This window comes from Gordonia sp. NPDC127522, from assembly GCF_042672305.1.
Lineage (GTDB): Bacteria > Actinomycetota > Actinomycetes > Mycobacteriales > Mycobacteriaceae > Gordonia > Gordonia hongkongensis.
Genome location: NZ_JBHXVK010000021.1, coordinates 1 through 57671 on the forward strand (window position 1 = coordinate 1; position 57671 = coordinate 57671).

At 68.7% G+C, this 57671-nt stretch carries 51 protein-coding genes (1 of these 51 running past the window's edge); 21 read left to right on the plus strand and 30 right to left on the minus strand.

The window, feature by feature from the left end; translation table 11 throughout:
• Nucleotides 1-451 precede the first annotated feature (451 nt).
• Both ACFVHY_RS21850 and ACFVHY_RS21855 read right to left on the minus strand, forming a co-directional pair.
• Nucleotides 452-1486: a crotonase/enoyl-CoA hydratase family protein gene (locus tag ACFVHY_RS21850; RefSeq protein ID WP_390275424.1), complete on the minus strand. Its 1035-nt coding sequence runs from the start codon at nt 1484-1486 to the stop codon at nt 452-454.
• Nucleotides 1479-3128 carry an acyl-CoA dehydrogenase family protein gene (locus tag ACFVHY_RS21855; RefSeq protein ID WP_390275481.1) on the minus strand — a complete coding sequence of 550 codons (1650 nt, stop codon included), beginning with the start codon at nt 3126-3128 and terminating at the stop codon, nt 1479-1481. Before ACFVHY_RS21855 ends, ACFVHY_RS21850 begins: the two co-directional genes overlap by 8 nt.
• Nucleotides 3129-3249: 121 nt before the next feature.
• On the opposite strand from ACFVHY_RS21855, the gene ACFVHY_RS21860 reads away from it, so the two are divergent.
• From ACFVHY_RS21860 to ACFVHY_RS21875, 4 genes are all read left to right on the plus strand, one after another.
• Nucleotides 3250-3993, plus strand: coding sequence for a PaaX family transcriptional regulator C-terminal domain-containing protein (locus ACFVHY_RS21860; RefSeq protein ID WP_390275426.1), 744 nt, complete (start codon nt 3250-3252; stop codon nt 3991-3993).
• A 110-nt stretch (nt 3994-4103) separates the two neighbouring features.
• On the plus strand, nt 4104-5237 hold the full coding sequence (locus tag ACFVHY_RS21865) for a septum formation family protein (protein ID WP_390275427.1): 1134 nt from the start codon (nt 4104-4106) through the stop codon (nt 5235-5237).
• 4 nt (nt 5238-5241) lie between these two features.
• The gene (locus tag ACFVHY_RS21870; RefSeq protein ID WP_058250909.1) at nt 5242-5592 is read left to right on the plus strand and encodes a metallopeptidase family protein; all 351 of its coding nucleotides are present in this window, start codon (nt 5242-5244) and stop codon (nt 5590-5592) included.
• A 105-nt stretch (nt 5593-5697) separates the two neighbouring features.
• A complete protein-coding gene (locus ACFVHY_RS21875) occupies nt 5698-6198 on the plus strand; it encodes a hemerythrin domain-containing protein (protein ID WP_058250908.1) in 501 nt (166 codons plus the stop codon).
• Between the two features lie 83 nt (nt 6199-6281).
• Here ACFVHY_RS21875 and ACFVHY_RS21880 read toward each other — a convergent pair whose 3' ends face one another.
• Both ACFVHY_RS21880 and pheA read right to left on the minus strand, forming a co-directional pair.
• The gene (locus tag ACFVHY_RS21880; RefSeq protein ID WP_058253726.1) at nt 6282-6941 is read right to left on the minus strand and encodes a histidine phosphatase family protein; all 660 of its coding nucleotides are present in this window, start codon (nt 6939-6941) and stop codon (nt 6282-6284) included.
• On the minus strand, nt 6941-7909 hold the full coding sequence (gene pheA, locus ACFVHY_RS21885) for a prephenate dehydratase (protein ID WP_390275428.1): 969 nt from the start codon (nt 7907-7909) through the stop codon (nt 6941-6943). The genes ACFVHY_RS21880 and pheA overlap by 1 nt, the downstream gene beginning before the upstream one ends.
• Nucleotides 7910-8067: 158 nt before the next feature.
• Here pheA and ACFVHY_RS21890 point away from each other — a divergent pair, with 158 nt between their 5' ends.
• The 4 genes from ACFVHY_RS21890 to ACFVHY_RS21905 all read left to right on the plus strand — a co-directional run bounded on the left by ACFVHY_RS21890 (nt 8068) and on the right by ACFVHY_RS21905 (nt 11925).
• The gene (locus ACFVHY_RS21890) at nt 8068-8820 is read left to right on the plus strand and encodes a DUF2470 domain-containing protein (RefSeq protein ID WP_390275429.1); all 753 of its coding nucleotides are present in this window, start codon (nt 8068-8070) and stop codon (nt 8818-8820) included.
• Between the two features lie 72 nt (nt 8821-8892).
• On the plus strand, nt 8893-9690 hold the full coding sequence (locus ACFVHY_RS21895) for a CPBP family intramembrane glutamic endopeptidase (RefSeq protein ID WP_390275431.1): 798 nt from the start codon (nt 8893-8895) through the stop codon (nt 9688-9690).
• A 132-nt stretch (nt 9691-9822) separates the two neighbouring features.
• Complete coding sequence (locus tag ACFVHY_RS21900; RefSeq protein WP_390275432.1) at nt 9823-11070, plus strand: oxygenase MpaB family protein; 1248 nt, start codon at nt 9823-9825, stop codon at nt 11068-11070.
• 162 nt (nt 11071-11232) lie between these two features.
• A complete protein-coding gene (locus ACFVHY_RS21905) occupies nt 11233-11925 on the plus strand; it encodes a cold-shock protein (protein ID WP_390275434.1) in 693 nt (230 codons plus the stop codon).
• On the opposite strand, the gene ACFVHY_RS21910 is transcribed toward ACFVHY_RS21905, so the two are convergent.
• Nucleotides 11833-13254, minus strand: a complete 1422-nt coding sequence (locus ACFVHY_RS21910) for an APC family permease (RefSeq protein ID WP_390275435.1) — start codon at nt 13252-13254, stop codon at nt 11833-11835. The two genes, ACFVHY_RS21905 and ACFVHY_RS21910, sit on opposite strands and share 93 nt — an antisense overlap.
• 584 nt (nt 13255-13838) lie before the next feature.
• Here ACFVHY_RS21910 and ACFVHY_RS21915 point away from each other — a divergent pair.
• Together ACFVHY_RS21915 and ACFVHY_RS21920 are read left to right on the plus strand one after the other, a co-directional pair.
• The gene (locus tag ACFVHY_RS21915) at nt 13839-14762 is read left to right on the plus strand and encodes an LCP family protein (protein WP_390275482.1); all 924 of its coding nucleotides are present in this window, start codon (nt 13839-13841) and stop codon (nt 14760-14762) included.
• A gap of 85 nt (nt 14763-14847) precedes the next feature.
• Nucleotides 14848-15384 carry a ferritin gene (locus ACFVHY_RS21920; protein ID WP_390275437.1) on the plus strand — a complete coding sequence of 179 codons (537 nt, stop codon included), beginning with the start codon at nt 14848-14850 and terminating at the stop codon, nt 15382-15384.
• Between the two features lie 266 nt (nt 15385-15650).
• Here the strand turns inward: ACFVHY_RS21920 and ACFVHY_RS21925 are convergent, their stop codons facing one another.
• The 5 genes from ACFVHY_RS21925 to ACFVHY_RS21945 form a co-directional block, all read right to left on the minus strand.
• Nucleotides 15651-16574: a DUF5926 family protein gene (locus ACFVHY_RS21925; protein ID WP_065631277.1), complete on the minus strand. Its 924-nt coding sequence runs from the start codon at nt 16572-16574 to the stop codon at nt 15651-15653.
• 55 nt (nt 16575-16629) lie between these two features.
• The gene (locus tag ACFVHY_RS21930) at nt 16630-17439 is read right to left on the minus strand and encodes a glycerophosphodiester phosphodiesterase family protein (protein ID WP_058253733.1); all 810 of its coding nucleotides are present in this window, start codon (nt 17437-17439) and stop codon (nt 16630-16632) included.
• The gene (locus ACFVHY_RS21935; RefSeq protein WP_390275438.1) at nt 17436-18473 is read right to left on the minus strand and encodes a DUF4328 domain-containing protein; all 1038 of its coding nucleotides are present in this window, start codon (nt 18471-18473) and stop codon (nt 17436-17438) included. Before ACFVHY_RS21935 ends, ACFVHY_RS21930 begins: the two co-directional genes overlap by 4 nt.
• Nucleotides 18470-18820 carry a rhodanese-like domain-containing protein gene (locus ACFVHY_RS21940; protein WP_065631386.1) on the minus strand — a complete coding sequence of 117 codons (351 nt, stop codon included), beginning with the start codon at nt 18818-18820 and terminating at the stop codon, nt 18470-18472. The genes ACFVHY_RS21935 and ACFVHY_RS21940 overlap by 4 nt, the downstream gene beginning before the upstream one ends.
• Before the next feature lie 397 nt (nt 18821-19217).
• A complete protein-coding gene (locus tag ACFVHY_RS21945) occupies nt 19218-20081 on the minus strand; it encodes a S49 family peptidase (protein ID WP_390275439.1) in 864 nt (287 codons plus the stop codon).
• Nucleotides 20082-20170: 89 nt separating this feature from the next.
• Here ACFVHY_RS21945 and ACFVHY_RS21950 point away from each other — a divergent pair, with 89 nt between their 5' ends.
• Entirely contained in the window at nt 20171-20920 is a 750-nt protein-coding gene (locus tag ACFVHY_RS21950) for a VOC family protein (protein ID WP_390275441.1), read from the plus strand.
• Nucleotides 20921-21015: 95 nt separating this feature from the next.
• Here the strand turns inward: ACFVHY_RS21950 and ACFVHY_RS21955 are convergent, their stop codons facing one another.
• Nucleotides 21016-22089 (minus strand): winged helix DNA-binding domain-containing protein, encoded by a 1074-nt coding sequence (locus ACFVHY_RS21955; protein WP_390275442.1) that lies wholly within the window; start codon nt 22087-22089, stop codon nt 21016-21018.
• Between the two features lie 51 nt (nt 22090-22140).
• A complete protein-coding gene (gene msrA / locus ACFVHY_RS21960; protein ID WP_390275443.1) occupies nt 22141-22851 on the minus strand; it encodes a peptide-methionine (S)-S-oxide reductase MsrA in 711 nt (236 codons plus the stop codon).
• Between the two features lie 174 nt (nt 22852-23025).
• On the opposite strand from msrA, the gene ACFVHY_RS21965 reads away from it, so the two are divergent.
• Together ACFVHY_RS21965 and ACFVHY_RS21970 are read left to right on the plus strand one after the other, a co-directional pair.
• On the plus strand, nt 23026-23178 hold the full coding sequence (locus ACFVHY_RS21965) for a hypothetical protein (protein ID WP_165629232.1): 153 nt from the start codon (nt 23026-23028) through the stop codon (nt 23176-23178).
• Between the two features lie 208 nt (nt 23179-23386).
• Nucleotides 23387-24016 carry a superoxide dismutase gene (locus tag ACFVHY_RS21970; RefSeq protein ID WP_004021423.1) on the plus strand — a complete coding sequence of 210 codons (630 nt, stop codon included), beginning with the start codon at nt 23387-23389 and terminating at the stop codon, nt 24014-24016.
• A 408-nt stretch (nt 24017-24424) separates the two neighbouring features.
• On the opposite strand, the gene ACFVHY_RS21975 is transcribed toward ACFVHY_RS21970, so the two are convergent.
• On the minus strand, nt 24425-25177 hold the full coding sequence (locus ACFVHY_RS21975) for an energy-coupling factor transporter transmembrane protein EcfT (RefSeq protein ID WP_211539251.1): 753 nt from the start codon (nt 25175-25177) through the stop codon (nt 24425-24427).
• The gene (locus ACFVHY_RS21980) at nt 25174-27315 is read right to left on the minus strand and encodes an ABC transporter ATP-binding protein (protein WP_390275444.1); all 2142 of its coding nucleotides are present in this window, start codon (nt 27313-27315) and stop codon (nt 25174-25176) included. The genes ACFVHY_RS21975 and ACFVHY_RS21980 overlap by 4 nt, the downstream gene beginning before the upstream one ends.
• A gap of 214 nt (nt 27316-27529) precedes the next feature.
• On the opposite strand from ACFVHY_RS21980, the gene ACFVHY_RS21985 reads away from it, so the two are divergent.
• The 3 genes from ACFVHY_RS21985 to ACFVHY_RS21995 all read left to right on the plus strand — a co-directional run bounded on the left by ACFVHY_RS21985 (nt 27530) and on the right by ACFVHY_RS21995 (nt 29794).
• Nucleotides 27530-28051 carry a hypothetical protein gene (locus ACFVHY_RS21985; RefSeq protein WP_058253731.1) on the plus strand — a complete coding sequence of 174 codons (522 nt, stop codon included), beginning with the start codon at nt 27530-27532 and terminating at the stop codon, nt 28049-28051.
• Nucleotides 28052-28199: 148 nt separating this feature from the next.
• Nucleotides 28200-28895: a TMEM165/GDT1 family protein gene (locus ACFVHY_RS21990; protein WP_390275445.1), complete on the plus strand. Its 696-nt coding sequence runs from the start codon at nt 28200-28202 to the stop codon at nt 28893-28895.
• A gap of 137 nt (nt 28896-29032) precedes the next feature.
• Nucleotides 29033-29794: an SDR family NAD(P)-dependent oxidoreductase gene (locus ACFVHY_RS21995; protein ID WP_390275447.1), complete on the plus strand. Its 762-nt coding sequence runs from the start codon at nt 29033-29035 to the stop codon at nt 29792-29794.
• Nucleotides 29795-29856: 62 nt separating this feature from the next.
• On the opposite strand, the gene ACFVHY_RS22000 is transcribed toward ACFVHY_RS21995, so the two are convergent.
• The 3 genes from ACFVHY_RS22000 to ACFVHY_RS22010 form a co-directional block, all read right to left on the minus strand.
• Nucleotides 29857-31029, minus strand: coding sequence for an MAB_1171c family putative transporter (locus ACFVHY_RS22000; protein ID WP_390275448.1), 1173 nt, complete (start codon nt 31027-31029; stop codon nt 29857-29859).
• A gap of 42 nt (nt 31030-31071) precedes the next feature.
• Nucleotides 31072-31584: a hypothetical protein gene (locus ACFVHY_RS22005; RefSeq protein WP_058253708.1), complete on the minus strand. Its 513-nt coding sequence runs from the start codon at nt 31582-31584 to the stop codon at nt 31072-31074.
• Nucleotides 31585-31708: 124 nt separating this feature from the next.
• Nucleotides 31709-32284, minus strand: coding sequence for a helix-turn-helix transcriptional regulator (locus ACFVHY_RS22010; protein ID WP_058253707.1), 576 nt, complete (start codon nt 32282-32284; stop codon nt 31709-31711).
• Between the two features lie 293 nt (nt 32285-32577).
• On the opposite strand from ACFVHY_RS22010, the gene ACFVHY_RS22015 reads away from it, so the two are divergent.
• A complete protein-coding gene (locus tag ACFVHY_RS22015) occupies nt 32578-33558 on the plus strand; it encodes a hypothetical protein (RefSeq protein WP_390275450.1) in 981 nt (326 codons plus the stop codon).
• Between the two features lie 44 nt (nt 33559-33602).
• Here ACFVHY_RS22015 and ACFVHY_RS22020 read toward each other — a convergent pair whose 3' ends face one another.
• Entirely contained in the window at nt 33603-35255 is a 1653-nt protein-coding gene (locus ACFVHY_RS22020; protein WP_390275451.1) for a TM0106 family RecB-like putative nuclease, read from the minus strand.
• Between the two features lie 227 nt (nt 35256-35482).
• Here ACFVHY_RS22020 and ACFVHY_RS22025 point away from each other — a divergent pair, with 227 nt between their 5' ends.
• The gene (locus tag ACFVHY_RS22025) at nt 35483-36175 is read left to right on the plus strand and encodes a DUF6474 family protein (RefSeq protein WP_068969999.1); all 693 of its coding nucleotides are present in this window, start codon (nt 35483-35485) and stop codon (nt 36173-36175) included.
• Between the two features lie 204 nt (nt 36176-36379).
• Nucleotides 36380-37057 carry a hypothetical protein gene (locus tag ACFVHY_RS22030; RefSeq protein ID WP_390275453.1) on the plus strand — a complete coding sequence of 226 codons (678 nt, stop codon included), beginning with the start codon at nt 36380-36382 and terminating at the stop codon, nt 37055-37057.
• Here the strand turns inward: ACFVHY_RS22030 and ACFVHY_RS22035 are convergent.
• From ACFVHY_RS22035 to sigK, 7 genes are all read right to left on the minus strand, one after another.
• Nucleotides 37037-37939: an alpha/beta fold hydrolase gene (locus ACFVHY_RS22035; protein ID WP_390275455.1), complete on the minus strand. Its 903-nt coding sequence runs from the start codon at nt 37937-37939 to the stop codon at nt 37037-37039. The genes ACFVHY_RS22030 and ACFVHY_RS22035 overlap by 21 nt on opposite strands.
• A 22-nt stretch (nt 37940-37961) precedes the next feature.
• Nucleotides 37962-38777: a cyclase family protein gene (locus ACFVHY_RS22040; protein ID WP_390275456.1), complete on the minus strand. Its 816-nt coding sequence runs from the start codon at nt 38775-38777 to the stop codon at nt 37962-37964.
• A gap of 2 nt (nt 38778-38779) precedes the next feature.
• On the minus strand, nt 38780-39943 hold the full coding sequence (locus ACFVHY_RS22045; protein ID WP_390275484.1) for a PQQ-dependent sugar dehydrogenase: 1164 nt from the start codon (nt 39941-39943) through the stop codon (nt 38780-38782).
• 320 nt (nt 39944-40263) lie between these two features.
• Complete coding sequence (locus ACFVHY_RS22050; protein ID WP_137809844.1) at nt 40264-41817, minus strand: succinic semialdehyde dehydrogenase; 1554 nt, start codon at nt 41815-41817, stop codon at nt 40264-40266.
• Between the two features lie 67 nt (nt 41818-41884).
• Complete coding sequence (gene rraA, locus ACFVHY_RS22055) at nt 41885-42379, minus strand: ribonuclease E activity regulator RraA (RefSeq protein WP_390275457.1); 495 nt, start codon at nt 42377-42379, stop codon at nt 41885-41887.
• A 34-nt stretch (nt 42380-42413) separates the two neighbouring features.
• Nucleotides 42414-43322, minus strand: coding sequence for an alpha/beta fold hydrolase (locus tag ACFVHY_RS22060; protein WP_390275459.1), 909 nt, complete (start codon nt 43320-43322; stop codon nt 42414-42416).
• Between the two features lie 67 nt (nt 43323-43389).
• On the minus strand, nt 43390-44004 hold the full coding sequence (gene sigK / locus ACFVHY_RS22065; RefSeq protein ID WP_137809842.1) for an ECF RNA polymerase sigma factor SigK: 615 nt from the start codon (nt 44002-44004) through the stop codon (nt 43390-43392).
• Nucleotides 44005-44380: 376 nt separating this feature from the next.
• Between sigK and ACFVHY_RS22070 the strand changes: the two genes are divergently transcribed.
• On the plus strand, nt 44381-45313 hold the full coding sequence (locus tag ACFVHY_RS22070; protein WP_390275460.1) for an MBL fold metallo-hydrolase: 933 nt from the start codon (nt 44381-44383) through the stop codon (nt 45311-45313).
• 26 nt (nt 45314-45339) lie between these two features.
• On the opposite strand, the gene lysX is transcribed toward ACFVHY_RS22070, so the two are convergent.
• Nucleotides 45340-48753 carry a bifunctional lysylphosphatidylglycerol synthetase/lysine--tRNA ligase LysX gene (gene lysX / locus ACFVHY_RS22075; RefSeq protein ID WP_390275461.1) on the minus strand — a complete coding sequence of 1138 codons (3414 nt, stop codon included), beginning with the start codon at nt 48751-48753 and terminating at the stop codon, nt 45340-45342.
• 119 nt (nt 48754-48872) lie between these two features.
• Here lysX and ACFVHY_RS22080 point away from each other — a divergent pair, with 119 nt between their 5' ends.
• On the plus strand, nt 48873-49118 hold the full coding sequence (locus tag ACFVHY_RS22080) for an RNA-binding S4 domain-containing protein (RefSeq protein ID WP_226512064.1): 246 nt from the start codon (nt 48873-48875) through the stop codon (nt 49116-49118).
• 776 nt (nt 49119-49894) lie between these two features.
• Here ACFVHY_RS22080 and ACFVHY_RS22085 read toward each other — a convergent pair.
• The 4 genes from ACFVHY_RS22085 to gltB all read right to left on the minus strand — a co-directional run.
• Nucleotides 49895-50566, minus strand: coding sequence for a DedA family protein (locus ACFVHY_RS22085; protein ID WP_058253696.1), 672 nt, complete (start codon nt 50564-50566; stop codon nt 49895-49897).
• A 122-nt stretch (nt 50567-50688) separates the two neighbouring features.
• Entirely contained in the window at nt 50689-51576 is an 888-nt protein-coding gene (locus tag ACFVHY_RS22090) for a cutinase family protein (RefSeq protein ID WP_390275462.1), read from the minus strand.
• A gap of 184 nt (nt 51577-51760) precedes the next feature.
• The gene (locus tag ACFVHY_RS22095; RefSeq protein WP_205333930.1) at nt 51761-53215 is read right to left on the minus strand and encodes a glutamate synthase subunit beta; all 1455 of its coding nucleotides are present in this window, start codon (nt 53213-53215) and stop codon (nt 51761-51763) included.
• A protein-coding gene (gene gltB / locus ACFVHY_RS22100; RefSeq protein WP_390275464.1) for a glutamate synthase large subunit crosses the window boundary here: on the minus strand, nt 53208-57671 show its 3' portion. Its footprint extends 120 nt past the window's final position; the window shows 4464 of its 4584 coding nt (coding positions 121-4584); its start codon lies off the right edge, out of view — the gene reads right to left on this strand; it ends in the stop codon at nt 53208-53210. The genes ACFVHY_RS22095 and gltB overlap by 8 nt, the downstream gene beginning before the upstream one ends.

Below are 57671 nucleotides of genomic sequence, written 5' to 3' on the forward strand. Positions count from 1 at the left end.
TGATCGCGATGGCCAACCTCACCAGGGGCGGCGCATGCCCGGAACTCCCACATCGAAACTGACTGAAAAACGCCCACTTTCAGGTCAGGAGATCCAATCGCGTTCGACGACGAGATTTCTCCACAGCCGCGATGACAATGAATCCGGTTGCACAGCAGCAACTTATAACTCACACCCCAATGGTGAACCGTGGTGAACTGCCGTGAACAGGAACCCCATCAGTCACAGACGCCGGGCGGGTGCACCGGAGGGCACCGCCTCGGACGCCGGACCCTTCGTGACGCGCCCTCCGCAAGCTCCGGACGCTCCTCAGGGGGCGGTGGGGGCCGCGCCCCTCCGCAAGCTCCGGACGCTCCTCAGGGGGCGGTGGGGGCCGCGCCCCTCCGCAAGCTCCGGACGCTCCTCAGGGAGCAGGGCGGGGCGCAGTTCGCTCACGTCAGTACGGCGTCGATCACTCTGCCGGCGAACGGAATTGAGCGCGCTTCCAGTCGCCGTTGATCTCATCGCGTTCGCGGACGGCGTCCCGGAAACCGACGGTTGCGGCCCGCTGCTGGAAGGCGTAGCCCTCGCGGGTGTGGCGGGAGACGCCGTCGAAGACCGTGCTGATCATGCCCGAATTCGCGACGCCCTGGGCCAGGAGCGCACTGTTGAGCGCCAGTTTGGCCATCACGAGCTGATTGATCGGCATGCGGGCGATCCGCTCGAGCAATGCCTCCGTCCGGTCGTCGAGCTCGTCGGCCGGCGGTGCCTCGACGGCCAGCCCCCACTCGTGCGCCTGTGTGCCCGATAGGCAATCGCCGGTGAACAGCAGTCGCTTGGCGCGCTGATCGCCGAGCCGATGGGCCCACATCCCCGCGGCGGGGATACCCCACACCCGGGTCGGCGGATAGCCGATCTTGGTGTCGTCGGCGCAGATGATCTGGTCGGCGTACAGGGCGATGTCCGTGCCGCCGGCCACGGCGAACCCGTGCAGCTTGGCGACCGTCGGCTTGTTCGCGTGGAGCAGGCTGGCGAAACCGCGGTTGAACCTGCTCATCATCGCGTAGTCGATCATGGGATCCCAGGTGCGGCCCGGGTCGTGATTGCGTGCCTGCACAACGGGATCGAGGACGGTTCCGGTCCGCGGGTTGACGGTATGGGGATCGACGGTCTGCGACGGGTCGCCGCCGTTCTCGGCGAAGATCGACAGGTCGTATCCGCCGCAGAAACCCTTGCCCCGCCCGGATACGACGATCACGTGGACACCGGGGTCGAGGTCGGCGCGCTCCACCGCGTGCGACAGTTCGACGGGGGTGTCGACGGTGATCGCGTTGCCCTGATCGGGTCGGTTGAAGGTGATACGGGCGATCCGGCCGGTGACCTCGTAGGTGAGCGTGCGGTAGTCGACATCCGGCTCGCGTCCGGCGCGGCCGGCGAACAACGAGTCCGCACCGTCGCGCAGGTCGTCGCGCCACGCGGCCGGCCGCGAGCCGGACGACTCATCCACGGGCGTTGTCCTGCACGGTCTTCGGCGTCACGCGTTCGATGATCGACGCCGTGTCGATCCCCGACGGCAGGGTGCCGAACACGTCCCCCCGGTCGCTGCCGAGCCGACTCGCGGCGAACGCGTCGGCGACCGCCGGATGCCCGTACCGGACCAGCAGGGAGGCCTGGAGGAGCTGGGCCATGCGGCCGACGACCCGCCGGGCCCGGTACTGCATCGCGTCGAGGTCGCCCAGCTCGCGTCGGAGTTCGTCGGCCGCGACGTCGAGGTGCCGGTCCGCCCCTGCCGCACTGTCGATCTCGTCGAGGAACACGGTCACCGTGTCGGGCTGTTTGGCCATCGCCCGCAACACATCGAGCGCAGCCACATTCCCCGACCCCTCCCAGATCGACATGAGCGGCGACTCCCGGAAGAGCCGCGGCATCCGCGACTCCTCCACATATCCGTTGCCGCCCAGGCACTCCAGCGATTCGGCGGCATGGATCGGGGCCCGTTTGCACACGTAGTACTTGCTAACCGCGAGCGAGATCCGCCGCAGCGCATCCGCCCGGGTGTCGCCCGCGGTCGCCTTGTCGGTCAGTTCCGCGAGCCACAGTGCCGTCATCGTGGCTCCTTCCGACTCGACCGCGAGATCGGCGAGCACATTGCGCATCAGCGGTTGGTCGACCAGCGCGGCGCCGAAGGCCCGGCGGTGGGTGGCGTGATGGGCGGCCTGGGCGACGCCGACCCGCATGCCGGTCGCCGAGCCGAGGGTGCAGTCCAGGCGGGTCATGTTCACCATCTCGATGATCGTCGCCACCCCGCGGCCCTCCTCACCGACGAGCCACCCGACCGTGTCGTCGTACTCGACTTCGCTGCTCGCGTTGGAGTGGTTGCCCAGCTTGGCCTTCAGCCGCTGCAGCAGGAAGGTGTTGCGGGATCCGTCGGGCAGCACCCGCGGCACGAAGAAGCACGACAGGCCTCCCGGCGCCTGCGCCAGCACCAGGAACACATCGCACATGGGTGCGGAGGTGAACCATTTGTGGCCGGTGATGCGGTACGTCCCGTCCGGTTGGGCGACGGCCGTCGTGGTGTTCGCGCGAACATCGGAGCCGCCCTGCTTCTCGGTCATCGACATCCCGGCGGTCAGCCCCGCTTTCGACAGCGGCGCCCGGAGACCGGGATCGTAGGTCGTCGAGACGAGCAGCGGCTCGTACAGCCCGGCGAGTTCGGGGTTGGCCCGCAGTGCCGGCACCACCCCGTAGGTCATCGACAACGGGCAGCTGTGCCCGGCGTCCACCGAACCCCACACGCTCGACTTCACCGCACGCTCGAAGTGCGCCGTCGGGCTAGGGTCCGACCATGCGGTACCACCGAGACCGAAACCGATACCCGTCCGCATGAGGTGGTGATAGGCGGGGTCGTAGGTGACCTCGTCCACCCGGTTGCCGTAGCGGTCGTGGGTCCGCAGTTCCGGCGGGTGGGACTCGGCGAGGTCACCCCATCCGAGCGCTTCGGCACCACCGGCGAGACGGCCGATCCGGTGCAGGTCCTCGAGCATGTGGTCGGCGCCCGCGCGGTGAACCGCCTCGGAGATGGCCGGATTGTCCGCGGCGTCGAAGTCGACGAGTTCGGGGACCTGATTGGTGACGACGTGGGTGGACATGGCGGAACCCGCTTCCTGGTGGAGGTCGTGATCCACGGTATTACATCATTCTGCTGTGCGCCAGAGTTTTGTAATAGCCGTCGTCGCCACCGAGCCGATCCCGCCCGATAGCATCGACGCCGTGCCCGGACGCGTGGACATTCCCAAGCTCACGGCGCGATCGGTCATCCTCAGCGCCCTCCTCGGCCTCGACTCCCCCGATGCGTCGATCAACGGGCTCCTGGCCACGGCCACCGAGCTCGGGCTCCGCGAATCGACCGTCCGGGTGGCGCTGACACGTCTGGTCGCGGCGGGAGACCTGGACCGCATCGACGGCAGATGCCGACTCTCGCCCCGCCTGGTCGAGCGACAGCAGCGCCAGGATCGGGCCCTCCATCCGGCACGACGGGACTGGGACGGCAGCTGGGATCTCGCCGTCGTGACGATCGGTTCGGAGAGCTCGACCGAACGGGCCCTGCTGCGCGACACGCTGCGGAAGGCCCGGCTCGGCGAGATCCGGGAGGGCGTCTGGGCCCGCCCGGCCAACCTCGACATCGAACTCCCGCCCGAACTGCGCCGCCGTCTGAGTCTCTTCCGGGCGGCTCCCGAGGAGGCGTCGACCGAGCTGGCCGCACGACTGTTCACGCCGTCGACCTGGGCCGCGACCGCGGACGAATTGCTCGACGCACTCGCCGCCGCGACGACGGTCGCCGATCGATTCGAGGTCGCCGCCGCCATCGTGCGGCACATCCTCCGCGACCCGCTCCTGCCCGAGGAACTCCTCCCCGGCGCCTGGCCCGGGGATCGGCTCCGCGAGGGATACGAGGGCTTTCGCAGCGAGCTCACCGGACTCACCGCCCGGCACCTGGCACCCGACGGGGAGTGAGGAACCGGCCTCCGCACCAGACCGGCGCGGTCATGCGGTGCATCGGCCCGGTCCGGCCATCGGCCCACGAGGGTGTGCCCCGTCCGATCCGTTAGGCATGATGGATCCCGATGAACGCGCCCGACCCCGACCGCAGCCACCCCGCCGACGCCGACGCACCGGCCGGCGGACCCCGCCGACCAGGCGCTTTCGCCCGCAACCCGGTCTTCGTGGTCCTGGGCGCGATCGTTGTCGGCGCACTCGTGGCGGGCGGGATCGCCTTCGCTGCGGGGGCCTTCGACGACAGCGGCAGCGTCGGCGGCAGCAACATCGGCGAGGGTGAGCGGTTGGTCGAGAACGCCTTCACGAAGTCGGTCGCGGGCGACTGTCTGGATTGGCCGGCCGGCAACCCCGGCCAGCCGGTCGATGTGCCGTGCGAGCAGAAACACCGCTTCGAGGTCGCAGGAGCCATCGACACCGCGTTGATCCCCGGCGCGGAGTTCGGCGAAGACGCTCTCTGGCCCGGCGCCGAGCGGTTCGCGACGATCCGCGACGAACAGTGCCCGGTGATGGTGGACCAGTATCTCGCCGGGCGCCTCGACCCGCAGGGTCGCTTCGCCGTCGGGATGATGTACCCCTCCCAGGTGCAGTGGGACAAGGGCGCGCGTCAGCTGCGATGCGGGGTCCAGGAGAACGGCGCCGACGGGGCTCCGGTCCAGTTCTCCGGCCGGGTCGCCGACCAGAACCAGTCGTACGTCTGGCCCGAGGGCACCTGCGTCGGGATCGATCCCGAAACCCGCACCCCGACCGGCTTCGCAGTCAATTGCGCTGAGCCGCATGCCTTCCAGACAACCGGGATCGTCGATCTGTCGGTCCGCTTCGGCGACCGGATGTCGAACAGGCCGTGGCCGCCGACCGGCGCCCAGAACAGCTACCTCGGCTCGATCTGCCCGGTCCAGGCCGAACGGTTCGTGGGCGGGCGCAAGCAGCTCGACGCGACCACGCTCAACGTCCAGTGGTCGGTGCTCAGCGAGCCGAGTTGGCTCGCCGGAAGCCGCAAGGTGGTGTGCTACCTCGGGCTACCCGACAAGCGGGGCGGCTTCGCGACCCTGGTGGGCGACGCCAAGGGCGGCGCGCTGCTGATCAACGGGCGCGCGCCGGTCGCACCCCCGGAGGCGCCACCGGGCCGGGCCCTGCCGACCCCGGTGCCGCTCCCGCCGGGCATCGCGCCCAACCCCGCCGAAGCACCGGCCCCGGCGGGCTGACCCGATGGCCGTGTACATGTCCGACGACGAGTTCGACGGGCTGGTCTCCGACGCGCTGGACACCATCCCCGGCGAACTGACCGACGCCATGAACAACGTCGTGATCCTCGTTGAACCGCACAACCCGGAGGAACCCGGCATCCTCGGGCTGTATCACGGTGTGGCACTCACGATGCGGACCACCGACTACGGCGGATTCCTGCCCGACACCATCACCATCTACCGCGACCCCATCCTCGCGATGTGCCACTCGCGGGAGGAGGTCGTCCACGAGGTGGCGGTCACCGTCGTCCATGAGATCGCGCACCACTTCGGCATCGACGACGAGTGGCTGCACGCCAACGGCTGGGGCTAGTGGTGTGGCCGGCGCCCCGATGCCGCCGACTCGATGTTTGACCTGCGGCGGAACGCGGTACGAGGGGTAGCAGATCGAGCAGCCCTCTATCTCAGGAGTACGTCCATGTCCTCAGACGCCATCGTCATCCTCCGGGACGACCACAAGGAGATCCGCAAACTGTTCCGCGACTTCAGGTCGCAGGGCGACAACGCCGTGAAGACCAAGGGCAAGATCGTCGACAAGATCATCGAGGCCCTCACCGTGCACACCTACATCGAGAACGAGGTGATGTACCCCGAGATCCGCAAGCGGGTCCCCGATCTCGAGGACGACATCCTCGAGTCCTACGAGGAGCACCACGTCGCCGACGTACTCGTCGTCGAGTTGGCCGCTCTCTCACCGGACAACGAGCGATTCGACGCCAAGACCACCGTCCTGATCGAGAACGTGGAGCACCACATCGAGGAGGAAGAGGACGAGTGGTTCCCGAAGGTCCGAGAGGCGCTGAGCCGCAAGGAACTCCGGGAGATCGGTGAGGAGATGCTGCGCCGCCGGGAGAAGGCTCCCCGACGCCCGTCGCAGCCCTCGGCGCTGAAGAAGACGGTCGACGCCATCATCAAGTAACCCTTCGTGACGCTCGCAAGCTCGCTCCTCAGGAAACGGGGTGACGCTCGCAAGCTCGCTCCTCAGGGAACGGAGGGACGCCGTCAGCCCATCGGTTCGTCGACGAGCGGCTCGTCGGCGATCTCGAACGGGGCCGTCGTGGCGCCCCATCGCGTGCACACCCAGATGCCGTCGGAGTACTCGAGTTCGATGGAACCGGTGTTGCCGAGGTGGGTCGCCGCGGCGAACCGGGAGTCGATCCCGGCGAGCCGGGCGGCGATCAGGCGGATGGCCGCACCGTGACTCACCAGGAACACATCGCGCTGGTCAGGGCCGGTGAGGTACATGTCGGCAAGGTCCTCGACCGTCGGCAGGTACCGGTCGTAGACCATCGCGAGGGATTCGCCGCCGGGGATGCGTGCGTCGAGGTCGCCGGCGTGCCAGCGGTGCATGATGTCCTGGAAGACCTCATGCGATTCGCGGTCGGAGCGGTCCTCGAGCTCGCCGGCCTGGACCTCGTGCACGCCGTCGATCGCCGCGGTCTCCACATCCCACACCGACCCGATCAGCTCGGCGGTCTGCCGGGCGCGGAGCGCGCGTGAACTGAGCAGCACCGCGTGCTGTTCCGGCACGTTCTCGAGACCGAACCGAACACCCTGTCGCGCACCGAAATCGGTGAGTGCGGCACCGGGCAGAGCGGTGTCGAGGCGGCGCATGACGTTCGAGGTGGTCTCACCGTGACGGACCAGGTGCAGCCGCGCCATCACTTCCCTCCCCGCCGCATCGAGTCGACCCAGGCCAGCGACTCGGTGTGGTCCGGTGGCGCGGAGCCGGTGGTGCGTACCGCAGGCCACGAGCCGAGAAACACCACCCGCTCGCACCGGCGGTGGAGGGCGGCAAGGGCTTCGGCGACGGCCGCGTCGTCGATGTGTCCGACCGCGTCGAGGAAGAACCGGTACCGGCCGGCGATGCTGCGGCCCTGGGCCTCGTCACGCTGCGGGCGCGACTCGATACGTGTGAGGTCGATTCCGCGCGAGGCGAATTCGTTCATCGCCGCCATCAGGCTACCCGGTTCGTTCGACAGGTCGAGGATGACCGAGGTGCGGTCGGCACCGGTGCGGGGCAACGGCACCCCGGGCCGACCGAGCAAAAGGAATCGCGTGGTCGCCTCCCGCGCGTCGGCGACACCGTCGGCCAGCACGACGAGTCCGGACAGGCGCGCGGCGAGCCCCGTGGTGACCGCGGCGTCCGCTTTCCCGGCCGCGACGTCTTGCGCGGCAGCGGCATTGGAGCTCGCGATCACGAACTCGGCGTTGGGGAAAAGCTCGCCGACCGACTGGCGCACCTGCGCGGAGGCAACCGGGTAGGCGGCGAGCGTGCGGACATCGGCCGCGGCCATCGGCGCGGCTGCGGCTATGGCGAACGAGATGTCGAGCACCGTCTCGGCGAAGGCCTGCACCCGACCGTCGACGGCGTCGGCCGCGGGCGGCACCAGTGCGTCCATCGTCGCCGGCACCGAACCCTCCAACGAACTCTCGATCGGCACACAGCCGTAGTCGGCGTCTCCGGTACGGATCATGGCGATGGTGGCGGCAGGACTCGACGCGGCGACCCGGTCGACCCCGCCCGACAGGTCGAGGCCGTCCGCGGACTGTTGTTCGGCGAGGACCGCGTCGAGCGCCATCTCGGTGAAGGTTCCGGGCGGGCCGAAGTAGGCGATCACAGGCACCACACGAGCCTAGTGGAACAGGCCTGCCGAGACCCTTTCGCGCATGTGTCCCAGGCTCTACGCAGGGGTGTCGAAACCATTGACGCGTGCACTCGGGGTATTTAGGTTAGGGTTACCTTTCATACGACCCGCGCCCCGCGACGCCGACCGGAGAGACTGTCATGACGAGAACGACGACCGACCGCCCCACGGATGCCGAGATGATCCAGACGGCCTGTCGTCGCGGCGGTTCCGCCATCCTGGCCGTCGAGGGCGCGGACGCCACCCCGATCGACGTCGTGCACCTCTTCGAGTCCCAGGCCTTCGTCCTCGTCCCCACCGACGGCGACGCGATGCGGACCGTCGACGGCGCCGAGGGCGTGCCCGCCATGCTCGAGGTCACCGACTGGGCGCCCATCGACCTGCGTGAACGCGTGCGTTCGGTGATCTGGCTGAACGGCACGTTGCACGAGGTCCCGCGCGACCTGGAACGCGACCTGGCCATCGAGATCGCGGGCGAACACCCCGACGACGGTCTGCTCGACATCGGACACGGCGCGTCGATGATGCGTCTGCAGGTCGACACCGCGGTCATCGCGTCGTCGGACGGCGCGGCCTCGGTGTCGGCCACCGAGCTCGCCGACGCCGACCCCGACCCGTTCTGGGAGCACGAGGGCAGCTGGCTCGAACATCTCGACAGCGACCACGCCGACATCGTCGGACAACTGGTCCGCAAGCTTCCCGTCGAGCTGCGCACTGGACGGGTGCGTCCGCTCGGCCTCGACCGCTTCGGCATCCGGTTCCGCATCGAGGGACTCGAGAGCGACTCCGACGTCCGCCTCCCGTTCGCCCGGCCGGTCTCCGACGTGTTCGAACTGTCCCGCGCGCTGCGGAATCTCGCGGGCTGCCCGTTCCTGAACTCGATGCCAGACTGACCCGGCTTCCACGACGCCGGCCCGCTGTTTCCGCATCACTGCTGCGGATCGCGGGGTCCTAGGCTGACCGGCATGGCCTTGCGCGAGTACCTCACACCGTCGCCCCACGACATCCCGGTCGTGACCGACCGGACCGAACGACGCGGCATCATCGTCGAACTGGTCATCGTCGGCGTCCTCACATTCGCGTTCTCGGCGTTGTCCGCGGCACTCGCACTGCTCGAGGCGCAGCTCGCTGGCGGTATCGGCGAGACGACGGTCGCACTCAATCCCAGCCGCTCCGACCTCGATGTCATCGACGCCGTCCGGCAGATCATGGGCGGCCTCCGCCTGTTCGCCATCGCCGCCTTGGGTATATATCTGTTGTGGCGCAGCGGGATCGGACTGTCGCGCGTCGGTCTGGGTCGGTGGACCCCGCGCCGCGACATCCCCTCGGGACTGGTTCTCGCCGCCGTCATCGGTCTGCCCGGCCTGGGACTCGTCGCCGTGGCCCGGGCCCTGGGCCTCAACGCGAGCCTGGTGCCCAGCCAGGCCGACACCTGGTGGGAGTGGCCGGTTCTGGTGCTCATCGCGATCGGCAACGCCGCCGCCGAGGAGATCGTGGTGGTCGCGTACTTCATCACCCGGTTGCGACAACTCGGGGTGTCCGACAACGCGTCGCTCGCCGCCAGCGCGATTCTCCGCGGCGGCTACCACCTGTACCAGGGCTTCGGCGGCGGACTCGGGAATCTGGTCATGGGCGTGGTCTACGGGCGCTTCTTCCAGGTCACCGGCCGCGTCTGGCCCCTCGTGATCGCGCACGCGGTCATCGACGTGGTCGCCTTCGTCGGCTACGGACTGCTCCGCGACCAGCTGTCCTGGGTCGGCTGAGAACCGAGACATCGTCGACCGCGCGGCCTTTCCCGTCGACTGTGCGTCGATTCCCGCCGACTGTGCGCCTCCGACCATGCGCCCCTACCGGCCACCGTTGAACAGGGTGAGATGATTCGCTAGATTCGTCTCATGCCCGTCGAAGCGCTGTCCGACCCGACCGCCGAGCCGGCGAGCCTCCCCTTCCCGCGACGCCACCGAGCCGCCGAGTCCCGCGGCCGCCGCATCGGCAGACTCCTCAAGGTCTACAACCACCTTCGTGAACCCGGCGACGACGAGCTCGCGGAGCTCGGACGTCGGCTGCGCACACGGGACGAACCCGCCGCGGCGCTGGTCCGGGCCATGCGCCTCCCGCGGAACGCCGACGGCCGGGTCACGATGCGCCAGTTCGAGCGGGCACTTGCCGGTGACATGCCCTCCGATGCGCCCGACGCCCTGCTCGACTTCTTCGCACTCGTCGAGAAGACACCGGACTGGGTCGATCCCGCTCTCTGCGACCGCGGGGCCGCCGTCTATCGGCGGTTCGGCCAGAACGCCAACGACGTCCTGCTGCAGCTCTCCCTGATCGGCGGCTACCGCTTCGGCGGGCCCGCCGACCTGCTGGTCGCGACCGGCGGCCTCACCGGGAACACGGTCATCCGACGACTCGGCGAGACTCAGACCTGGGCCATCGCGGTCGGCGAACCGGGCGGGATGGCACGCGACGGCGACGGCTGGCGACTCACCGTCCATGTGCGCCTCATGCACGCCCTGGTCAACGAGCGGTACGAGCACAACGGCCGCTGGGACATCGACCAGTGGGGTCTGCCGATCAACCAGTCCGACCTCGCCGCGACGCTGAACCTCTTCAGCGGCGCACTGATGATGGGGGTCCGCGCCCTCGGCGTCCCGGTGAGCCGTGACGACTCCCGCGCCCTCATGCACCTGTGGAAGTACGTCGGCTGGCTGATCGGCGTCGACGACGACTGGCTCTTCGACTCCGAACGCGACCAGCATCAGCTGAGTTATGCAGTCTTACTGGCGCAGCACGACGTGACCGACGCCGGCGCGGCACTCACGACGGCGATCGTCGACGCCCAGAGCCGCTTGCACTACCGGTTGTTCCCCCGCCTCGCCGCGCGCTACACCCGCGCCCGCCTGCTGAGCATGCTGCAGGGCTTTCTCGGCGTGCGCGGCATGCGCGACCTCGGTCTCCGCCCCGCGGTGCCGTGGGCGTTCGGTCTCGCGTGGGTCCGCAACAGTGTTGTCTACCAGGTCATCGCACGGACACCGGCCGGTCCGCGCTATCTGGAATGGACCGGCACCCGTTCCCGACGCCGAGCACTCTTCCGCCACTTCGGCCCGGACGCCCCCGAGATCGGATCGCTCGCGGAGCGTTGAGAAGCCGTATGACGTCGTGCCCGGATTCCGGGCTCGAGATCATACGGATTTCCCAGGCCTCGACCTGCACCTCGACGTTGCGGCATCTCGGCCCGCCCGGAGGCGAAGCGCCACAACGGTAATTCACTGTCGCGCCACGGGTCGGGCGCCTACGGTGGACCGATGTCGACGACCGGGACGATCCGCGAATGGCACCACGAAGAGGGCTGGGGTGTCATCGAGTCACCGGCGTTGTCCGGCACCGTCCACGGGACCACCTTCGTCGTCCGTATTCGGGCCGTTCAGAATCTCGACGAACTGTCCCTGCCCGGCTTGCGCCCGGGGACCGTCGTCGACTTCGACCATGCGATAGCTGTTCCACCGGAGAACGGATGCCGATATGTGGCGCTGTCGGTCTGGCCGACCGATGTCGCGCAGCCGGACCGTACACGCAGCGGCGCGTTTCGAACAGCACTGTGGCACAGCGTCGGTGACGCTGGACCGGACGGACTCACGACGATCGAGGAGACCGCCCTCTCCGACACACCGACGTCACCGCCACCGACCGCCCTCGGCCCGAACATCACCGGGACCGTTCGGTCGTGGAACGGCGAAGAGGGATGGGGCGTACTCGATTCCGACGCCACCCCGGGCGGGGCGTGGGCGTTCTACAGCGAGATCGTCGGCACCGGTTTCCGGGACCTGGTGCCGGGGCAGACCGTCGATTCCAGTACGAGAGAGCGAGTCAGGACGGATACGACTACCGCGCGAACAACATCCGCGTCAGGTGAGGCGTCCGGAGCGATCGTCGTCGATGTCGTCGTTGATGTCGTCGTCGTTCACCCGGTGCCCACCCGACCCGGTCACACGCGCTAGGAGATAGAGCACGAGTCCGACGACGATCAGGATGCCCGCGCGCAACCAGGTCGATGCGCTCTGCTGCGTCATCAGGACGATGCAGGAGATCACTGCCAGCACGGGCAGGATCGTCGGCGCCCGGAAATGGTCGGTGTCCGTGCGGTCGCGGCGCAGGACGAGGACGGCGACGTTGGTGCTGACGAACACGAACAGCAGCAGGAGCACCACCGTCTCGGCGAGTGCCGCGACGGTTCCGGTCGCCGAGAGGATCATCGCGACGGCGGTGGTGGCCACGATCGCCGTCCACGGCGTCCGACGACCGGGCAGCACCTTCGCCAGCGCACCGGGCAGCAGCCCGTCGCGGGCCATGCCGAAGGTCAGGCGCGACGCCATGATCATCGTGAGCAGCGCGCCGTTCGCGACCGCGATGAGAGCGATCAGTGAGAACAGCTGGGCGGGGATCCCGACATCGGCGATCGAGACGACCTCGAGCAGCGGGCCCGACGACTCCACCAGGCGCTCGGGTGGCGCGACGACCGACACGGCGAGACCGACGAGGACGTAGACGACGCCGGCGGCGATCAGCGCACCGAACAGCGCCTTCGGATAGACCCGCCGCACGTCACGGACCTCTTCGGCCATGTTCGCGGAGGTCTCGAACCCGACGAACGAGTAGTAGGCCAGCAACGCCGCGCCCAGCACGGCGAGAGCCGGGGTGGTCTCGTCGGTGAACTCCAGCACCCGCTGCGGCTCACCGTCACCGCGACCCAGCACGATCCCGGCCAGCACGACGACGAGCACGAGTCCGGAGACCTCCACGATCGTCATCACCACATTGGCCCGCAGGGACTCGGTGATCCCGCGGGCGTTCAGCGCCGCGACGGCGAGCAGGAACACCAGCGCCGCCGCGGTCGTGGGCACGTCGAGAAAGACCTGCAGGTAGTCACCAGCGAAGGCGAGCGCCAGCCCGGCGGCGCTCGTCACACCGGCCGCCAGCATGCAGAATCCGACCAGGAACGAGATGAGCGGATGGCGGTAGGCGTGCCGCGCGAACACCGCCGCGCCGCCGGCCCGCGGATATTTGGTGACGAGCTCCGCATACGACGCCGCGGTCAGCATCGCCAGCGCGAGGGCGAGCGCCAAGGGCACCCAGATCGCTCCGCCGACCTCCCCGGCGACCTCCCCGACGAGCGCATAGATGCCCGCACCGAGGACGTCGCCCAGGATGAACAGGAACAGCAGTTTGCCGGTGATGGCGCGACGCAGCGGGGTGCGTCCGCCGTCGGCCTGGGCGTCATCGTTCCCGGAGTCCTGCGCCGTGGCGTCGGCGACGTGTTTGTCGGTCATGGCGTGTCCTGTACCCCGTTCGGTCCGGAACGAGACCTCATGTGGGCGGTTCGACGCCACGTCGGCAACCAACCGACCGACATCCGTCGCCACCGCCCATGCGTACATTGGTTGGGATGAACGAGCAGGACCCGCCGATCCTCCGGCGAGGTCGCCCCGGACCGCCGATGCCGCCCGGGCGGCCAGCGGGCCCGTCTCCGCGCCCGGGGCCACCACCCGGACAAGGCCACCGCCCGCCTCCCGGTGCCGTCGGCCCGTCCGCTCATCCGCAGGCCATGCCGCGGATCCCCGCCCGCGGTCCCGACCCGCGTAGGGCTCCGGGCCCCGGTCCCATCGGTCGGCCGCCGCATCCGTCCCCGGCCGATCGGCCGTCATCGTCGGCGCGGCCCGCTCCCGGCGGGTATGCGCCCACCCAGAAGCCGGAGCCGATCCCCGACGATCGGTCCCGTGGGCCTCGTCCGCCGCGTGGCGACCGTCGCGACCGCGATCGGGCCGTCGGACGTCCGCCCGCGCCCCCGCGGCCGGCCGGTCCTCGCCGGCCCCGGCACACGGGGCGCCGCGCGGTCCGGGTGGGCAAGATCCTGATGATCCTGCTGCTCGTCGTCGTCCTCGGCAGTGTGGGACTGCTGTTCTACTACGACACGAGACTGGACCGGATCGACGCCCTGCCGGCCTACGCCGGACGCCCATCGGACACCCCCGGCACCAACTGGCTCATCGTCGGCACCGACTCGCGATCCGATCTCACCGAGGAACAACGCCGGGCGCTGGCCACCGGTGACGCCGACGGCTCCCGCACCGACACGATCATGCTCGTCCACACCCCGCCCGGTGGCGGCAAGGCGATCGTGGTGAGCATCCCGCGCGACCTGTACGTGGAGGTGCCGGGCCACGGCAGCCTGAAGATCAACGCCTCGTTCAGCATCGGCGGTCCGGCGCTGCTCGTGCAGACCGTCGAGAACCTGACCGGCATCCGCATCGACCACTACGCCGAGATCGGCTTCGGCGGATTCGACACCCTCGTCGACTCGGTCGGCGGCGTCGAGATGTGTATCGACCAACCGCTCAACGACCCCAAAGCCGGTCTGCGCCTGGCGAAAGGCTGTCATCGCCTCGACGGCCGGCAGGCTCTCGGGCTGGTCCGGACGCGCGCATTCCCGCGCGCCGACCTCGAGCGAGTGGTCAATCAGCGGAAGTTCCTCGCCGCACTGGTGTCTCGCGCGACCAGTCCGTCGGTCCTGCTCAACCCGTTCCGGCTCTTCGGGTTCGTCGGCGGCGCCATCGACGCGCTCACCGTCGATGAGCGAGATCACATCTGGAATCTCGCGTCCCTCATGTTCGCGCTACGCGACCCCATCACGACGACGACGCCGGCCGGCGAGAGCACGTTCACCGACGAAGGTTTGGCGCTGCCCGTCAACGAGCAGACCGAGGAGTTCTTCGGCTATCTCCGCGCAGGTCAGCCCGTCCCCGACGAGCTTCTCGTCGACGCCGGCGGGCCGTCGTGAAAGGGTCGCCGAACGCAGGCCAGACTTGCCTTACTTAGCCTGAACTTGCTGGTGAGAGCCATTTTTCGGCTCTACGATGGGCCGCATGTCCGAACACACGAAATTCCATCAACTGCTGCACGACCAGATCAGCAACGAGTTCTACGCCTCGCAGCAGTACATCGCGGTCGCCACCTACTTCGACAACCACGACATGCCCCAGCTGGCAAAGCTCTTCTACCGCCAGGCCGTCGAAGAGCGCAATCACGCGATGATGGTCGTGCAGTACTTCCTCGACCGCGACATGGAGGTCGAGATCCCCGGTATTCCGGCACCGAACAACCGGTTCGAGGACTACCGCGCGCCCATCGATCTCGCTCTAGCACAGGAGAAGACGGTGACCCAGCAGGTCGTCGACCTGGCGAAGTCGGCCCGCGATACCGGCGACTACCTCGGCGAGCAGTTCGTGCAGTGGTTCCTCAAGGAACAGGTCGAGGAGGTCGCGACCATGACGACCCTGCAGACCATCGCCGAACGCTGCAACGGGAACCTCTTCGACCTGGAGAACTTCGTCGAGCGAGAGTTCAACGGCGAGAAGACATCCGACGCCACCGCACCGGTCGCGGCCGGCGGGAACATCTGACGGAGTTCCATCCGCTCCCCAATCCGAAAGAGCCGCTGAAGCCCCGCTCCAGATCCGAGAGAACGACATAATCCTCGCTCCCTGAGGTGCGAGGAGCGATAGCCGCCGGGCCGAGCAAGCGACGAAGGAGCGCGTCGAGGTCGACGAGCCACGAAGGGCTGGCGACGGACGTCACCACGCCCCTTCGTGGCTCGCTTCGCTCGCACCTCAGGGAGCAGAAGAAGGCTCTCAGGGAGCAGAAACAGCGCGGTTACGGACCACGCCGGTCAGCGCAGCGTGACCTGGCGACCGCGAATGCCGTTGCGGGAGCTGCGCTGTTCGATCGTCAGCGGCGAGGTGTCGGCGAGTGCTTCGCCGAGGCGGCGATCGAGCTCGTTGAGACCCGCGTACCACTCCTCGTGGTGCATCTCGTTGTCGAGGTCGAAGACCGGCACGAGCAATCCGTGGGTGCGGAACGATCCGGCGAACCGCGAACCCTCGCCCATAGTCAGATGACCGGCCGCGTGGAGCCGGGCCATCGCCGACATCAGGTCGTCCTCCGGCTCGGGTCGAATCCAGCGCAGGTGCGCACGTTCGCCCGCATCGACCCACCAGGGCGCACCGGCGCCGCTGTCGACCACGAGCCGCGCGGTCGGCAGCACCGAGTCGTTGGCGCGCTCGAACATGGCCGTGATCTCCGCCGGGACCTCGGTGCCCTCCACGAACCACCAGCCGAAGTCCTGGTGCACCGTGATGTCCAAGGCGGCGTCGGTCTTCACGACCTCGTCGAGGCTCGGGGCCTCGTCGGCAGCCTCGAGGTCGAACTCACTGCCGGCGTCGGCGTGAGCGGCCCACGCGATGGCCGCGGCGAGTTCGACGGTCAGCGCCGAGCGATCGGGGTCGGTCTGCAGACCCACGAAACCCTCTGTCGCACCGTCGAGGTCGCGCGCGAGCGCAGGCACCGCGCCCGGCAGGATCGTGACGATCGAGACGTCGTTGCGGGAACCGGCCGGCTCGGTGAGCTCCAACCGCGCAGTCGCCGAGGCGACGAAGGTCCGCAGCGCGACGAAATCGCATTCGGACGCGAACCCGGCGAAGGGCCGGGGCGGCGGCGCCAGAGCTGCGGCCTGGCGTGCCTTACGTGCTGCGACGCGCTCGGCGCGATTGCTTCCCGGACGTGGTCCACTACCCCGTTTGCTCTTCTTGCCCATCGGTCCACTCTCTCACGTCGGCCCGCGGCGCCCGACAGGTCGTGCGGTCGGCAGCTCAGTCGACCGTGACCAGCCAGTCGCGCACCTTCGCCGGGTGGTTGGTGGCCAGCCACCGCACACCGAGATCGGCACACAGCTGGACGTCGACCTGCTCGTCGACGGTCCAGCAGTAGGTGACCCGACCGGCAGCGGCGGCGCGATCGACCAGGTCCGGGTACTGCCGCAGGGTCATCACCGACGGCCCGATGCCGGTCGCCCCGACCGCGGTCGCGGCGCCCCCGCCCAGGACCCGGGCGGTGTCACCGAGCAGGATCGTCGGCAGCATCGGGGCGTGGCGTCGAATCCGCCAGACCCCGGCCGACGAGAACGAGATGACCACGGCGCGGCTGTGATCGGCCGACGGCGGCGTCGCCACCCCGAACTCGTGCAGCATCTCGAGGAGCTTCTGCTCGACGAGACTGCCGAACCGCACCGGATGCTTGGTCTCGATGAACAAGCGGACGGGTCGGCGCCAGTCCAGGGTCAGCGTGAGCAGCTCCCGCAGCGTCAGGATCGACGCGGGACCACCAGCGGCATGCCAGCTGCCGAAGTCGAGTTCGCGCAGTTCGGCGAGCGTCATCTCGCTCACGATCCCCGAGCCGTCGGACGTCCGGTCGACGGTCCGGTCGTGCACGCACACGAGCTCGTGGTCCGCGGTCAACCGGACATCGCACTCAAGGCCGTCCGCACCCTGTGCGAGAGCCAGCTCGTAGGCGGCCAGGGTGTGTTCCGGACAGTCACCCGACGCCCCGCGGTGCGCCACCACCGCCGGCTTGCCCGAACGCGAGACCTTCTCGGCCGCGCCCACGTTCACCCCTGAGTTCATCCGACCGCCACCCACCGTCTCGTCGGGACCGGGGCCGCCGCGGCGGCGTCGAACAGTGTCCGTACCCGGCGTGCCATCCAGAAGGCGAAGGCGGCCGAGACCGCCGCGCTGACGATGACCATCACCATCGCGTTCGCCCCGGTCTGCAGCGAGTCCGAGCGCCACGCGACGAGCCGGGCGATGATCGCCGCCCCGGCCGACACATTCACCACCACCCAGGCGACCCACAACTTGCGGAGTCGTCGTCCCACGAGGTCGGCATCGAGCGTGGGGTCCTGGCCGACCCGATGCACGGCGACCTCCTGCACCACCAGCGGCGCACCGACGAGGTTGACCAGCGGCAGGCCGGCGAGCGCGGCGATCCAACCGGGCCGGCGCGGGTCGACGAGTCCGGCCGCGGCGTAGGTGTCCGCGCGCAACTCCAGGACCCAGCGCATGAAAGCCAGCGTCGCCAGGACGAATCCGAGGAAAGCGACGACACCGACGAAGATGGTCAGCCAGTCGGACGCGACGACGAGGAACTCGGGCAGCGGACGGTCGCGGTTGACGACCAGCAGGAGGTAGCGGACGAGATGGACCAGTGCGGACGCGGCCAGCGCAGAGCCGGCCACGTTCAGGGCGAACTGCAGACGGGCACGCGAACTCTCGAGTTTCCGGTGCGCGGTGTCGACCTCTGCCGGTTCGTCGTGCAGACCCCAGGTGGGTATGTAGACGTACCGGGGAATCAATCGGGGGCCACGTCGGCCCGAGGGGCCGCGGCGGGCAGGAATCGCCTCGGGTGGGCGGCGGGCCACCCACCGGACGTTGCGACTGCGGTAGAGACGTCCGGGGGACAACGGGGCCGGGCCGGGACGAGACGGGACATGCGGCGGGCGCACCGCGCCGGGCGCGGACGATCGTGCCGGCGTCTGCCGGGCGGCCAGCGCCCGCGCGGCATCCTCGACGACGCTGAGCGGTCCGCCGCATCGGGGGCAGTGTTCACGGCCGGGACGGTGCGGTGCCTGGATTCGACACCGCGGGCACAGGTCGATCATCGGCCGGCGTCGCCCTCGGGTCGCGTATCACCGATCTCGACGGGCTTGCCGTGTTCCTGCCAGGCGAGCATGCCGCCGCGGACGCAGATCCCGTCGTAACCGACCTGGGCGAGGTACTGCAGCACGCGCATCGACCGGCCGCTGGAATGGCAGACCACGTACAGATCGTGATCGGGGTCGAGTTCGGCAAGGCGGCCGGGCACCTCGGCCAGCGGGATGTGCACGGCGCCGCGGATGTGACCGGACGCCCATTCGTCGTCCTCACGGACGTCGAGCATCACCGCGTCGGTCTGCCCGGTGAAGTCGTCCGGAAGGTCGGTCACCGGCACCTGAGTGATGTCGCCCATGCTCACGTTTTCCATGGTGGCACAGAGACGGCCGGGCGCGGCGGCAGCTCGACCGGACCACTGCCCGCGCGCCCCGCTGTCATCGCCGAGACGGGTGTGGAGCAAGGTGCTATGTAGACCTACATAAATTTATCCACATGTACGTCCTGGACATTTGTCCCTTGTTCGCGCACTGACCGTCTACTTGGGGATGAGACTGTGGAATTGTGGAAAAACGCTGGCCACCGGCCCGCGACTTGTGACCGCAATCACTCGTTTAGCCGAATGTGCGCGTAGGAAATTCACGAAAGTGCACACGTCGAAACGTCGTGAACTCTTCCTTCGATGAACAACACCTGTGGATAACGTGGGGACAATTCACAAGCAAAACCATGTGAACGGGCTGTGATCGGGCCTTTCAGTCTCGGTGGAGCAGCGACAGCCGCAACGACGGAGCGCGGTCGAACGCCGCCAGAACGCCGGTCGTCACGCTCTCCGCAAATCCGGCAACCGATGTCTGACCTCCCACGAGTCTCATGAGCAGCGGCTTCGGCGTCTCCACGACGGTGATCTCCGCGTCGGGGTACCGCTCGGCGACGACCGAACGCATCACGCCGATCCCGTCGACGACCCCGAGTTCCGCGGCGCGGTGACCGATCCACACGTCGCCGTTGAAGAGTTCCGCGTCGGAAGCGGTCAGCTTTTTACCGCGGCGCTGCCGGACCCACGCGATGAACGCCTCGTGCAGCTGTGCCTGCAATTCCTTCAGCCATTCGACGTCCTCGGGCTGTTCGGGCGAGAAGGTGTCGAGTCGCGCCTTGTTCTCACCGGTCGTGTACAGCCTGCGCTGTACACCGAAGCGGTCGAGCACGGCTGAGAAACCGAAGCCCGACGACACGACCCCGATCGAGCCGACGATGGAGGTGTGGGCGGCGAAGATCTCGTCGGCCGCGCACGCGATCCAGTAGCCACCGGAGGCCGCGACATCCTCACAGAACGCGAGGACCGGCACGCCCTTCTCCGCCGACAGCTGGCGGATGCGTTCGGCGATGTACTCCGACTGCGCAGGCGAGCCACCGGGCGAGTTGATGACGACCACGACGGCCCGCAATCGCTCCGTGGCGAATGCCTTCTTCAGAACCGGCTCGACGGACTCGGTGTTGACGCCGTGCTTGCCCATCCCCGCGATCCCGATCGGGCCGTCGAGACGGACGACCGCGACCTGCTCGGTCCGCGCCTTCGAGAATTTCTTCCCCACCGCCCCCAGCGGTCCTGCAGTCATCTGTCCGAGTGTAACGACGGCGACCCGCCTGCTGTTTTCCCACGCGCCGCGACAGTGCGCGACGTGGGACGCACCGTAGAATCTGCCGGGTGCAGGTGCGGTGGCTCAGCGCATTCCTCGACTTCCCCGCCGAGGTGTTCGGCAGCGAGGTGACCTTCTGGCGCGCGATCTCGGGCAGCACGGTCTCCCCGCCCCGGGGTGAGCACCGCGAGTTCGCCTCGCTGGAGCCCTTCTACGGCGACCCGCATCTGCGGGTCCAGCGCATCGACGACGGACCGGGTGGGGTCCACCTCGACATCCACACCGACGACCCGCACGCCGCCACCGCCGAGGCACAGGCACTCGGTGCGACCCTCGTCGTCGACGCCGGGACTCACCTCACCCTCCGGTCACCCGCCGGTTTCGTGTTCTGCCTCGTGCCGTGGGTGGGCGAATCGAAGCGGTCGCGGCCCATCCGTTGGCCCGGCGACGCCATCAGCATCATCGACCAGCTGTGCATCGACATCCCCCCTGGCATGTTCGACGCCGAGGTCGACTTCTGGACCGGGTTCACCGGCTGGCCGACGAAGCCCCGGGGTCGGCCCGAGCTGGTCGCGCTTCGCCGCGACCCCGCGGTGACCCTAGGGATCCTGTTGCAGCGCAAGCAGGATGAGTCGCCGGACAGCGATGTGGCGACCGCACACCTCGACATCGCCACGAATTCCGTCCCCGACGAGGTCGCACGACACGAGGACTGGGGCGCCCGCGCGATCGAGCACTTCCCGCACTGGACGACGATGGCGGATCCGGTCGGTCGCCGCTACTGCATCACCTCGCGGAACCCGCGCACCGGGGATTGAGTCGCGGGCTCCTTCGATCCAGTTCGCAGACCTAGTGGGTCGTTGCGCTCGGCGCCACGATGTGCGACATCTGCCGGGCCCCGTCGCGACGAGCTTCAGGTATCGACCAGGAATTCACGGAGCCGGTCGACCTCGGCGTCGACCTCGCGCCGTTCGGCAGCGGTCACCGGACGCAGATACTCGACCGCCGGTACGTCCTCGGCGTCGAGAGACCATGTCCCCGCGAGGAATCCGTCGAGGAACACGAATCCGGGCGACCGGCCGTTGGGAGTCACGGTGCGCCGGTACATCTCCGGGTCGGCGACCCGGATTCGGTCGGCCTGGGCGCCGATCACGTGGTCGAAGGGGGCGATCAGCCGGGCCGGCGCCGGCGCATCCGGGTCGGCGAGGGCGAGACCGTCGAGGTCGTAGAGGACCTCGCCGTTCGGGCCGTCGAGCCGGACGAGCTCCCAGTCGGCCTCCAGCTTCTCGACGAGGGGTCGCAACCGGGTGAGCCCGGACCACGTCTGGATGGCCTTCACGGTGGCCGGGCCGAACCCGCGCAGATACATCCGGACGAGATCGGCACGGGCTTCGTCGTCGACGACGGCCGGCTCGCCCGGGCCGGCCCACTCGTCGAACAGGCGATAGGTCGGAGCGCCCCGCCCGCGCCACAAACCACGCGGGGGGACCTGGACCAGTGGCAGCCCGCACCGTGCGATCGCGGTCAGGGTCGACGCATCTTCCGCGGGATGGCGGGCAACCAGTTCGCTCCCGAGGTCGGCGACGGCCAGTTCGCGACCCGCGAGAATCTCGGCGGCGGACCGCACGACCTGCGTCGGGTCGGCGTCCACCAGTCGCTGGGCGTGGATGTCGGTGAGTCCACGCCGCAGCGTGGGCTCGGCGAGTGGACGAATCCAGCGTGCGTCCTCGGCGTCGATCAGGAAGATCGTCGCGCGCAGCAGCGTCATGCGCACGACCTCGCGGTCGGTCAACAGATCGTCCAGCTCGAGGGGGTCGAAATCCGCGATCCGCGACCACAATCCGAAGAATGCCGCCCGCGGGTCCTGGGACTGCAGTCCGACGCAGCGGTCCAGGACCTCGATGGCGTCCTCCGCGACGCGGGTGAGCAGGTGCTGGCGCTGCAGCAGGGTCCGATTCCACTGCCGCAGCGAGATCCGTTCGGTCACCGCGTGTCTCGTCGGGTCTGCGACCGATGGGTACGACGGCGCACCGCGACGTCAGGCCGGGTAGGCGACACCGGTCGCGGCATGGCAGCGGTATCCATGCGGATTCTTCGCCAGATACTGCTGGTGGTAGTCCTCGGCGTAGTAGAACCGTCCGTCGCCCGCCTGCGCCAGCGGCTTGATCTCGGTGGCGATCGCACCCTCGCCCGCAGCGTCGAGTGCGGTCTGGAAGGTTGCGGCGGTGCTGCGGACGACGTCAAGGTCCACGTCGGTCAGGGCGTACACGGCTGACCGGTACTGGGTTCCGATGTCGTTGCCCTGACGCATCTCCTGCGTCGGGTCATGCGACTCCCAGAAGACCTTCAGCAGACCTTCGAGATCGACGACGGCCGGGTCGAAGACCACCAGCGCCGACTCGGTGTGACCGGTCCGCGCGGTGCAGGTCTCCTCATAGGTCGGGTTGGGTGTGTACCCGCCCGCGTATCCGACCGCGGTCGTGTACACACCTGGGACCTGCCAGAAGATCTCCTCGATCCCCCAGAAGCAGCCACCGGCCAGGACGATCGCGTCGAGGCCGACGTCGAAGCGTCCGATGCCGTGTACGTGGGAGCCGTCGGACTCGGCCCGACCGCGCATAGGCGTTCCGAGAACGAGGTGCTCGCCCGGGACCGTGATCTCGGACGAGCGGCCGGGCAGTGCAGCGTCGGCGGCGACGAGATCCTGTTTGCGTGAACCGGCGGCGAAGAGCTGGTCGAGCCATGACATGCGCCAAGTCTACGCGCGGTCGGATACGGCCCGGCGACGACGAGTTGAGCTGACCGTTCGAGTCTGTTTATGATGGCGGTCACATCCGTGGCACTGTGATACCGATCACTCGAACGCCATCGCGGCCCGTCCGCCGGCAGGGATGTGCAGCCGTTCCAGGGACGAGAGGCGACGATGGCGACGCACGCGACCGGAGATCTCCGACGCGCCCCCGGGCTCGGTCGGACCGCTCCACGCGCCAACTACGACGTCGCGAGGAGTTGCCGCACAAGCGCCCTGACCATTCTCGCGCTCATCGCGGTCTTCATCCTGCTCGTCCTCATCTGAACCCAGCCGACTCGGTGCGGCCTGGTCAGCTCTCAGCCGACGCACTCTCGCGTCGTTGACATCTCAACCGCACTTGATGTTTCTTGGCGCGGGATTGTTGCAATCACCCATGCTGTGGGGAAGGCTGGAAGCATTCGCGTGGCGCCCGGCCGAGTCGTCGGAGCCATGCGTGGACAGGGAAACGAGTAGCACCTCAGAGAGGAACATCGTGGCTGAATACACCTTGCCGGATCTCGATTACGACTACGCGGCACTGGAACCGCACATCTCCGGCAGGATCATGGAGCTCCATCACAGCAAGCACCACGCCACCTACGTCAAGGGCGCCAACGACACCCTGGAGAAGCTGGCCGCGGCCCGCGACGACGACAGCATCGCCGGCAAGGTCTACGGACTCTCCGCCACCCTGTCGTTCCACCTGGGCGGTCACACCAACCACTCCATCTTCTGGAAGAACCTGTCGCCCAACGGCGGTGGCGAGCCCGACGGCGACCTCGCGGCCGCCCTCACCGAACAGTTCGGTGGCTTCGACAAGTTCAAGGCCCACTTCACCGCCGCCGCCACCACCCTGCAGGGTTCGGGCTGGGCGATCCTGGGTTACGACACCATCGGCGGCAAGCTCGTCATCCTGCAGCTGACCGACCAGAGCGGCAACATCCCCGCCGCGATCATCCCGGTAGTCATGCTGGACATGTGGGAGCACGCCTTCTACCTCGATTACCAGAACGTCAAGCCCGACTACGTCAAGGCGTGGTGGAACGTCGTCAACTGGGCCGACGCCAACGAGCGTCTCGCCCGCGCGAAGAGCCAGGGGAGCGGCCTGGTCGTCCCGGCCTGATCCGGTTCGCCGAACCTCAACAGCGCCGGTCACCTTCGGGTGACCGGCGCTGTTTGTTTGCGCCTGGCGACCCCCACTCCCTTAGGAGCGAGCTTTTCCCTCCGCTCCCTGAGGAGCGAGCTTGCGAGCGTCACGAAGGGTCTTCGCAAGTCGTCTCGCCAAAGACCCTTCGTGACGCGCCCTCCGCAAGCTCCGGACGCTCCTCAGGGAGCGGTGGGGACGCGCCCTCCGCAAGCTCCGGACGCTCCTCAGGGAGCGGTGGGGACGCGCCCCCCGCAAGCTCCGGACGCTCCTCAGGGAGCGGTGGGGACGCGCCCTCCGCAATCTCCGGACGCTCCTCAGGGAGCGGTGGGGACGCGCCCTCCGCAAGCTCCGGACGCTCCTCAGGGAGCGGTGGGGACGCGTCCATCAGAGAACGAGCGTGACCGTGATGGCAACCGCGCAGGCCACGCCGATGACGATGAGCGCCACCACATCTGCGCGCCCGGGGCCGGCCTGATGGGCGGTCAGGCGGCCGGTGCCGCCGCGGGCGGTGATCGCCTCGGACATCTCGGCGCTGCGTCGGAGCGCCGACGACATCGCCGCGGTGATCAGATCCATGATCCCCATCTCCGCCGACGGATGGTCGCTGCGGCCCTTGGCCGTCGGCCGGAGGCGATGCGCCGCACGCAGCATGCGCAACTCCTCGATGAGCAGCGGAAGACCCCTGAGGCACAACGCGATCGCGACCGCCCACTCGTCGACGGGCAGCCGGAGCCACCGCAGCGGGCGCATCAGCCGCGCCAGTGCCGGCGCCACGTCGGCCATCGGGGTGGTCCAGATGACGAGGATCGAACTGGCGACGAGGACGAGTGCCAGGGTGATCGCGCGCAGGAAGACCAGGGCGCCGGGGATGCCGGCGAACGACACATTGAACGCGACGCCGATGCCGATCAGACCCCAGAACCACCACGGCGGACGAGGTATGGCGCCCAACGGGATTCCCGCGACGAGGGCGGTGATCACCACCACCGCGGCGACCATGCCCAGCGCCGGCCACGACGGCAGCACCCAGGTCATGATCCCGAGGATCAGCACGATCACGAGTTTGGTCCCCGCCCACAGCCGGTGCACGAACGAGTCGCCGGGCACCTGCCGCAACGGGACGGTACGCATCGTCATCGGGTTCCTCCGTCCCAGCCGGGAGCCTGGTCGATCATCTGCTGCGAATCGGGCAGCAGGCGCCCGTCGACCAGTCGGACCCGCCGGGTGCACACCGACTCCAACGACTCGAAGTCGTGCGAGATGATCACGATGGTCATCCCGTCGGCGCGGAGCCGGGCCAGCAATGCGACGATCTCCTCGCGTGCCGGCGGATCGAGTCCGGCCAGCGGCTCGTCCAGAACCAGCAGGTCGGGATGGCGCGCGATGAGACCGGCCAGCACGACGCGCCGCATCTGTCCGCCCGACAGCGCGTCGACCTTGGTGACCGCCATCCGGCGCGGCAACCCGACGAGTTCGAGGACCCGGGCGACCTCGGCGGTGCCCACCTTCTCACCACCGGCCGCCATGATCTCGTCGGCGACGGTGACCTTCTGCAGTTGCAGACGCGCATGCTGGAATCCGAGTCCGACCGCGCCGACCCGCTCCGTCATCGGCGTTCCGGCGTCGAAACCCGCTCCGGGAGTGATCTTCTCGTGGATGTCCAGCAGACGGCAGGCACCGGTCCCGGGCGGGAGCAGGCCGGCCATGATCCACGCGAGAGTCGTCTTGCCCGATCCGTTGCCGCCGACGACGAGGAGTCCCTCGCCGCGGTAGACCGTCAGCGAGATGTCCTGCAGGGCAACGACCTCCCACGGCGAGCCCGGCAGGTGCGCATAACCCACCTGGTCGAGCACGAGGAGTGGCCCGCCGATCCGCGAGGTCGGTGCGGGCGGGGGCGACGGCCGCGGGTTCGGCGCGCCCAGGTCGGCGTCGGGACCCGGCATCCAGTCGGGTGCGTGCGGCACGAGTCGTCCCCCGGCCAGGTGGATCACCCGATCGGCCGCCGCCGCCTCGCTTCCGCGGTGCGTCACCAGGACGACGGCGATCCCACGGCGCGCCGGCAGGCCCGCCAGCAGCGCCAGCAATTGTCCCCGGCCTTCCGGGTCGACCATCGACGTCACCTCGTCCGCGATGAGGAGCTGCGGATCCCGCGCGAGCGCCGCGGCGATCGCCAGCCGCTGCTGCTGACCGCCGGACAGGTCCGTGGTCTCCCGGTCACCGAGTCCGGCGAGACCGACCTCGTCGAGCAGTGCCTCGACATCGACGTCGGCGCCGGGCGGCAGACCCCAGACGACGTCGTCGGCGACGCGGGAACCGAGCATCTGTATCTCGGGACGCTGCAGGACGAGCGCGGTCCCGCCGTGCGCGCCCAGACCGGGCAGGCCCGGCCGGTGGACCACGCCGGTGGACGGGTCACGCCCGGCCAGGATCTTCGCCAGCGTCGATTTCCCGGAACCGTTGGCGCCGACGACGGCGACGAACTCACCGGGATCGATCCGCAGGTCGATGTCGTGCAGCACCGGGCGCGCCTCCGGTGCGTAGGCGAATCCGACGTGTTCGAAGACCAGCGGAAGCGGCGCGATGCCCGGATCGTGGGCCGCGGCGACCACCGCGGCCGGGGCGAACCCCGACGGGACGGCGTCGAGTGTGTCCTCGCTCGGCACGTCCCGCAGCCTGCTGATGACGGAACCGAGGATCCACCACGCGACGAGCAGCGAGATCGCGGTGCCGAGGGTTCCCGACACCCAGACCCACACCCACCAGTCGTCGGCGATGCTCCGACTCATGGTGTCGAGCCCATCGGCGACGCCGCCGGTCGGTCCCCATCCGTGCAGCCACTTCGCGACGCCGTGGATGGAGTTGGTCATCGCCTCGATCGTCAGCTCACGCAGCGGCACCAGGATCAGGAGGATCAGCACGGAGATCCCACCGAGCACCGGCGAGGCGACGAGCGTGGCGACCCCGAGCACACCGATCCCCCGGCCCCGGCGCTTGATGTCGCCGACCAGGCCGCCGACCAGCGCGGACCCGAGGACGGTGGCCATCGCGCCGGTGCCCGCCATCGCGAACGCCACCGCGGTGGTGGCGACTGTGGCGGTGACCAGGGCCCGGGGACGCGTACGCGCTGCGATGAGTGCGAGCGGCACCGGGGCGAGCAGTCCGGCGGCCTGGGCCAGTGGGATGACCGACGCGATGACCACCGCCGCGACGGTCAGTCCGCCGAAGATCGCGACGGACGCGAACTCCATGGGTCGCAGCGGGGGCGAGTTCTTCACCGGTCCAGTGTGCCTGGTGTCGTCGACCCCGCCGGCGGGGACAGTGCTCGGCGACCGCCGCTGTCGTTCGTTCGCATGTTAACGATCCATCACAACACGGTGATTCGAGTTGTCGACGCCTCGTCATCGGTGGATGGTCTTCTCACCAGGGTCGGCCGTCGGTCCCCAGTCCGTGGATCACCCCGAGGTCGTGCCCCGGTCGGAGGAGGACATGATGCAATCGATTCCGATCGGCCTCACACCGTTCCAGCACGAGGGCACGCTGAACGGCATTCTCATCTCGGGCCGCTGGCCGGAGTCGACGCTCGAGTGGACGCAGACGCTGGTGGCCTCGGTTCGGATCGCCTGCCGGCCGGGTTTCCTGCCCACGACGACGATCTTCGGCGTGGTCGAGCAGCGTCCGGAGCAGGGTGAGGCGGACACCGTCGGGATGATGGTCGCGATCGGCAATGTCGTCGACGACAGCTTCGTCGAGGCGGGCCGCTTCCTGAACAATCCGCCGGCGCTGGTCATGCTGCATCCCCCGTCGCAGACGCGCCCCTCCCTGCCCGAGTGTTCACAAGTCGCCTCCGGGTGCGTGCTGCTACCCGGACTCCCCGAACTCGGGCTCGAACACCGGGCGGGATGGGCCGAGGCGGAGGCCGACGGCACGGTGGTCAACCTCCGCAATCAGGTGGGTATCGACCCCAACGCCGACCCCGACACCGCGGTGCTGGCCATGCTTCTCGCAGCGTAGGGCGGGGCGGCCGCCCGAAGGCCGCACGACGGGTCACCGACCCCGTGGATACGGGTCCCCGAACATCTGATTTTGATGGCCCTACCTGCGGGAATACGGGTCTTCGACGAGTTGCGTCCGCGAGTTAGTACTGACTAACCTGGCGTCCGTGATTGCCGCCCTGCTCCTCAGCTTCGGCGTGATCTTCGTGGCCGAACTCGGTGACAAGTCACAGCTGATGGCGATGACCTACGCCCTGCGCTATCGCTGGTGGGTCATCCTCCTCGCGATCACTGTGGCCACCACCGCAGTGCACGCGGTCTCGGTGTTCTTCGGCCACTTCCTCGGTCTGTCGATACCCACCACGCTCCTGACGATCCTCGCCGGCCTGGCGATGCTCGTCTTCGGCCTCTGGACGCTGCGCGGAGACCGGCTCGACGACGAGGAGTCCACTCGGGCGACCCGCGTCGGCGCCTCGGTGTTCTTCGCCGTCATGTCGGCGTTCTTCCTCGCCGAACTGGGCGACAAGACCATGCTCGCGACCATCACGCTGGCCACCGACAACGACTGGCTCGGGGTCTGGATCGGGTCCACGCTCGGCATGGTCGCCGCCGACGCACTCGCCATCGGTGTGGGTGTGCTCCTCGGCCGCCACCTCCCCGAGCGCGTCATCGCGATCGGCGCGGCAGTTCTCTTCTTCGCGTTCGCGGCCTGGCTCATCACCGACGGTCTGATCGGTGCGTCGGTGCCCGTGATCGCCGGCACGCTCAGTGCGGTCGTGATCATCACCGGGATCGGTATCGTGCTGATCCGCCGGGAGAACCGCCTCCGTTCCGACGAGAGCGTCCGAGCGCTCGTTCGGTAAATCAGGGGGTCTTTCGCCGACGGCGCGAGCCGTCTGACTATCGTGAAACTGCAGCACGAGCCGGAGCGGCGTCGCCGACGACGGCGGCGCGGCCGGCAGGAGAACGGGTCGGGTACCGCGAAAGGATCACCTCACACATGGACGTTTCAGGCGCTTCCGTACTGGTCACCGGCGGGGCCTCCGGCCTCGGTGCGGCCACCGCACGGCGTTTCGCCGCAGCCGGCGCCCAGGTCTTCGGCCTCGACCTGCAGGCCTCGATCGACAAGGCCGCACCCACCGACGGCGTCACGCTGGTCCCCGCCGACGTCACCGACGAAGCACAGGTCCAGGCCGCGATCGACACCATCGCCGAATCCGGTGCGCCGCTGCGCGTCGCGGTCAACTGCGCCGGCGTCGGTTGGGCCGCACGGATTCTCGGCAAGAACGGGCCGCATGAACTCGACCTCTTCCGCAAGGTCATCGACATCAACCTGATCGGCACCTTCAACGTCATGCGGCTGGCCGCCAACCGCATGCAGGAGGAGTCCACCATCGACGGCGACGGCCAGCGCGGCGTCATCATCAACACCGCGTCGGTGGCCGCGTTCGAAGGCCAGATCGGCCAGATCGCCTACGCGGCGTCGAAGGGCGGCGTGCACGCGATGACCATCTCGGCGGCTCGCGATCTCGCGCGCATCGGTGTGCGGGTCTGCACCATCGCCCCCGGAACCATCAGCACTCCGATGCTGGCGGGCGTCACCCCCGAGTTCCAGAAGACACTCGCCGAGGCCATCCCGTTCCCGCAGCGGCTCGGCGAGCCCGACGAGTATGCACAACTCGCCGAGTTCATCGTCGCGCACAACTATCTCAACGGTGAGACCATCCGCATGGACGGCGCGATCCGGATGGCGCCGCGCTAGTCCGAGGCGACTCGCGGGTTTCATCTGAGGCGGCTTCGATTGTTCGGGGGCCGGCCGGCGGGTCACCGGTCGGCCGGCTCCTCGACGACCTCTACGGCGTCGAGCGCACGGGCCAGCCTGAGCAGCGGAGCGGCGTCGGCTTCGAGGCCGTCGCCGTCCGCCGGGGCGAGATCCCGGACCGGGCCGCCCCCGTCGCGGGGATCATGCTCGGTGACGGCCGACCGCAACAGCCGCGCCTGCACCTCGGGTTCGGCATACCCGAACACCGCCGGGACCCGAGGACTCAACTGCGTCAACGCGTCTCGGGTCTCGACGACGCGCCGATGCAATCGGGTGGTCGGCGTCAGCCGGCCGGCATCCGGTAGCACCACTTCGGGGACCGCGTCGGTCACCAGTCGCCACAGGGGCACGAGTTCGGCGTCGAGGCGTCGACGACGCCGGTTGGCCGCGACCGACTGAACCCGCGCGTAGACCATCGGATAACTGATCCCCATCAGGAACGTGACGACGCCGACGATGGCGACGGCCCGATTCGTCGTCAGAAGCCACGGCGACCGGACGACGTTCGTCGCGGACACGATCACGAACACGATCTGACAGACCGCGCCGACCGCGAGACACGTCAGACCCGTCATCAGAAGGCCAAGGGACACACGGAGATAACCGTCCGCCGTCGCATAGAACTTGCGGACGCTGTTGACGCAGGCGACGAAGCCGTAGGCGAGGTAACCGCTGGCGATCAGCATGAACAGCGCGAAACCCCAGTTCTGGACGGTCCATTCGTCGATGGTCGCGGTCCGGATCTCGACCGGGATGACCAGCATGGTCACCTGCAGCCCGACGAGTGCCACGACGAGGGGCAACGCCTCCCATCCGGCCCGGCGTTCGCGCGTGACCTTCCCGGGGAAGAAGAACACCACCACGAGCGCCGCGACCCCGATCGCGAGGAGCGCGTAGAACGCCACCCTCGACAGGCCGGTGGAACCGACCTCGTTGAGCACGTCGGCGACCGAGTCGTCGACGACGACGAATGCGAGGGTCAGCGCCGCCACGGCGATCATCATCGCCAGCGGCTGCAACCCCCATCCCGCACGGCGGATCTGATCGAGGCGCCAACAGAACGCGAGGGCGAAGACGCCCGCGGCGACGGCGTTGACCGCGCCGATCCCGACGTCCACCCCGGAGGCCAGTAGATTGACCGTCGGGCCCCCGCCCGCGACAGTGATCACGCCCAACAGGGACTCACATTCTTCCCGGTGCCGCAACCGACCGGCATGTCACAGCCATCCGCGATGACCCCCCAACAGTTTCTGGAGTCCACGCAGTTCGCCGTGCGACGCGGTGCTCCCGACGCCGGTGCCGGCGTCCTCGGCCCAGCCGAGAATCAACGAGGCGAGCATCTCGGCTTCCCACTCGGCGTCGTCGGAGTAGCACGTGCGCCGGAGCGCGGCTGCCGACTCGTCCTGCGTCAGGGCGGCGATCCCCGCCGCCGAGGCCTCACCAAGGATCTGGTGGCCGGCGATCAGATGGCCGAACTCGTGGACGACGATCTGGTTGCGGTGCAAGCGTGAGGTGTGGGCCTGGTGGAAGAAGTAGTCCGCGTCGGTCGCGGCCAGCCAGATGCCGTTGGGAACCCCCGCGGGCAAGGCATGCTCGATCAACCGGATGGGCCGGCCGCGACGGTCACCGTACCGCTCACAGAGTTGAGCCACGTCGAGGGGCAGATCGAGATCGAGCCCCTTCAGCTCGGCGCGGCACAACGCGCGCAACGCGCGCTCGGATCGACGCATGAGCTCATCGAATCACGAGCGCGCACCACGCCGGAATCCACCCGCAGCGATCGACTTCGCTGGCCTGTCCGGGCCGACACCCCTCGGTCCGGAACGAATGGCTCCGCGAACGCCTCACCGGCGGTCAGTCGTCGCTGTGGTCTCCGACGACGCGAAGCCGCGAATCGGCCGACGGCTTGGTGTCGCTCAAGCCGGCCGCGATCACGTCCGGCGGATCCTTGGGCAGACCCTGCTGCTCGCGCAGCACCTTGATCAGCTCGTTCACCACCGTGACCGAATCACTCGACAACCCGGCCAGGCGGAAGGCCGCCAGCTGGACGTTCGTGTCGGCCTGCAACCGCATCAGATCGATCTCGTCGCGGGTACGCTGCGCGGCCCGATCCTCGAGAAAGTAGTGCACGTCGACCCCGAAAGCGGCCGCGATGCCCTCCACCGTGCGGAACGAGGGAGACTTGGCCTTCCCCGATCGCAGTTGGCTCAGATACGACTCGCCGAGTCGGAACCCCCGCTCGGTCGATCGCGCCGCGATCGCCTTCGCGCTGTACGCCCTACCGTTCGGACCAGGAACCGTCCGGAACAGTTCCTCGAGCCGCCGGGCGAACAGCCCGGGGTCGAGAGCATCCGCGTCCGTCGTCCTCGAACGATCGGAGTCGGTGCGTCCGGTGTCGCCCATAGGCTTCTCCGCCCCTCCTGAAGTCATGACAATCTTCTCCGAAACGCAAAATTTGAATTTGCAAGCATTAAAGCCCGCTGTACACGGCCGTTGCAACGGTCGGTACGATCAGAAAGTACCGGACCGCCGCGCTCTGCGCGTATCACCTGTGAAGATGGTGTAACGATCGTTAGTGTGGCGTTCTTCACATTCATGGGGGTCATGGGTTGCCGACGCGGATCCGTCAGATGAACATTCGGGTTCGGCCCGCGGTGCGCGTCGATCCGCCGCATGGTGTCAGCGACGGTGTTTCACCCCCTCGACTGTACGCCTGACGAACGATGAGCCACCGTCTCCCGACCCCCCGCGGCGCCCGTGCCAAGCCGCGTGGTCTCGCCGTCCTTCTGATCGTCCTCTCCGCGATCCTCTTCATCGTCGTCGCTCCCGGGGTGGCGTCGACAGCCCCACCCGGCCCCGATGCGCCCGGCGCCGACTGGGCGGGTGACTCCGACTCCGACTCCGACAGCGACAGCGACTCCGACAGCGATCCCGATGACACGGACGAGGTCGACGACACCGACACCGACACACCCGCGGGCTCGGCGACCGATGACCCCGAGACGACCGAACCCGAAACCACGGACCCCGGGACCACCGAACCCGAGACCACCGATCCCGAGACCACCGATCCCGAGACCACGGACGAGTCCTCCGCACCGTCCCATCCCACGGGCTGCGGTTGTGGATCGTCGCCCATGCCGGGGACGTCGGACACGACGAGCGAGACCACCAGCACGACCACGACCAGTACGGACGATCCGGGTCCGTCGACGTCCGGGCGCGAGACCACATCCGGGCGCGATGGCGACGGTGACGACCCGTCCCTCGGCACCCGCCGGGAGGAGGACGCTTCCTCGGCGTCCGATGGCGATGTGAGCGGGTCCGACCCGGCCGGGGTCCCCCCGAACACCGGTCCGGCCGTCACCGACGTACCGACGGTCGCCCCGCCTGGTGGAGGTGGTTCGACCGGGCCGACTCCGGACTCCGGCCCCGCGAGCGAGCCGGACACCGACCGTCGTTCTCCCCAGCCCGACACCGACGTCGAATCCGACGGCTCCGACACCTCGCAGACGGTTGCGGGTGCAGCGGGTCCGCCGGTCGATCCGCCGCAGGCCTCGCCCGGTGTGCCGGAGGACTCGACGTTGACGTCGGTGCGGAAGTTCGTCCTCGGCGTGGCGCCGGGAGCACTGTTGCTGCTCGGCGCCGTCGCCCTGCTCGGCAGCGGGTCGTTCCTCGACTCGTTGCGCTCGATGCGTCCCTGACACGCGGCGGCGAGACGTTCGACCCAGCGGTTCGGCTGAGTTCGTCAGCTCGCCCGGAACCGGTCAAGCAGATCCCGCTCGTGGGGCACCTGCGCGGCCGCGCCGTCGGTCATCCACTCGCGCAACACTTTTGTGGCACGGACATCGTCTTCGTTGTATTCGAGAAGTCGCCGGCGCTGCCCGTCGTCGGGGCGCCCGCCCCCGAGCGCGACAGCCGCCCGGTACCACTCCATCGACGCCTCGCCGCTCGCGTCGTCGTCGCGCCACGAGAACCCGGCTACCGGCGCCACTCGTTTCAAACCCTTGCCCCGCGGGCAGATGAAGTTCTCGCCGACCGCCTCGTAGATGTCCACCCATTCCGAGGATGCGATGAAGGCCTGGACCTCGGCGCGCGCCGGGATGCCCGGCTCGCCGGCGAAGCGGTCGGCCGACCCCAGCAGCCATCGGTTCTCCGCCTGCTGGGAGTAGCAGTAGGCCGCGAACGTCTTCCCGGCCTCGCGGGCGGCGGCGCGTTCGGCCATGAGCCATCCCCAGAATTCGGCGAACGACCGCGCTTCGTCGCGCGTGGGCAGCGGGTCCCAGGTGACGAACGGGCGGTACTCGACGGCGACCGCAGGATCGGTGGTGTCGGTGCGCAGTGTCCCCCACAGATACGCCCCGTGCTCGCCGTAGCTCTCCATGTCGACGTCGATCTCGATGTCGGCGCGGTGGACCCGCGGCGAGTCGACGCGCCGGACGAGTTCGGTGCCGGTGAGCCAGGCGATCGCGTTGATGATCGCGTCGCCGAACCGGACGCCGCCCGGCCAGCCCTCCGGTGGGGCCCCGCGCTGTGCGGCCAGTTCGTCGATCGTCGTGATCCCGGCATCGATCAGGACCGAACCCTGGTTGCCACTCGCCACGAGACTGACGTCGCGCTTCTCCTCGAGCTCCGGTCCGCAGCGCACCCACCACGGGCACGAACGGCATTCGCTGATCCGGCGGGGCTCGGTGGGGACCTTCCCACCCGCGACCGCGAGCCGATGCTCGAGGATCGCCGAGTAGTCCTCGAGCATCGCCCCGGTGTCCAGGACGACGATGCAGTCCGCGTCCACGCCGATCACGCCGCCGCGCAACTCCGTCGTGTCGGTCGACGACGCCCTGCCGATCTCCACGAGCATGGCGGTGAGATGAGCCAGCCGGAGGTTGTCCCGTCGGTTCGGCCGGCCGGTCCGATACGGGTCGGGGCTCGGTGCCCACATCCAGAACGGACTGGTCACCAGGCTGGGCGCACGCCCGTCCGGTTCCGGCGTCGATTTCGCCGGCTGGCTGACCCGGTGATTGACGACGATGACCGGTGTGTAGCCGTCCCCGACCCGCACCAGCAGTTCGGAATGGCCACGGCGCCCGTGCTCCCGGTCGGTCGGCAGGGTCGCGTTCCAGATCCACGACGCCCCGGCGTCGCAGGCACGCAGCGTGGCCGCGACGCGCTCAGCGGTGCTCGCATCGGCGTCGACGACCACGAACGCGCCCGGCTGATCGCTGTGTACCCCGCGGAGCAGCTCGCGGATCGCCGCTCGATGGTCGGCCGCGGCCTCCTTGCGACGCTGCACGCCAGGCGGATCGGGTTCGTCGGCGGGACGTCTGTCGTGCGCGAAGTCGAGGGCGACCCGGTGCTCGCAACCGGCGAGGTCGCGCGGCGACAACACGACAGGGACCACGCCATCCCTTTCCGGGCTCGAACGGACGGACACGTGGTCGGATACAACCACATGTCATGCTTGTACTTGTTATCACGCGCGCCTGACGTCGGGAGCGAAGCGAGCGGGGCCACGAAGTGCGGCGCCGGACGCGATCGAGCGAGCCGGTCGACACCGGCGCCGGGAGCGGAACGAGAGCAGGCCGGGGGTCGACTGCGGTCTTCTCGGCAGCAGCGAAAGGGCATTCGATGGGATTGTTCTCCTCCGACGGTACGACTCGTGCTCAGCGCAAGGCAGAGGCCAAGGCTCTCAAGGCGAAAGCCAAGCTGGAGGCCAAGTTCGACGCCAAGTCGCGGCGCAAGGAACAAAAGGCCCGGCGCAAGAACGAGCACAAGTACTTCCAGAAGGAGATGAAGGCCGAGCGCAAGACCGCCAAGCAGCTCGCCAAGTCCCAGACGAAGGTGAGCAAGGCCGAGGCGAAGAAGTTCGCCGTCGAGGCGCAGGCCGCCGCCGACGCGAAGGCTCTCAGCCCGGCCAGCGTGAAGCGCTACCTCACCGTCGCCCGGCTCGTGGCACCGATCGCCGCACCCGTCGTCTACCGGGCCGCGGTCGCCGGACGCGAACAGCTCTCCACACTGCAGGCGAACCGCGCGGGGGTCTCACCGGAGGTGTTGCGCCAGTTCAGCGGTCACGGAGCGACCCTGTCCGCGCGGATCGCGACCACCCGTACGGCACTGGAGAAGGTCGTCGCGCAGGACACCAGCTCCGACTCCACGGATTTCGTCGCGGCGATGACCAAGCGCCTCGACAATCTGGACATCGCGGTGCAGACCGCCGAGACGATGTCGGCCGGTCAGCGCCGCACCGCCCACAAGTCCATCGCCGACGAACTCGAAGCCGTCGACGCCGACATCCTCGCGCGGCTCGGGGTCCGTTCCTGACCCACGGTCCGAGCCGGGTCCTCGCCGTGCCGGTGGGCGGCCGCTTGGGTGATATCGGCGAGCGATCAGCGGCACGTGTGGAACAGGCTGCGGGATCCGGTCGCCGGTGCCCGGTTCCGGGGCACACCATTAGGATGGGTGCGAACGTGTCGCGCGGCGCAGCAGTTGCCGGGCGCCTGCCGGACACTTGCGAGGGAGCGCCGTATGACCGAGCCGGATCCGAACGCCACGCCGTCCGCCGGTGAGTCGAACCAAGACGAGCAGGCGCTGTTCCCGATTGCCGCACCGGAAGAGTCCGCCTCCGTACCCGACGCCGCACCCGCCGCGCCGGTAGCGAAGAAGGCCTCGCCGGAGACGGCGGCCGCGGAATCCGGCGGCGACAAGCTCCCGCCGAAGAAGGCGGCGAAGAAGAGCCCCGCGAAAAAGGCACCGGCCAAGAAGAGCCCCGCGAAAAAGGCCGCCGGGGCCGCACCGGCGAAGAAGTCGGCAGCCAAGAAGGCACCGGCCAAGAAGGCGCCGCCGAAGTCGGCGCCGCCCGCCCCGGAGCCAGTGGATCCGCCGACTCCGACCCCGGAACCCGAAGCGCCCCAGGTGTCGTCGGCCACGACCCCGGCGTCGCCCCCCGAGCCGCCGGTGACGCACTCCCCGAAGCCGGCCCCGACCGCGTCCTCGGCCCCCGCGCCCGCCGATCCCACGCCCGCGCCCACACACCCGCCGGTCGATGTGGTCGCCGAATCAGACGCCGCCCGTGCGACTTTCGCGCAGTTGCGATCGGGTTCGCCCACCGAACCCCCGACCACCAATCTCACGCCCGCGTATGCCGGGCTCGCAGCTGTGGTCGCGCTGATCGTCTTCGTCGTGTTACGCCGAGTCCTGCGCTGACGGTCCCGCCGTCGACGGGGCGGTGGTCGACCCGTTCGCCGGGGCGAGATCGCCGACCCGGTCGAGAACCGCGGCGACAACGTCGTCGGCGTGCGCTTCCGGCAGCCAATGGTCGGCGCCGCGCAACGCGATGAACTCGTACTTCGCGTCGACCCACCCCGAACACAGGCGGGCCGCGTTCTCGCCGATGGCCGGGTCGGCGTCGCCCCACACGAACGTGGTCGGGACGCGGACCGGCCGGGGCGCGGATCGCTTGTCGGGGAGCGGCATCGCGCGATACCAACCCAGCGCGCCGGGGAGGGCGCCGTACTCACCGATCTCACGGGTGATCCGCGACGCGAACGGTTGCGGAAGTCCCATCCGCTCCCCGAAGTCCGGTTGTGTTCGCATCGCCCAGCCGAGGAACTTCTCGGGCAGGACCGGAATCTGGAAGGCGGCCATGTACCAGGACCGGAAGATCTGTCCGTGGCGCATCGAGCGCAGGAAGGCCCCTGGGTGCGGAACAGACAGGGCGGTCAGCGTCTTCACCCGCTCGGGATGGTGCGCGGCGACCGCCCACCCGACGAGTGCGCCCCAGTCGTGGCCGACGACGTGGGCTCGTTCGAGGCCTGCGGCGTCGAGCAGGGCGAGCACGTCCGCGGTCAGTTCGCTCTGCACGTAGTCCCGTCGGCGTGCGGGGCGAGCACCGGGCGAGTACCCACGCTGGTCCGGCGCGAGGGTCCTGAACCCGTTGTCGTGCAGGATTTCCGCGACCAGTTCCCAGCACGAGGCCCGCTGGGGGAACCCGTGCAACAGCACGATCGGTTCACCGTCGATCGGACCTTCGTCGGTGACGTCGAAGGTGTGGGGTCCGCGGTCGAACCGGGTGATGCGCGTCGTCATCGATGACCTTTCTGTGTCCGATTCACACCATGGCGATCACGCGCGCCGGACCGCCGGTACCACCGGCGAACTTCGGTGCGCCGACTATCACGGTCGAGCCATGGGCCGGAACGGCTTCCAGGTTCGCCATGGCCTCGACCGCGTAGCGCCCACTGCCGAGGATCACCGTGTGGGCACCGGTGGCCCCGCGGACGTCGACGCTGAGCGTGTCGGTCCCGATGGCCACGGCGCCCCTCTCGGCCACGAGCATCCCGACCGCGGCCGGTGAGAAGCCGGCGGCATCTGCACCGCCGGTTCGTGGTTGCCACCCGGTGTGCAGCGCGATCAGCGCGCCCCGCGGGATCGGACCGTTCCTCGACTCCCAGTCGGCGACATCGCGTTCGGTCAACTCGGCACGTCGGTCTCGGCGTGCCCTGGACTCGATGCTGATGACCACGAGCGGCGCGACGAGGTCGGCCGGGTCGATACGGTCGACGGTGATCCCGCCGCCGATCTTGTGCGCCGGCGCATCGACGTGGGTGCCGGTGTGTTCGGCGAACGAGACCCAGTTCGTCGAGAAGCCCGAATCACGCCCTCGCACACGGGACGTCGGAACCGTCACCATCGGCGAGTTGCCCGGCCACACCGGGAACGACGGCGACAACGTGTGCGTGAGGTCGACGACCCGGCCCGCCGGCGCGCGACCCGGCGCTCCGCGTGACGGAGCCGCCAGCCCGGTGCCTGCCGCCACCGATGCCGAGATCCCGGTTGCCACACCGGCCGCCACGCGCAGCGCCGTGCGACGAGACATCCGACGGGCTTCGTCGTGGACGTGCTCGACGATCGCGTCGTCACACACGATCAGCCGTCCGAGCGCACGCGCAGGATACGGTCCGAGCCCTCGCCTTCGCTGGTCGTCAGGACCAGCGAACCGTCGGGCGCGACGGCCACGCCACGCAAGCGGCCGTGCGCGCCCTGCAACGCCTGCGTCTCCGACACCACCCGCCGGCCGTCGTCGGAGAGCTTCAGGAACACCAGTCGTTTGCCCTTGAGCGCCGCCAACACGACGCCGCCGTTGTATGCGCCCCAACCGGTTTCGGGCAGGAATGCGATTCCCGGCAGAGCGATCGTCTCGTTGCCCGAACTCCAGACCGGACCGATCGCGCCTGGGACCCGTACCGGATCAGTCATCGGCACCGATTCGTCGTAGATGATCGGTGTGCGATCGGGCTTGTAGCCGTAGTTGCCCCCGGCGACGATGCGATTCAGCTCGTCGTCGCGGCTCGTGCCCTGCTCGATGGCGTACACGCGACCGGTGCCGGGCTGGACCGCCACGCCCTGTACGTTGCGATGCCCGAGGCTGTAGATCGGACTGCGCGGGTTCGGGTTACCCGGGGCCGGGGTGCCGTCGAGGTTGATGTGCAGCACCTTGCCGCCCATGGACGTCCGCGATTGCGGAATCCACGGGGTGGCGTTGTCACCGGTACCGACCCAGAGGCTGTCGCCGGTGGCCGCCAGACCGCAGCCGCCGTGCCGACCCGACGCGTTGACCGGAATGCCGCTCAGCACAGTTCGTTCGCGGGCCATCTGAGTCCAGTCGGCGCCCACCCGCCAGGACACGACCTGGATGGTCTGACCGGTCTGCGGGAACTCGATGGGGATGTTCGACAACGATCCCGGGACCCCGGGCGCGCCGGGCACGGTCGACTCCGCCTGGCATGAGTACACGCGGCGGGTCTGTTCGAACCGCGGATCGATGGCGAGACCCATCAGCCCGGACTCGCCCTGCGCGAAGATGCGCGACAGGTCGGCGCGCACGTTCACGCGCTGCCCACCGGGCCGCACCGCGACGAACCGGCCCGAGCGTTCGCCGGTCAGCACCGTTCCGTCGGGAGCGACGACGACGCCCCACGGGATGCTCAGTCCGTCGGCGACGGTCGTCACCCGCAGCCCGGGTGCCGCGTCGGCGACGGGCGCGGACACCAGGGCGCCGACGAGCGCAGCCGAGACGGCCGCGGTCAGCACCCCCAGACGCGTCCGACGGGATCGGGTTACGGGGTCTCTGCGCAGGCGGGGGCTCCGGGTCACAGGGCCTACCGTAACCACGCTCACACCGATCGGGCAGGACATCTGGCGTCTTCCCGCGTGACTCGTGCTCTCCGATCCGGAAGAACGACACAACCATTGCTCCCTGAGGTGCGAGGAGCGCAAGCGACGAGCCACGAAGGGTTTGGCGACGCATCTCACCAGGACCCTTCGTGACGGCCTCCGCAAGCTCCGGCCTCCTCAGGGAGCAGTGGTCGGGCTCGCTCCGAGCACAACGGGTTCCTTCGGACGAGGGGTTCTCAGCGCCCCGGCAGGTACTTCAACGCGCGGACGGCGGTCGGTGTGATGGCGCGGTAGATGCTCGTCGGGACCACCGGCATGCGATCGATGCCGATGAAACGCTGCTCGGCGATGGTCTGCGGCTCGGTGTACTTCAGGAGGCCCTCGTCACCGTGGCGGCGTCCCATGCCGGAGATACCCATGCCGCCCATCGGGGCCGCCGTCGACGCCCATGCGGCGGCGTAACCCTCGTTGATGTTCACCGTCCCGGCGCGCAGTTGTTCGGCGACCTGCTGCGCCTCGGCGCTGCTGCCGGCGAAGACGCTGGCGTTGAGGCCGTAGTCGGTGTCGTTGGCGAGCTTGATCGCCTCGTCGGTGGAGTCCACCGGGTAGATCGAGACGACCGGTCCGAAGGTCTCGTTCGCGAAGCACACCATGTCGTCGGTGACGTCGGTGAGGACCGTCGGCTCGAAGAAGAAGGGGCCCAGGTCCGCGCGACGCTTGCCGCCGGCGAGCACCTTCGCGCCCTTGGCGACCGCGTCCTCGACATGCGCTTCGGCGGTGTCGATCTGTGCGGCCGAGGCCAGCGAACCCATGTCGGCGCTGAAATCGTAGGAGGCCGACAGCTTCATCGTCGAGACATACGCGGCGAACCGCTCGGCGAAGTCGTCGGCGATCTTCTTGTCGACGTAGATCCGTTCGATCGAGATGCACAGCTGCCCGGAGTTGGAGTACGACGCGCGCGCCGCGCCGCGCACGGCGTTGGCGATGTCGGCACTCGCGGTGACGACCATCGGGTTCTTGCCGCCGAGTTCGGCCGAGAAGCCGATGAGCCGACGCCCGGCCTGTTCTGCGAGGGTGGCCCCGGTCTCCGAGGATCCGGTGAACATCACGTAGTCGGTGCTGGCCATGATTGCTTGCCCGACAACGCTTCCCGGTCCAGGCACCACGGCGTACAGCTCACGCGGCAGACCCGCCTCGTACAGCAATTCGGCCAGGGCCAGCGCGCAGTACGGCGTCTGGCTGTCCGGCTTGATCACGACGCCGTTGCCGGCGATCAGGGCGGCCACCGCATCGGACACGGCCAGCGTCAGCGGGTAGTTCCACGGGCTGATGATGCCGACCACACCCTTGGGCAGGTACCGCACGCGCACGCTGGTCGCGCCCGGCAGCATGCCCTTGACCTTGCGATCGGCGAGCAGCTTGGGCCCGTTCGTCGCGTAGTGCCGCGCGGTGATCGAGACGTCGATGACCTCTTCTTGCGCGTAGATGCGCGCCTTGCCGGTCTCGGCCTGCGCGATGTCCATCAGCGACGCCGCGTTGCGGTGGACCAGGTCGGAGAAGCGGTCGATGATCGCGGCGCGGTCGGCCGGCGTGCGGGCCGCCCATCCTTCCTGCGCCTGGCGGGCCCGGGCGACCGCCACCTCGAGATCGTCGGCGGTGGCGACCGGGATGGTCGCCATCTCCGTCCCGCTGAACGCCTCGAGGACGGGGCGCGTGGGACGACTCGCGGCGTCGTCGATGGCGACGAGCGCACCCAGGCGAGCGAAATAGTCGGCGGTGGGCTTCGGCATGGCGGTGCTCCTCAGCGCTGTGCGGGTGTCCGGTCTTCGATGTCGATCGTGGTCTGCGGTCGGGGCTCTACTGGTTGTCTCCTGCGGCGACGAGCACGATGCCGTCGTCGTCGGAGTAGACGATGTCGCCGGGGGTGAACGTCTCGCCGCCGATGGTCAGCGGGACGTCGCGTTCACCGGCGCCGGTCTTGGTCGACTTGCGCGGGTTGGTACCCAGGGCCTTGACCCCGATCGCCATCCCGCCGATGGTCTTGGCGTCGCGTATGGCGCCGTTGACGATGATCCCCACCCAGCCGTTGGAGCGGCCGAGCTCGGCGATGAGGTCTCCGACCAGTGCGGTGTGGACCGACGCGTCGCCGTCGACGACGAGCACCCCGTCGGGGTTGGATTCACCCAGAACCGACTTCAGCAGGGCGTTGTCTTGGAAGCACTTGACCGTCGACACACGCCCGACGAACTCCCGGTTTCCGCCGAACTGCGTGAACTGGGTGTCGCAGCTACGGACGTCGGCGCCGATCTCGTCGACGAGGTCGGCCGTCGGGGTGAAGGTCAGCTCGCTCATGCCGAACAGTTTAGGTGTAACCGCAAGTAGCTGGTTACTCGCGGGTAGGGATGGGCCGCACCCCGCCGATGATCTCGGCGACGTCGTCCGGGCGCTCCGACACGAGGAAGTGCCGCGCCCTCGGGAGTACCGCGATCTCGCGGGCACCGAGCACGTCGGCGTACCGTCGCTGCTTCCATTCCCAGAAGTGGCGCCACCCCGGGAGCCTGGACGACGCCACGACGACGATCACCGGGACGTCCGGCATCGGCTCGGACCGTCGCAGACTCCGCAACGTCTGGTTCATCGACCCGAACGCGGCGTTCTCGACGAGAAGGGCCAGGAGGTAGGGCGGCTGTCCGAAGACGCGCGTACTCCATCGGCGCTGCTGCTCGCCTCGACCCTCCGGTGGCGCGGGCACGACGCGGCTCCACACCTGGAAACTCGGCCAGCGACGAATCCCGACGCGGCTCGTCACCGCGCGCGCCGCACCGACCACCCGATGGGCGTTGCCCACCCGGAACGACAGCGGGACGATCCGCCACGGCACCAGGACGAACGACCCGTCGAGGATGACGACGCCTGCGGTCCGCTCGGGATATCGGCGTGCGAACGCCTCCACATACAGCGACGCCAGCGAATGACCTACGGCGACAACCGGTTCGGTGATACCCCGAGCGTCGAGCACCGCGGCCATCCGCTCCACCTCGCCCAGCAGCGAGGGATGGTGACGGCGACCGATGGGATCGGACAGTCCGTAGCCCGGGCGGTCGTACCGCATGACCCGCCACGACGAGACGAGCCGCGCGACCAGCGGATCGAGGTCGAACCAGTTGCTCCCGAGCGCCGCCATGAGCAGCAGCGGCGGTCCCGAACCCTCGTCGAGCACGTGGAGCCGATGCTCCCCGACCGTCACGAACTCACCGGGTGAATCCAGACCCGCGTCGGGTGTCGTCTGTTGCACGCGTCCAGTGTGCCCGCGCGGATGGCGCGGCGTCGCCGGACGGCATGACGCGCTCACAGCCGATCCGTCAGCGGTCGTCCTGCGCGTCCAGGCAGCTCCGCAGCCGTCTCAGGCCGTCCCGGATGCGGGATTTCGTGGTGGGCAGGGGTGTGTCGGTGCGCGCCGCCACCTCGGGATAGGTGAGTCCTCCGAAGTACGACATCTCGAGGCTTCCTCGTTGCAGTTCCGTGAGATGTCCGAGGCAGGTGTGCACTGCGCTCACCTCCACCGACCGCAGCACCGCTTCGAGCGGAAGATCCTGCGTCATCTCGGGCTCGGCGGCCCGGACGCCGTACTCCGACAACCGCTCGGTCTGCATGTCCTCGGTACGGACCCGGTCGACGGCGCGCCGGTGCGCGATCGTCATCATCCACGTGATCACCGATCCGCGGGTCGGGTCGTAGTCGGCGGCCCGCTGCCAGTACTGCAGGTATGCCTCCTGGACGATCTCCTCGGCGTAGTGCCGATCACGCACCACCCGGACGGCCAGACCGTAGATCCGCGAACTGGTCAGGTCGTAGAAGCGCGTGAATGCCGCTCGGTCCCCTGCGGCCACCAGAGCCAGCAGGTCGCGCAGGACCTGCGATTCTCCCCCGCCCCCATCATCCGCATTCGCGGTGGCGTCGCTCTCCCTCGGCGCCACGGGTTCAGGTGCTGCCGGGTCGAGGACGAGGCACGGGAAAACTCAGCGGCTGTCTGAGAGTCGCCGCGAACCAGTTGAGGGTCGGGTGCATGTCAGCGACGGCCCGCCCGACGGTCCTGGTGTACGAGCTCTTCGACGACCATTCCGGTACCTCTCGTCAGACGTCGGGGGTCGATGAGTAGGTCGTTGGACCCTAGCGCGTCGTTACACATTGTGTTCCGTTGTAGCCCGTTGGGAGGACAGCAGGCCCTCCGCGGGGCCAGGACCATTGAACGACGGCGGAGTGGTACCCAAAACCTCTCCTCGGTGAACTACACATGACATCCGCTTACCCGGAATCGGCGCGCACACCTAGCGGTCGGGGTAGGAATACGCGGTGGCCACCTTTCGCCAGCCGGGCCCGGCGCCGGCCGAGATGCTGCGCACGGGTGCGCTCGCCGTGCGCGGCGCGTTCCGGCCGCGCCCGCCGGACCGGCGACTCATCGACGCCATCGAGGACGCCGGGCTCCCCGCCGGCGAGGTGACCGTCCGGGTGCGCGCCCTGCCCCAGGTTGCGCGACAGGTGCCGCTCGCCGGCCTCGTCGAGGGAGCTCGTACCCTGCGTCGCGCGTCGTCGGCGATGACGACCTTCGTGGTCGAGCACCCCGAGGCCACGTTCTTGGTCGATCCCGGCTTCTGCCGCGACGCCCACCACCGCGTCCTGCCCGAATTGCCGACGATCTTGCGCCCGCTGATCACCCCGCCGCGGTCGACGGTCAGCACCGCCGACGGTCTCGAGCTGCGGCCGCTGCACCGCTCCCCCGACTTCGCCCTGCCGACGCACGCTCACTGGGATCACGTGTGCGGCCTGCTGGACCTGCCCGGCCTGCCGGTGTGGCTACCTCGGCCCGAACGCGAATGGATACTGGCGGGCACGCGACCACCGGTCGGCGGGGTGCGGGCGGCTCTGACCGACGGCCGACCGATCCTCGACTACGAACTCGACGGCCCGCCCGTGTCCACATTCGTCGCGAGCCACGACCTGTTCGGCGACGGCTCCGTGGTCGTCGTCGACCTCGGCGGGCACACCCCCGGGAGCGTCGGCGTCCTGGCCCGAACGTCCTCCGGCCCGGTCCTGCTCGCCGGCGATGCGGCCTGGCACTTCGAGCAGGTGGCGCGCCTGCGCCAGAAGCCGAGCATCCCCGGCGAATTCGTCGACGACGACCGCGACGCGGCGTTCGCGACGCTGCACCGCCTCCACCTGGCCCGCCACACCGTGCGCGTGATCCCCACCCACGACCATGACGCCGTCGGAGCACTCTGCGGCTGAGGCGAATTCGAACTCGGTCGACCGGGTCAGGCGTCCTGCGGTTTCGCCAGCGGGAACGCGAGCGACTCGCGGATCGACTGTCCGGTGATGAGCATGACCACCCGGTCGACACCGACACCCAGACCTCCGGTCGGCGGCATCGCGTATTCCAGTGCCTGCAGGAAGTCCTCGTCGAGTTCCATGGCCTCGGGATCTCCGTCGGCGGCCAGGATCGACTGCTCGGTGAGACGCGCCCGCTGCTCCACCGGATCGGTGAGTTCGGTGTAGGCCGTACCGAGTTCGACGCCCCAGGCGACGAGGTCCCATCGCTCGGCGACGCCCGGCTTGCTCCGGTGTGCGCGCGTGAGGGGTGACGTCGACGTCGGGAAGTCGGTGTAGAAGGTCGGGAAGGTGGTGCGATCCTCACCAAGGTGCTCGTACAGTTCCAGGACGATCTGCCCGGCGTCCCAGTCGGGCCGGTGATTGATCTCCAGGCGGTCACACACCGCGCGCAATTCCTCGACGGAGGTCTCCGGCGTGATCTCCTGCTCCGCGCCCTCCGAGACCACCTGATGAACGGTCTTGACCGGCCACTCCCCGGAGATGTCGACGCGCTCTTCGTTTCCGTCGGCATCGGTGCGCACGATGACCGGTTCCCCGTAGGCCGCCGTCGCCGCGTACTGGATCATCTCGCGCGTCAGGTCGAGCATCTCGAGGTAATCACTGTGCGCCTCATAGGCTTCCAGACTCGTGAACTCGGGGTTGTGGCTGAAGTCGACACCCTCGTTGCGGAAGTTGCGGCCGATCTCGAAGACCTTCTCGACACCGCCGACACACAGTCTTTTGAGGTAGAGCTCCGGGGCGATCCGCAGATACAGGTCGAGGTTGTAGGCGTTGATGTGCGTCTGGAACGGGGTGGCGTTCGCGCCGCCGTGGATCTGCTGCAGGATCGGTGTCTCGACCTCGAGAAAGCCACGAGCGCCGAGGAAGTCACGCAACGACTTCACCACGAGACTGCGCGTCGCCAGGGACTTGCGCGTCTGCTCGTTGATGGCGAGGTCGACATAGCGCTGCCGGACACGCGCTTCCGGATCGGTGAGACCGGCCCACTTGTCGGGCAGCGGGCGCAGGCATTTGCCGTTGATCCGCCAGGCGTCGATCAGGATCGACAGCTCGCCCTTCCGACTCGTGCCGACGACGCCGCGGGCCTGGATCAGATCCCCGAGGTCGACGTCGGTACCGAAATCGGGTGTGCCCGGGATGATCCGGGAATCCTCGACCAGCACCTGCACCTCGCCGGACCAGTCGTGGACGTCGGCGAACACCACCTTGCCGAAGTCCCGAAGTCGCGTCACGCGTCCGGCGACGGTGACGACGGTTCCCTCGGGTTCGGCCTTGGCCGCCGCGATCGTATGAGTGGGTTGATCGGCCGGCGGGTACGGATCGAAGCCGCGCTCGACGAGCCGGTCCATCTTCTCGAGTCGTACGCGCACCTGTTCCGGCCGGTGGACGACGGCACCTTCGGGTGTGGCTGCCTCGGCGTCGAGTTCGGCGATGAGCGCGGGCGCGTTGACACCGGGCGGAATCGACGGCGGCCCCTGTGTGTAGTGCTTGGCCCGTCCGAAGCGCGGCAACGTGATGAAACCCTCGGTCACGATCGCGGCGAGGCCCACCCGGGGCAGGATCCGACTGTCCTCGAAGCACAGGTAGCGCGACTGCCAGTCCGGCAGATACTTCGCATTCGACTTGTACAGCGACTCCATCTGGAAGAACCGCGAGCCGAACATGAGGATCGAGTAGCCCATCCGCATCACGGGCCCGGCCCCGATCTGGGGACCCTGCTCGAAGAACGCCCGGAACGCCGCGAAGTTCAGCGAGACCTCGGTGATACCCAGTTGCTCGGAGTTGCGGCACAATTCGGCGACCATGGTCTCCACGACGCCGTTGGGTCCGTGCCGGTCACGACGCATCAGGTCGAGCGAGACGCCGCGGCGCCCCCACGGCACGAACGACAGCATGCCGACGACCCGCTCGTCGGGGGTGCCCTCGCCCATCACGGCCTCGACCAGCAGGCAGTCGCCGTCGGCGGGATCGCCGATGCGCGAGAGCGCCATCGCGAAGCCGCGTTCCTCGTCGGTGTCGCGCCAGTCGTCGGCGCGCGCGACGATCTGCGCCATCTCGGTGTCGCCGATCTCGTTGTGCCGTCGGATGCGGACACCGACCCCGGCACGGCGGGTGCGGGTCACGGCCTGGCGCACCGCCTTCATGGCCGGCCCGCTGAGGCTGAACTCGCGCGTGTGCAGGATGGCCTCGTCGCCGATGTTGAGCGAGACGAAACCGGCGGCGTCGAAGGCGGCCGCGCCACGCGGGCTCGACCCCATGGATGCCGGATGCCACCCGTATTTCTCGCACAGGGTGAGGAATTCGGCGATGGCATCCGGCCACGACTCCGGATCGCCGATCGGGTCACCTCCCGCCAGTCCGACGCCGACCTCCACCCGGTAGGTGATCGCTGCCCGACCATCGGGCGAGAAGACGACGGCCTTGTCGCGACGGGTCGAGAAGTACGCGAGCGAATCGTCGTCGTTGAATCGCGTGATCAGCGCCCGGATGAGCGCCTCGTCCTCGGCGGTGATGAGCCAGCGCAGCCGTTGCGACCGGAACAGCACGACGGCCGCGGCGATCAGCGCCAAGGCGCCGAACAGTCCCAGCAGGCCGTTGACGAACAGGTGGGTGTGCCGGCCGTCGAACGAGGCATCCTGGTCGATGGCGCCGAACGCCACGACCCGGTTGAACGCGTACGGCAACCGGTCGCCTCGGGTCAGCGTGTGCGGGAACGCCCACACCAGGGCCCAGCCCAGCAGCGTCGCGATCGCCAGTCCGGCGATCAGGGTGCCGAACGCCGCCAGGACGGCGCCTTTGCGGACCCGTGTGTAGAACTGGCGGTACGTCGACAGCAGGAACATCAGGGCAAGCGCGTCGATGAACAGTCCGAGGTAGATGTTCGTGCGGTCCCACCGCGTCACGCCCAGGTCGTCGGCCAGTGACGGCACGAGATAGAGCGCGTTGGTCGCCATGAACAGGATCAGGTAGATGACGCTGATCCACCAGGCGATCCGCTTGCGGGCCGAGAGCGCGACGGCGATGAGGGCGAGCACGAACGCCCAGGCGAAGCTGGTGTCGGGGAGGGTGATGAGGTAGTCGTCGACGTAGCGGCGGGGGTCGTGGATCAGATGCCGTATCGCCGGGAAGAGGCTGGACAGCAATGCGATTGCCGCCAGGACACCGACGATCGTGCCGGCGATGTGCGGGGCGCGGGACCCGAACCCGGAGGGCCGTCGGATCTTGTCGAGCAGCGCGAGGGACCTGCGGTCGGCCGCGGTGGGCGTCCGCGGTCCCACGTCGCGGTGCTCGCCGGGATTCTCGGGGTCGACCGGCGCGAGGGGGGTGTCGGTGGCCATGCGTAAAAGGTAGTCGGGATGAGAGGTATGTCCCGGCACTCCACGCGGATTGGCCCCGCCCGGCACAGATCGTCTTGCGTCCCCGACGGCCGAGGTGGCCCGGCGGGCGGTGGAACGGCATGATCGAAGCCGTGTACGACGTGACGATCCGGGACGACTCCATCCGACTCGGCCAATTCCTCAAACTCGCCAACCTGATCGAGTCAGGGGCCGAGGCCAAGGAGGTGATCGCCGACGGTCTGGTCACGGTCAACGACGAGGTGGAGACCAGGCGCGGCCGTCAGCTGACGATCGGCGATGTGGTGTCGGTCGGCGGGATGAGCGTGCGAGTCGTCGCCGAGGGAGACGTACCACCTGCCCCCTGAGGTGCGAGCGACGGGCTCCCGCTCCCTGAGGTGCGAGCGACGACCTCCTGCTCCCTGAGGTGCGAGCGACGACCTCCTGCTCCCTGAGGTGCGAGCGAAGCGAGCCTCGAAGGGCGCTAGGACCGGACGCCGAACCGTCTGAGCTCGGCGGGTGTGATGAGTCGTTCCGCTTCGGCGGGGAACATCGTCGTGGAACCGCGGCGGCCCCCGAGTCGCCCGCCGGTCAGCGAGTTCAGCAGAGAGCCCCGGCGGGGCGAGTGAAATGTGTCAGCCAACTTCATGACCAATCACTTCCTGATACTTCACATTCGTTACAACGGACTGGAACTTTGTTTTACTGTAGCGGCTGTTCCTGGTCGTGTCGCCGGACTTCTCAGTGGCTTTCGCCACGCCCCCGCGACTGCCGACACGTGTGAATCCCGCAGCTCCGGTTCCCGAAACGGCGAGTGCCGCACACGACGGCTAGATCGATCGTCGCACGAGAACTGTTACCTCGCGCGTAGCGACGCGCCCCTCACCTGCATGAATGACCCGGGCGCGGCCAGGCGTTCACTCGCCCCCGCGGGTCGCCGTCGAACAACCGAAGCCGCCGACCCGGGATTCGGGCCGGCGGCTTCGGTGTGATGGACGACGATGGCGGTCAGTGCGCCTCTCGGCAAACAGGCCGCTCGAAGCGGCAAAGGGTGGGACCCGGGGCATTGAGTCCGTCACCGTCGCGGGGTACAACCGCGCTTCCGCACGAGGTATTCCACGGGTCGTCCCACTCTCCCGGCCCGCTATCCCGCGGCACTGGCGCGGCGTCGGCGGACCCGCTTCACGACGAACCAGGCAACCATGAGGACCAGCACGGCGATCACGATGTTGCTCAGCACGCCACTCCACCGTTCGAGCGCGGGGGCGATCGCCGGACCGAAGCCGAAGCCGATCCCGATCCACAGTGCGTTCCACACGCCGGAACCGAGCGTCGTGTAGGCGGTGAAACGCCAGAACGGCATCTTCTCGATGCCGGCCGGGATGGAGACGAACGATCGGACGAGCGGCACGCACCGACCGAGGAGAACCGCCATTCCGCCCCAGCGGACGAAGTACTCCTCCGCCTTGTCGAAGTCGTCGTAGTCGAGCAGCGGCATCCGGCCGACGAGTCGCCGGGTGCGGTCGCGACCCAGAGCCGCGCCGATCCAGTACCAGAGCCAGGCCCCGACGAGCGAACCGATGGTCGCCGCGGCCCAGGCGAGCCAGACGTTCATGCGGCCCTCGTAGGCGAGGAACCCGGCGCCGGGGAGAACGGCTTCGGACGGGATCGGCGGCAGGAAGGTCTCGAGAAGGATCGCCACCCCGACGCCCAGCTCGCCGAGCGTGTCCATGAGGTCGAGAATCCAGCCGATGAAACCGCTGTGACCTTGCGACGGGTCGGTCTGGGCGAGTACGGCGGCGAGCTGCGTTGGCAAGGAGATGTTCCGTCTGTCCGAGGGCGGGCGGCTGGTCCCCGGGATCGGTGACCACTTCGGCCGCCACTCTAGTCGGACGTCCGATTCATCCGGTTCTCGTGCAGGTCAGCCGACCGGCGTCGTCACGCGAGGCCGGCGAGGAACCGGTTGGCCCACCGCACCGCGGTCACGCCGGGACGGACCTCGAAGTCCCGGTAGGTGCCGTGCGACCCGGACTGGAGGAATTGGTTGAACGACCTGATCTGCTCGCGAGCGCGCGCGTCACCAAGCTCCTGCGCGATCTCGCCGGGGCCGCCGAGGGTGAGCAGTTCGGAGAAGATCGCGCCCGCCTCGGCCTGATACTGCACGATCTGGCTCGGCGTCGGGTCGCTGGTCTCGGCGAGGTAGCCGACGATCCGTGTCACGTAGTAGTCGCGGGGCACGTTGCAGTAGACGTCGGTGGGTTCGCAGATCGTGAAGGCCCTGGGCAGGACCCACCCCATGCCATCGAGGCGTGGTCCGCCACTGCCCTCACCCCTCAGGGCGGGGCCGATGAGATTGTCCCGCTTCGACCGCCGCGGGTCTGCGATCAGCACGACCCCCGCGACCTGGCTCGGACGGATCGCAGCGCGACCGGTGCCGATCTCGGATGCGAGGTCACCGGCGGCGTCGGCGCCCTGGCTGTAGCCGACGAGCGCGATCCGGGTACCGGGGCATCGTCGGAGCATCCGAAGGGCGAGCCCCGTGGTGTTGGCAACCGCCTGTGCCTTGGACTTGCCGTAGATCGCCTTCTCCCACGGGAACGCCGTCGCGTCGTATCCGACGTACTGCACGCGGGTTTCCGGTCCGAGCCCGGCGGTGACCTCCCCCAGCACACCCGGGCTGGCGCCGTTGGACCAGGTCCCGGGGACCGCGAGCACGTAGATCTTTGGGCACCCCCGGGGCGCGGCAGTCGCCGTCGGGACGGCGAGCACACCGCCGGCCAGGATCGCACACAGCAGGGCGCATACGGTCGCGATGATCCGACGCATGGTCCGTTCCCTTCGTACCAGCCGAGGAGGCAGCTTCACCGCCGAGTCTAGGTCGGGCGTCCGGCGGGCGTGTTGCCGCCTGCGGAACTCCCGTGGAACGACGATTCTGCCTACGCAGAACTCCCGCCCACCCTGAGCGGGTGAGCGGGAGTTCGGTGTCGTACGTACTACACGAAGCTCGCGATCAGCGCTGCGCGACCTGCGTGGGCACGATCGGTGCGGGCAGGTCCGACGCCCCGGTGAGGAACGCGTCGGCGGCCGCGGCGGCCGAGCGCCCCTCGGCGATGGCCCACACGATGAGCGACTGTCCACGCCCGGCGTCGCCCGCGACGAAGACACCCGGCTGACCGACAGCCGCGAAGTTGCCGTCACGCTTGACGTTTCCGCGGGGGTCGTACTCGACGCCCATCTTGTCGAGGAGGTCCTCGCGCTCGGGGCCGACGAAGCCCATGGCCAGCAGCACCAGGTCCGCCTCGAGCTCGAAGTCCGAACCTTCCACCTTCTCGAAGCGGCCGTCGCGCATGACGACCTCGTGCGCCTTGAGCCCGGTGACCTTGCCGTCCTCACCGACGAACTGCTCGGTGTTGACCGAGAAGACGCGCTCGCCGCCCTCTTCGTGGGCGGACGACACCCGGTACATGAGCGGGTAGGTCGGCCACGGGGTCGACTCGGCACGCTCGATCGGCGGCTTCGGCATGATCTCGAACTGGTGGACGATCTCCGCGCCCTGGCGCAGCGAGGTGCCCAGGCAGTCGGCGCCGGTGTCGCCACCGCCGATGATGATGACCTTCTTGCCCTTGGCCGAGATCTGGCCCTCGACCTCGTCGCCGAGCTGCACCCGGTTGGCCTGCGGCAGGAACTCCATGGCCTGGTGGATGCCGTCGAGCTCACGCCCGGGGATCGGCAGATCGCGACCGATGGTCGAACCGTTGGCGAGGATCACCGCGTCGAAGTCGGCGCGCAGCTGCTCGACGGTGACGTCGACACCCACGTTGACGCCGGTGCGGAAGACGGTGCCCTCGGCCTCCATCTGCGCGAGACGACGGTCGATGTGGCGCTTCTCCATCTTGAACTCGGGGATGCCGTAGCGGAGCAGGCCACCGATGCGGTCGGCCCGTTCGAACAGCGTCACGTCGTGTCCGGCACGCGTGAGCTGCTGCGCCGCAGCGAGTCCCGCGGGCCCGGAGCCGACGACGGCCACCGACTTGCCGGTCTTCTCCGACGGCATGACCGGGGTCACCCAGCCGTTGTCGAAGGCGTTGTCGATGATCTCGACCTCGACCTGCTTGATGGTGACCGGCGGCTGGTTGATCCCCAGCACGCACGACGCCTCGCACGGAGCCGGGCACAGGCGGCCGGTGAACTCCGGGAAGTTGTTCGTCGCGTGCAGACGTTCGATGCCGTCGCGCCACTGGTCCTTGTAGACCAGGTCGTTCCACTCGGGGATCAGGTTCCCCAGCGGGCAGCCGTTGTGGCAGAACGGGATACCGCAGTCCATGCAGCGGCTCGCCTGCGTCTTCAGATGGCCCTTGTCGAAGTCGGTGTAGACCTCTTTCCAGTCCAGCAGACGCAGTTCCACCGGGCGGCGGTCGGGCAGCTCCCGCTCGGGGTGCTTGAGAAATCCTCTGGGGTCAGCCACGTGCGGCCTCCATGATCGCTTCGTTCACGTCTCGCCCGGTCTTCTCCGCCTCGGAGATGGCCAGCAACACACGCTTGTAGTCGCGCGGCATGACCTTGGCGAACTTGGTCTGGGCGGTGTCCCAATCGCCGAGCAGCGCTGCCGCGACCGGGGATTCGGTCTCGGCGCGGTGCTCTTCGATGATCGTGGCGAGGAACTCGATGTCCTCGTCCTCGAGCGGCTCGAGGTCGACGAGCTCGGTGTTGAGGTTGTCGGCCAGCTTGCCCTCGGGGTCGAAGACGAACGCCATACCGCCGGACATGCCCGCCGCGAAGTTGCGGCCGGTCTCGCCGAGGACGACGACGCGTCCACCCGTCATGTACTCACAGCCGTGGTCGCCCACACCCTCGACCACCGCGGTGACGCCCGAGTTGCGAACGCAGAAGCGCTCACCCACGATGCCGCGCAGGAAGATCTTGCCCGCGGTGGCACCGAAGCCGATCACGTTGCCGGCGATGATGTTGTGCTCGGCGACGAAGTCGTCCGGCGCGTTGCGTGCCGGACGGACCACGAGGCGACCGCCCGAGAGACCCTTGCCGACGAAGTCGTTGGCGTCGCCCTCGAGGCGCAGCGTGATGCCCTTGGGAACGAAGGCACCGAAGCTGTTGCCGGCCGATCCGGTGAAGTCGACGATGATCGTCCCGTCGGGAAGACCCTGTGCGCCATAGGCCTTGGTGACCTCATGGCCCAGCATGGTGCCGACGGTGCGGTTCACGTTGGTGATCTTCGAGGTGAAGGACACCCGCGTGCCGTGGTCGATGGCCTCGCGGCTCTGCGCGATGAGCTGCTGGTCGAGCGCTTTGTCCAGGCCGTGGTCCTGCACGCCGGAGCAGTACAGGTCCTGGTTCATGAACGGCGACTCGGGCATCGCCAGGATCGACGACAGGTCGAGCTTGCCCGCCTTCTCCGACTTCCAGTGCGCGAGCGCCCTGGTCGTGTCGAGCGCCTCGACGTGACCGACGGCCTCCTGCAGGGTGCGGAAGCCCAGGCGCGCCAGCAGTTCCCGGACCTCTTCGGCGATGTACAGGAAGAAGTTCTCGACGAACTCCGGCTTGCCCGCGAAACGCTCACGCAGCAGCGGGTTCTGGGTGGCGACACCCACCGGGCACGTGTCGAGGTGACACACCCGCATCATGATGCAACCCGCGACCACCAGCGGCGCGGTGGCGAAACCGAACTCCTCGCCACCCAGCAGGGCGGCGACCACGACGTCGCGACCGGTCTTGAGCTGGCCGTCGACCTGCACGACGATCCGGTCGCGGAGTCCGTTGAGCAGCAGGGTCTGCTGGGTCTCGGCCAGGCCGATCTCCCACGGCGCACCGGCGTGCTTGACCGAGGTCAACGGCGTTGCGCCGGTACCGCCGTCGTGCCCTGAGATGAGGACGACGTCGGCGTGCGCCTTCGAGACACCGGCCGCGACGGTGCCGACGCCCACCTCGGACACCAGCTTCACGTGGATGCGGGCCTGCGGGTTGGCGTTCTTCAGGTCGTGGATCAGCTGCGCGAGATCCTCGATCGAGTAGATGTCGTGGTGCGGGGGCGGCGAGATGAGGCCGACGCCCGGCGTCGAACCACGGACCTCGGCGACCCACGGGTACACCTTGTGCGGCGGCAGCTGCCCGCCCTCACCCGGCTTCGCACCCTGCGCCATCTTGATCTGGATGTCGGTGCAGTTCGACAGGTAGTGCGAGGTGACGCCGAAGCGGCCCGACGCGACCTGCTTGATCGCGCTGCGGCGCCAGTCACCGTTCTCGTCGTGATGGAAGCGCCGCGGATCCTCGCCGCCCTCACCGGAATTCGAGCGACCACCGAGCCGGTTCATGGCGATCGCGAGGGTCTCGTGCGCCTCCGCGGAGATCGAACCGAAGCTCATCGCGCCGGTCGAGAACCGCTTCACGATCTCGCGGGCCGGTTCGACCTTCTCGATCGGGATCGGGTCGCGGTCACCGAAATTGAAGTCGAACAGGCCGCGCAGCGACGCCATCTGGCGGGACTGGTCGTCCACCAGCTTCGTGTACTCCTTGAACACCTTGTACTGGCCGGTGCGCGTGGAGTGCTGGAGCTTGAAGACGGTGTCCGGGTTGAACAGGTGGTACTCGCCTTCGCGGCGCCACTGGTACTCGCCGCCGACCTCGAGCTCGCGGTGGGCGCGCTCGGACGGGCGATCGGAGAACGCCAGCGCGTGGCGGGTCGCGACGTCGGCGGCGATCTCGTCGAGACCGATGCCGTCGAGCTGGCTGTTGAGCCCGGTGAAGAACTCGTCGACGGTCTCCTGCGAGATACCGATGACCTGGAAGAGCTGTGCACCGGTGTACGAGGCGAGGGTCGAGATGCCCATCTTGCTCATCACCTTCAGCACGCCCTTGCCGGCGGCCTTGATGTAGTTCTTCTGCGCGGTGGCGAAGTCGAGGTTGCCGAGCACACCGCGCTCGGTCATATCCTCGATCGACTCGAAGGCCATGTACGGATTCACCGCTGCCGCACCGAAACCGACGAGTGCGGCCACGTGGTGGACCTCGCGGCAGTCACCGGACTCGACGATGAGACCGGCCTGGGTGCGCTTGCGTTCCCGCACCAGGTGGTGGTGCACCGCAGCCGTCAGCAGCAGCGACGGGATGGGTGCGTAGGTCTCGTCCGACTCGCGGTCGGACAGGATGACCAGGTTCACGCCGTCGTCGATCGCGGCGCTGACCTTCGCACGCACCTCGTCGAGGGCCTTGCGCAGACCGGCGCCACCCTCGGCCACCGGGTAGAGGCCGTGGATGTGGACGCTGCGGAAACCGGGCAGTGCGTCGTTGGAGTTGATCTCCACCAATTTCGCGAGCGTGTCGTTGTCGAGGACCGGCGACGGCAGCTCGATCTGACGGCACGACTCGGGGCCGGGGTTCAACAGGTCGGCCTCGGTGCCGATGGTGCCGCCGACGCTGGTGACGATCTCTTCGCGGATCGCATCGAGCGGCGGGTTGGTCACCTGGGCGAACAGCTGCTGGAAGTAGTCGAACAGCATGCGCGGGCGCTTGGACAGCACCGCGATCGGGGTGTCGGTACCCATCGAGCCGAGTGCCTCGGCACCGGTCTTCGCCATCGGCGCGACCAGCAGGTCGAGTTCCTCACGGGTGTAGCCGAACACCTGCTGGCGCAGCGCGACCCGGTCGTGCGGCATGTGCTGATGCGGCGGCGCCTCGATGTCGTCGACCGCGACCAGTCCCTGCTCGAGCCACTCACCGTAGGGGTGCTCGGCGGCGAGCTCGTCCTTGATCTCCTCGTCGTCGACGATGCGGCCGGCAGCGGTGTCCACCAGGAACATGCGGCCGGGCTGAAGACGCATCTTCTGCACGACGTCGGAGTGATCGATGTCGAGCACGCCGACCTCGGAGGCCATCACGACGAGCCCGTCCTTGGTGACCCAGATCCGACTGGGCCGCAGGCCGTTCCGGTCGAGCACGGCACCTACGACGGTGCCGTCGGTGAAGCACACCGACGCCGGTCCGTCCCAGGGCTCCATCAGCGCGGAGTGGTAGCGGTAGAAGTCCCGGTGCTCGGGCTTCATCGACTCGTGACGCTCCCAGGCCTCCGGGATCATCATGAGCACGGCGTGCGGGAGGGAACGTCCACCGAGGTGGAGCAGCTCGAGCACCTCGTCGAACCGGGCGGTGTCCGACGCACCCGGGGTGCAGATCGGGAAGATCTTCGACGCCGCGTCGGCCCCGAAGGCCGCGGTGTCGATGAGCGCCTCGCGGGCCCGCATCCAGTTCTCGTTACCGGTGACGGTGTTGATCTCGCCGTTGTGGGCGACGCGGCGGAACGGATGCGCCAGCGGCCACGACGGGAAGGTGTTGGTGGAGAAGCGCGAATGCACCAGACCGAGCGCGCTCTCGACACGCGAGTCCTGCAGGTCGACGTAGAACTCCCGCAGCTGCGGGGTCGTCAGCATGCCCTTGTAGACAAAGGTGCGTCCGGACAGGCTCGGGAAGTAGACGGTCTCACGTCCGGGCCCGTCGGCGCCGGCGCCCTTGTTGCCGAGTTCGTACTGGACCCGCTTGCGCACGACGTAGGCGCGGCGCTCGAGTTCCATGCCCTCGGCGCCGCCGACGAACACCTGACGGAAGGTCGGCATGGCATCGCGGGCAAGTGCTCCGAGCGAGTTCTCGTTGGTCGGCACCTCGCGCCAGCCGAGCAGGGTCAGACCCTCTGCCTCGATGACCTTCTCCACGCCCTCGCACGCGAGGCGGGCGTCTTCCGAGCCCTGGGGCAGGAAGGCGATACCGGTCGCGTAGCTGCCCTCCGCGGGCAGCTCGAAGTCCACGGTCTCCCGCAGGAAACGGTCCGGGACCTGGATCATGATGCCCGCACCGTCGCCGGTGTTGGGCTCGGCACCCGCGGCGCCGCGGTGCTCGAGATTGACCAGCGCCATGAT

What these genes read in the sequence shown, in the direction of transcription:
- ACFVHY_RS21855 (WP_390275481.1), bottom strand. Translation starts at nt 3,128, where the DNA reads ATGTCCACCCACGTCGTCACCAATCAGGTCCCCGAACTCGTCGACTTC.
- ACFVHY_RS21865 (WP_390275427.1), top strand. Translation starts at nt 4,104, where the DNA reads ATGAACGCGCCCGACCCCGACCGCAGCCACCCCGCCGACGCCGACGCA.
- ACFVHY_RS21870 (WP_058250909.1), top strand. Translation starts at nt 5,242, where the DNA reads ATGGCCGTGTACATGTCCGACGACGAGTTCGACGGGCTGGTCTCCGAC.
- ACFVHY_RS21875 (WP_058250908.1), top strand. Translation starts at nt 5,698, where the DNA reads ATGTCCTCAGACGCCATCGTCATCCTCCGGGACGACCACAAGGAGATC.
- ACFVHY_RS21880 (WP_058253726.1), bottom strand. Translation starts at nt 6,941, where the DNA reads ATGGCGCGGCTGCACCTGGTCCGTCACGGTGAGACCACCTCGAACGTC.
- ACFVHY_RS21890 (WP_390275429.1), top strand. Translation starts at nt 8,068, where the DNA reads ATGACGAGAACGACGACCGACCGCCCCACGGATGCCGAGATGATCCAG.
- ACFVHY_RS21895 (WP_390275431.1), top strand. Translation starts at nt 8,893, where the DNA reads ATGGCCTTGCGCGAGTACCTCACACCGTCGCCCCACGACATCCCGGTC.
- ACFVHY_RS21900 (WP_390275432.1), top strand. Translation starts at nt 9,823, where the DNA reads ATGCCCGTCGAAGCGCTGTCCGACCCGACCGCCGAGCCGGCGAGCCTC.
- ACFVHY_RS21905 (WP_390275434.1), top strand. Translation starts at nt 11,233, where the DNA reads ATGTCGACGACCGGGACGATCCGCGAATGGCACCACGAAGAGGGCTGG.
- ACFVHY_RS21910 (WP_390275435.1), bottom strand. Translation starts at nt 13,254, where the DNA reads ATGACCGACAAACACGTCGCCGACGCCACGGCGCAGGACTCCGGGAAC.
- ACFVHY_RS21915 (WP_390275482.1), top strand. Translation starts at nt 13,839, where the DNA reads ATGATCCTGCTGCTCGTCGTCGTCCTCGGCAGTGTGGGACTGCTGTTC.
- ACFVHY_RS21920 (WP_390275437.1), top strand. Translation starts at nt 14,848, where the DNA reads ATGTCCGAACACACGAAATTCCATCAACTGCTGCACGACCAGATCAGC.
- ACFVHY_RS21925 (WP_065631277.1), bottom strand. Translation starts at nt 16,574, where the DNA reads ATGGGCAAGAAGAGCAAACGGGGTAGTGGACCACGTCCGGGAAGCAAT.
- ACFVHY_RS21930 (WP_058253733.1), bottom strand. Translation starts at nt 17,439, where the DNA reads ATGAACTCAGGGGTGAACGTGGGCGCGGCCGAGAAGGTCTCGCGTTCG.
- ACFVHY_RS21935 (WP_390275438.1), bottom strand. Translation starts at nt 18,473, where the DNA reads ATGATCGACCTGTGCCCGCGGTGTCGAATCCAGGCACCGCACCGTCCC.
- ACFVHY_RS21940 (WP_065631386.1), bottom strand. Translation starts at nt 18,820, where the DNA reads ATGGGCGACATCACTCAGGTGCCGGTGACCGACCTTCCGGACGACTTC.
- ACFVHY_RS21945 (WP_390275439.1), bottom strand. Translation starts at nt 20,081, where the DNA reads ATGACTGCAGGACCGCTGGGGGCGGTGGGGAAGAAATTCTCGAAGGCG.
- msrA (WP_390275443.1), bottom strand. Translation starts at nt 22,851, where the DNA reads ATGTCATGGCTCGACCAGCTCTTCGCCGCCGGTTCACGCAAACAGGAT.
- ACFVHY_RS21965 (WP_165629232.1), top strand. Translation starts at nt 23,026, where the DNA reads ATGGCGACGCACGCGACCGGAGATCTCCGACGCGCCCCCGGGCTCGGT.
- ACFVHY_RS21975 (WP_211539251.1), bottom strand. Translation starts at nt 25,177, where the DNA reads ATGACGATGCGTACCGTCCCGTTGCGGCAGGTGCCCGGCGACTCGTTC.
- ACFVHY_RS21985 (WP_058253731.1), top strand. Translation starts at nt 27,530, where the DNA reads ATGCAATCGATTCCGATCGGCCTCACACCGTTCCAGCACGAGGGCACG.
- ACFVHY_RS21995 (WP_390275447.1), top strand. Translation starts at nt 29,033, where the DNA reads ATGGACGTTTCAGGCGCTTCCGTACTGGTCACCGGCGGGGCCTCCGGC.
- ACFVHY_RS22005 (WP_058253708.1), bottom strand. Translation starts at nt 31,584, where the DNA reads ATGCGTCGATCCGAGCGCGCGTTGCGCGCGTTGTGCCGCGCCGAGCTG.
- ACFVHY_RS22010 (WP_058253707.1), bottom strand. Translation starts at nt 32,284, where the DNA reads ATGACTTCAGGAGGGGCGGAGAAGCCTATGGGCGACACCGGACGCACC.
- ACFVHY_RS22015 (WP_390275450.1), top strand. Translation starts at nt 32,578, where the DNA reads ATGAGCCACCGTCTCCCGACCCCCCGCGGCGCCCGTGCCAAGCCGCGT.
- ACFVHY_RS22025 (WP_068969999.1), top strand. Translation starts at nt 35,483, where the DNA reads ATGGGATTGTTCTCCTCCGACGGTACGACTCGTGCTCAGCGCAAGGCA.
- ACFVHY_RS22030 (WP_390275453.1), top strand. Translation starts at nt 36,380, where the DNA reads ATGACCGAGCCGGATCCGAACGCCACGCCGTCCGCCGGTGAGTCGAAC.
- ACFVHY_RS22035 (WP_390275455.1), bottom strand. Translation starts at nt 37,939, where the DNA reads ATGACGACGCGCATCACCCGGTTCGACCGCGGACCCCACACCTTCGAC.
- ACFVHY_RS22050 (WP_137809844.1), bottom strand. Translation starts at nt 41,817, where the DNA reads ATGCCGAAGCCCACCGCCGACTATTTCGCTCGCCTGGGTGCGCTCGTC.
- rraA (WP_390275457.1), bottom strand. Translation starts at nt 42,379, where the DNA reads ATGAGCGAGCTGACCTTCACCCCGACGGCCGACCTCGTCGACGAGATC.
- lysX (WP_390275461.1), bottom strand. Translation starts at nt 48,753, where the DNA reads ATGGCCACCGACACCCCCCTCGCGCCGGTCGACCCCGAGAATCCCGGC.
- ACFVHY_RS22080 (WP_226512064.1), top strand. Translation starts at nt 48,873, where the DNA reads ATGATCGAAGCCGTGTACGACGTGACGATCCGGGACGACTCCATCCGA.
- ACFVHY_RS22090 (WP_390275462.1), bottom strand. Translation starts at nt 51,576, where the DNA reads ATGCGTCGGATCATCGCGACCGTATGCGCCCTGCTGTGTGCGATCCTG.